This window comes from Psychrobacillus sp. NPDC058041, from assembly GCF_042885655.1.
In the GTDB taxonomy this organism is placed as follows: Bacteria; Bacillota; Bacilli; order Bacillales_A; family Planococcaceae; genus Psychrobacillus.
This window is the reverse complement of the sequence record NZ_JBHVRO010000008.1, coordinates 57672-115342: the sequence shown is the minus strand read 5'-3', so window position 1 is coordinate 115342 and position 57671 is coordinate 57672. Positions and strand designations below refer to the sequence as shown.

Sequence of the window (57671 nt, the reverse complement as noted above, 5' to 3'; positions counted from 1 at the left end):
CTGATATTCGGCTCCCCCTAGATATTTTTTAACAAAATCATCTGCAATTTTTCTAGCATCCTCTTTTGAAACCTTTGCAGGGAATAAAGATTCTTTTTCAACTGGTGGCTGGTAGTAAAATTGCTCAATGTCTAATTCTTCACCAACAAATGTAACACCACCATGCACTTGTTTTCCATTTACTGTCTTATGGAAAGATAAATCATAACGTAACGTACCATCATCATCGGGATAAAAGCGACCACTATTCATATAGAAATCACTATTTGATAAAAAATCAAACTTTTTTGGAAACAAATCATGAAGCTTTTTAATAAGATCATTTTTTGTGAAATTTTTTTCTGTTGCAGCGACTTGAATATGCAAATTTTCAGGTTGCATATTCATTGTAGTTGAAGCATGGGCCATAGACGAAAACATTCCAAGAGATAATGCGGAAGAAGTTAAAACAATACCAAATTTCTTTAAAATAACCAAGATAACCCTCCTATTCCAGTAATGATTAAATTGTACACTAAATTCTGTAAAATTGGAAACGTTTACTTTTTTCCCTTTCAATTGGTAATTGAAAGGAATCCTTTAGAGTCTATGTTAGTTAGAGAGGAAACATTCATTTAAAATATAAAAAGAGATTTTCTATCTAATACATGGATTAGATAGAAAATCTCTTACGTGGTTTTGCGCCTTAATATACCTTTATAGAAATCTTTCTAGGTTGGAGATTTTTGTTTCGTTTGATTAGTATCTGAAAGCATTTCTATTTTCAGAAATTTCATGGGCAAGGAGAATAGTTGATACCGCTAACTCTGCATAGGTCACTTCTTGAGAAGGATGGAATTGATTATTATCCATTTTAAATAAACCAATAGAGTTTGCTATAGCAACATAACCCGTGTACTCTTTTTGAACCTTATCTGCATCCGCAAAATCTAGTTTATAGATATTACTATATTTAGCTGATTGCTCTTGACCTAGTACTCTTATATACCATGCTGCTAATTCTTCTCTTGTGATAGGAGTATCTACATCGAAGCTCTTACTATTTGGTTTAATTACTCCCATATCTACTGCCCGTTCTATCGCTTGATACAATGGATGTTTAGGGTCAATATTATCAAACGTTTGTTTCTTATTTTCGTTGTCATTATAATACATACCTTCATAGAAATAAGTGAGGGAATTTAATATTACTTTTAATGCTTCTCCTTTAGAAACAGCAGCATCTCCATTGAAATTTTTTGTATCTTTCACTTCTAAGACTTTTGCACTAATAAGATAATTCAGTTCTTCTTCTGCCCAAGGATGGGATATCGTAGATGGACTTTTTCCATTCCCGAGGCTATTCCATTCTCCCGTAGTAGCATCTAAAAAGCTATAAATGTTTTCATTAAATAAAGTTTGATACACGAGGTCGTAACGATTTTCTTTGCCTAGACCTGGTTTCATATAGGCAAGTTTTAAACTTAGGGCATCTTTTAACTTAACTAACGCCTCTTTTTCAGAAATTACTTTATCCAATGATGGCCAACTTTCTATTTCTTGAAAATCGACATTTAGGTTGTTTAAGGAACCATCTCTCGCAATACTTACATTAATTTGGTCTCCCATTACCATAATACCTTTTACAACTCTTGGAAATGAAAAGTGATAAGATCCTTGGGCTTCATCGTAGTTAGCATCTCCTACTGGTAACGCATAGTTGTGTAAATAGGATGGAATCATCTCTTTTACATACTTTAACGCTTGAGTTAGAGCTTCTTTTTGAGTAAGTGACTTTACTTTGTCGGGTTTCTCTCCATTTTGTTGCAAGATGTCCCTTGAGATATCATAATATTGAATAATCTCTCCTGTGTCTTTATTTATTTCTAAACTTGTTCCATACCCACCATTGGCATGCTCGTACGTATAGTCAACTCGAATTACATTCTGTCCGTTATAATTTTTCACTTCGTCCATCGCTTGTATACTTAGTTTAAGTTTATCCGAGTTCGACTTAATAAATTTTTCGGCTATCTTCTTTGCCTCTTCTAAAGTAACTCCTTTTTGTTTTGGTGGAAGTGGTTTAGCTGAAATCGTTTCCACTTTAGTTTTTTCTGGAACTGTTGTAGAATATCCATTCGGGGTTAGCCATTTACCAGAAACTGCGTGAACTCCTTGTATTTTGGATGATGGTTGATATACGAGTTTGACAGCTTTTTCACCTGTTCTATAATCCATGTCTATCTGGTATTGCAGTTCAACTGAAATATTATCCTTCAATTTTTTTAATAGATTATTTTTATCTAATATTTGTTTGGTATCTTCAAAAGTTGCAGACTTTTTATCAGGACTTTTATAAAAATTAGTAACCTCACCATTACCTAGTACAGTTATCTCAATTCTTTGATCAGAAATAGATACTTTGTTTTTTGTCCTAGAAAAAGAAAAGTTATAACGAATTGGTTCTGTTAAAATTTGTTGTGGATAATAGTTAAATGAGTCCGTTTCTAACTGGTATTCTTGATCAGTTAGAAATTTCTTCATAAATTCATCCGCAATTTTTCTTGCCTCATCTTTTGATACTTTTGCTGGAAATAATGCATCTTTTTCATTACTTGGTTGGAAGTAGAATGTCTCTATTTCTAATTCTTCCCCAACAAATCCAACACTACCATATAAGGATTTTCCGTTTACCATTTTATTAAAAAATAAATTATAACGTACTTCTTTATCATCTGAATAATAGTGACCGCTACTCATTTGAAAATCACTATTTGTAAGATCGTCAAATTGCTTTGGAAACAATTCTTTAAATCTCTTAATTAAATCATTTTTAGTAAGAATCTTTTCTGAAGCTGCTACTTGAATTTGGATTTTTTGTGTTGTTTCATTTCCAGATGGTGATGCATTTGCAACGGAGGAAAACATTCCCAAAGATAATGCAGACGAGGTTAATACAATTCCTAATTTCCTTAATTTAACCAAAATAATCCTCCTAAAAAAGTAATAGTTTAATCGCAGACCAAATTCCTCAAATTTAGAAAAATACTTATTGTCGATCTTTCTAGTGGCGTTAGCAAACAAGTCCTTAGAGTCTATGATAGTTGGAGTGGAATCATTCTGTTTAAATAAAAAAAGAGATTTTCTATCTAATTCATGAATTAGATAGAAAATCTTTTTATGCGAAAATTAATGTATCCTATTCGAGGTAACTGGAGTGAAAAAGTGAGTCCATTGCACTCCCTTTAGCATTTCTTTTATCCAGCTTCCAACGCTTCTAAAAAAGTTGCTGATACCTTCTCATATTCCGCTTCCGTTTCCAGTTCCGCTAACTCCTCACCATCAACATTTCGGAAAAAGAATACACCTACCTCTTGCATGTTTTTTTCTACTCCGTCATCTGCAAAAGCAAAAGCTGCATATTCCTTATCTTCTATAGTTAACAAACCAATTACTTCAATTTTTTGCTTCTGATTATCACTATCCATCACCGAAAGAATATCGCCAACTTCAATGCTTCCCATTTTCTCTACCATTACAATTACCTCCTAAATTTTCATCCGTTTCCTAAATAGTCTACCCCTCAATTGTTGAATTCATCCCAGGGTAATATATTTACTAAAAGTACTTAATCACTTGATGGAACAAAATTTAAGGGGGCAGATCAACTAGTTCTAGTAATAATCTATAACAAAGGTGAACATGAAGTAGGTCTACGTTAAGAAGAGAACTTTCTAAAATTAATAAGCATTGATGCTTTTATCTTCCTTTTCTATAAGAAAAAGAGAGGAGAAAACTTTCCTTCTCCTCTCTTTTACAATTTACTCTTGTTCTTCAGCTGCTCTAAAGGCTGCAGAAACTTTTTCAAATTCCTCGTCACTCTCGATCATCGATAATTCCTCGTCGTCTTCCACTCGGAAAAAGAATATATCAATATCCTCTTCTGATTCACCATCGATATCCTCTACGAAACTAACAGCAGCGTATTCAGTTTCATCCACAGTTAACAAACCTAGTACTTCCATTTCTTGTTCTTGATCGTTTTCATCTAGTACCATAAAGATTTCGCCAACTTCAATTTTCCCCGTATTTTCTTCCATTCCAAATTCCTCCTAATATCATTTTCATATGCTTCCCTTTTATCTTACATTCGAATTATCCAACATTACAGGTTTTTTAGCAAAAAAAGAACAAAGCCTTTAATTGTTCTATGCTTTTCGAATGGGTTAAATAAATAAAAAAGAAAAGACGAATGGAAATTAATGAGCCGCTTTTATGGATTTTTTTACTGATTCACTTTGTTTAGCTTCCGCTTTTGCATATTGTGTTTTCTCCATACATTCTTTCTTTTTCCACCACAGTTTTCTGATCTTTTTTCATTATAAAACTGCACCCTAAATTTTAGTAACACTAACATTTAGGGTGCAGTTCAGAAGATGGCGGTTTATTTAAATAATCATTGAAATAACTTATTGTTCACTTAAACTTGTCACGGATACACTCTGTTTATTGTTTGGTTCATCTAGGGAATGGATTGTAGCTAATCCCTTTTGTTTGTCTACGTGCTCAATATAAAGTTTTTCCCCGTTATAGGTTACATTAACCATATTTTGCGAGAAAGCAATTTCCTCTGCTCGTACAACATTCATTGTAGCCACCTCCTTTTAATTATCAATAGTTAAGTTATTATATTTACCTAAAATTACTAAGATATACTTGTTGTAACTGACAGTAATGACTACATAGTTATTATTGAAATTATACTGCGACTAAAAACCATAATTACGGAAATATTAATTAAAAGTGCAAATCTTATTTAATAAGGAGTGTTTATAAATGAATACTAGTAATATGCAAAAATTCACTTTCAAAATGGAGAATGAAAATGATGAGCTTGTAGTTAAAGGAGAAATCCATGGGAAAACGGAGATCCCGTTTCTAGATGATTTAAAGTTTAATGCTGTAATTGCTCTGCTGAATTCAATAGATAAACAGAACTTCAGCGAAACAGGTAATAATCATATATTTGATAATTACTTAAAAGAAATAGAAGAGACTATAAATGAATTAAAAAAATATAACCAGTTTCAAGGGAACTTAAACTGCCGTGAAGGATTATAGAAACTCCCATCATATAACAATGTTTTGTTATTATCATCTAAAAAAGAGAGGAAATTTTCTCCTCTCCTAACAATTAATCATTTCTCTTCTTCCGCTTCTAAAGCTTCTAAAAACGCTGCTGATACTTTCTCAAATTCCACATCCGTCTCCACTTCGGCTAGCTCTTCACCATCCAAGACCTGGAAATAGAATACATCTACCTCTTCTATTGTTTCTTGTTTTGCATCATCTGCAAATGCAACAGCCGCATATTCCTTATCATCGATAGTTAATAGACCAATCACTTCAATTTCTTGTTCCCGATCCTCTTCATCCATTACGGTAAGAATTTCGCCAACTTCAATACCGCCCATCTTTTCTTCCATTCTGATTCCCTCCCAACATTTTATTTAATAAAAGAACTCTAATTATTCTACCCTTCAAATTGTCGATTAACCCAAAGTGGTTACTAATTTTAAATACAGCTTACTTGTATATTGCGCATTTGAATCGGAATGTTGCGAGTAACTCGTCAGATATTGCGAATTTGGCCTATAATGTTGCGGGTAATGGACAAAATGTTGCGCATAGCTTGTATATTGCGAATATGAATCGGAATATTGCGAGTAACTCGTCAGACATTGCGAATTTGCCTATAATGTTGCGGGTAATGGACAAAATGTTGCGCATAGCTTCAATATTATTCACTAAGCCTTTTCTTTATATCTTTTGAAACTTTCTTTAGTGCTTTCTTTGAGCCTCTTTCCATATCATGTTGGAATTTTCGTTCCGCATAACTAACAAATAAATCATTTAAGTCATAACCTTTTGGATATAACTCTGCTGCTCTTACTTCAAGTTCCAATCTTTTCGCGTTTACTTTTATTTTTTCATTTTTATAGAACACTAACACATTATTGAAATTGTCTTTTTTCTCATATACAATTCCAGAATCATTTTGTTCGATTAATTTTACTCTGTCTCCTACTTCAAATTCATATGTTGCTTCTTCTTGAATGTGTGTCAAGATTGTTATCTTTACTTTACTTTCTTTGACACGTTCTAAATCATAGTTTTTATTTTCTATATAGTACTGTGCTTTTTCTAGGACCTTTTCACGCAAATTCATTTTCCTAGAAATCCAAAGTGCATTACTGTCTCCTGATTTACCAATTAAAAGCTTATACATAGGCTCTAATGCTTCACTGTTGAATTGCATAGCAGCATTCATAAAATCACTATGAATTTCCGAGTAACGTTTAATTTCACCATAGTGAGTTGTCGCAACTGTAATACATCCCATTTGATAAAATTCTTCGAGTATAGCGATAGCAAGTGCAGCACCTTCGTTTGGTTCAGTACCACTTCCAATTTCATCAAAAAGAAGAAGAGTGTTATTCGTCGATGCACTCATAATTTCTGAGATGTTTTTCATATGTGATGAAAAGGTACTAAGTGAATTTTCAATGCTTTGATTGTCACCAATATCCACAAATATATTATCAAAAATAGCTATTTCCGTACCTTCATCTGCCTCAATATGAAAACCTGACATGATAGCAAGTGATAGTATTCCTATTGTTTTCAGTACAACTGTCTTACCACCTGCATTAGGTCCTGTAATAATTAAGCTACGATAGTCTTTTCCAATTTCAAAGTCTAGAGGAACAATACTTCCAGACAAAAGAGGATGCTTACAATTCTTCAGCTTAATATAGCCATGATTATTTAATTTTGGCTCGATTCCATCCATTCTTTTACTAAACTTCGCTTTTGCAAAAATCATGTCATACTGGCCAATCAGTTCAATATTGATGTTGATTTGCCTAACTTCCTCGTAAATAGTTCCGGAAATAGTTGCTAAAATTTGGTATTCTTCCATCGATTCCTCCGACTTAAGCATTGCTAATTCTGCATTTAATTTAGAAATAGCTGCGGGCTCAATAAATACAGTTGACCCTTTAGAAGAAGATTCTATAATCGTTCCTTCCACCTGATTTTTAAAAGAAGCTTTTATAGGAATCGTAAAACGATCGTCTTTTTTACTTATAAAGAATTCTTGAATATATTCCTTATTGGCACTACTCTTTAGAAATTTATTTAGTTTTTCTTCTATTTTTTCTTCTGTCTTGGCAATATGATTTCGAATACGCTTTAATTCTTTACTGGCCTCCGAATCTACTCTATTTCCTCTAATGGAGTGATTTATAGTCTCTTCAATACTTCTAAGTTCCATCATGGAGTGGGAATAAGAATGTAATACTGGAGCAAAAAATTCTTTATCGATCATAAACTTCTTTATTGTTCTACAGCCTCTTAAAAAGTCAGATATAGCAACTAGCTCGGAAGGACCTAAAATCATTCCTTTTTCAAGCTTCTCCATCTGATGACTTATATTCGAAATACCTTTCAATGGAAGATGCCTTTCTGCATCTAGTAACTTCCTCGCCTCAGTCGTTTCATTCAATCTAATTTTAACAACTTTACTATTTGAACTTGGTTGAAGCTTATCTAGCAATTCCTTACCTAAACTACTTACGCAATGGAATTTCACCATTTCCTTTAGTTCGTTGTATTGTAATTTTTCATATGTCATTGTATTCATGTGTATTCCTCCTATAATAAATTCACAATACTTTCATATCTGATAATAAAAAAATGCCCGCAAGAATCTCTCCTACCTTTCCATTTTTACGGTAAAACCAAAAAATGGATAGAAAGCTCCTGCGGGCATTTGCCTTGTGAATTACAAGGCACTTTAATCGTCAACAAAAATGGAAGTACGAAAAAAGCATGGCAGGACAAATCCCGCCATGCTCTTCGTCTTAACACACAAATATGTTAAACGAGTATATGGAAAAGGAAGCAGTCTTCAGGTAGGTATCCACTATGTTAAGAAAACATTGTGGAACAAGGCACACTTAATAAACTGGAACAATACCAGTCATTAAATGCCTTATTAAACTAAATTAGTATTAGTTCATACCTACTTCTGACATACTTCACCACACCTTTTATAAGAATATTTTCAATATACCATCATTTAAAATAGTAGTCAATTCCTAGTAAACCTTTACGAACATCTAACAGTGTGTCCCTTTAACATCAAACCAGTAAATTAGCTCATCAGCAAAGGTATTGTAGGATTCGAATCAAACTTATATAATAGTATAAAGTAGCATTATTGTTATATTATCATCTACTTTAAATACCGGTCTTGTAGCTCAGTTGGGAGAGCACCACCTCGACAAGGTGGGGGTCGCTGGTTCGAGACCAGTCGGGACCATCATTATCTTAAGCCTGCAAACGTTGTTATTTCAATGTTTGCAGGCTTTTTCTTATGTTAGTATGACTTTGAATAGTGTTGTTAAAAGTATCTGCGATGTCGTTAGGATACACATTCCTAAACCTATCTAAAATAAGATTATTCAAATCACTTGAGGAAAAACTCGATTCATAATCTGCTATTGTAATACTTAATAAAATTTGCTCTTTATTTTCTTCTCTCTTCTCAATAGAATCCCTATACAATTAGAGTTTTTTCATGTTCGTAAAAATTAATATAAAGCTAGTGCTATCTATCACATTAGTCCAAGTCCATACATATTTTTGACATAACATATTATTAAGGATGTAATCTAGTAATCCTTAATCTAAATATTGGTGGTGAAAATATATGGGTTATGGAAATGGTTCATATGGCGGTGGCTATAGTAACACGGGTTCAACCTTTGTATTGATTGTCGTATTGTTTATTCTCCTTATCATCGTAGGCGCTTCTTTTATGAGAGATTACTAATCTCTATATGGTGAATAATATTTGATATTTTCCACTGCATTAAGTATTACCACCACGAATAATAAGGATAATGGGCAGGTTCAAGCAATCTGCCCTTTATTGATAATTGGACTGAGAAATATACAATATAAGGGAAATTATTTAGCATTGATTCAAATAATGTTCAAACTATAGACAGGAGGGATATTATGGAACCGTTTGTTATGAGAAATATGGGCCGCCGGATTATGGTGAGAGATAGAAGGGGTAGAAGACGCATCGGAATGATTGATGGATTTGTCCCAGGAAGAGGAATGTTTATACGAAATCGCTTTAGAAGAGAATTTATTCCTTTCTTCTTAATCGCAACTCTATTTTTAATATAAAATTAAGTTAGAGTGCGATTAGTACTACCTCTATTTCAAGCTATTATACAACTCTTCATGATGGTGTTTATTAGTATTTAGTAAACAAATAATTTCACCTACAACTATGTTGTTCTTTTATTGAACATGGTTGTAGGTGAAATTAAACTTGATGCTCCTCATCGTTGATGTTTTTCAGAAAGGTTTGCATTCTCAATGTAAATGATTCCATCCTCTATTCATTAAGATCTGTCTTTCATCAAAAAAAGTTCCGTAATTAAGAACTTTTTCTATACATTGTATTCATAAATTAACAATTATCAAACTGATATCAGTAAAACTATACGGAAACCATTCCCTACTAAATGCCAGGTCTAATTGAATTTTTTTATTTTGTGAATTCTAATTTAAACTTACCATCATAAGGAATATGCTCCACAAATATGGTTATTTCTTTTCCATCTTTATCCTTCCCTTTTCTTTTATATGTGAATTTATTTTTATTAAGCTCTGTTATCTCTAAAACTGCACCATATTTATTGACTCCTTGTGAAACGTTGGCTCTTATCTTATTTCCATGTACAACATTGAAATAACCGTAATCACCGCGACTTTCACCTGTTTTAGCAACAAAAAACTCATATTTATTTGTCATATTATCGTATCTTGCTAGACCTAAATAATTAGAATTATAATTTGATACATCGTTGCCCTTTTCATCTAAAGCAACTGTTCCTTGCCAGAGGGTGTCAGATAAAATTTTATCCCCATCTATATTTGTTACTATTTCTCCTGTGGAAGTATTCAAAGTTTTATCTGGATTAGTAAAAGAAAGATTTGTTTCCTTATAAGGGACATGATCAACGAACACTTCTATGTCGTTGCCATTAGTATCTTTACCCACTCTTTTATAAGTAAACTTATTTTTATTTAACTTTGTGATTTCGACAATAGCTTGATAATCCTTTGATTCTGAAATTAATACTCTCAACTTCCCATCGTTAGTGATAAAGAAAGTTCCATTATCGTCACGACTTTCTTTTGTCTTTTTATCAAAAAGTTCATACCTTGATGTTTCATTGTCATATTTCGCAAGGCCAATAAAGTTTGCGTTCTCTTTTGTTAAATCATTATTGTCTTTATCATATACTTTTGTACCTTGCCAATTTGTGCTACTAAGAATTTTAGTCAATTCCTGTCCTGTGGTTAACTTATTTTCTTTTTTATCTTCTTTAGCAATTTGTTCTTGCTTCTGAGCACTTTGTTTATTTTGTGCGTTTGAATTACACCCAGTTATCACCAAGGATAACCCGAGTATTATAGATGCTAATATGTTCTTTCTCTTGTTCATTTTGTTGTCTCCTTAGTAGTCATATGATTCCATGATCAATTCTGTATCTTGAATCCTGTGTATTAATATCGACACCTGCCTCAGTCAACCTTTTAAGTATCTGTTTCATTATATTTTGCCCATTGAATCAGTTGCTTAATCACATATTCATTACTTTTATCTCCTTTTCCTGTCTATTTGTATTTCCATTGTTATCTGAAACACATCCTAGATGAATGAAAATGCACTGTATCACTATTGTTAGTTACCCCCCCACGTTTAGACACAAAACCCCTCGACTGAAAGTCGAGGGGTTTGTTTTTTAGAGAAAGAGTTATTGTAATGCGATATTTTATGAAAAAACATCTAAATAACAATATCTTTTAAAAGAACCTTTTTGTATTAATAATATCTTCTAAAAAAGAATAAGGGCTGTCACAAAAGTCATTGTTAATTCACTTTTATGACAGCCCTTTTCATGTTTATTTGCACAATTAATGAACTTATTTATTATTTAGAAACAATTTTTATAACATTTGATTTACTTTGGTTTCCAACTTTGTCTTTAGCTACAATTGTTATGTTTGTATTAGCTTTTTGAGCCTTAATTTTCACAACAAAGTTTCCCTTGGAATCTGCTACTGCTTTCCCTAATAATGTTTTTCCATTATAAACTGACACAGTAGTATCCTTTTCAGTTGTACCAGTAATAGCTGTAGATTTTACAGTCACCTTATTTACTAAAGGCGTTTTAGGAGCTTGCTTATCGATTACTTTAGTAGCTTTTTCAGCACTTGTATTTCCAGCATCATCAGTTGCTGTAATAGTAATTTGTGTTCCTTCACTTAGTTTCTTATCTAACTTAAACTTATAGTTTCCGTTTTTATCCGCTTTTACACTTCCTTGATATTTACCATTTATATATAATTTCACTATTGAATTAGCTTCTGCTTTACCACTAATTGATGTTGCCACATTAGTTACCGTATTAATAACTGGAACACCAGGTGCAGTGAAATCTGGCATTTTTGTTAAAGAAGGTAGACCAGAGATATAACCAATACCGCCTGTTTTGTTAATACCAATTTGTTCGTCAACAGCTTTAAGTAATTCAGCTTTATTAACAGCTGTAATTGACTTCCCATCTACTTCATCACCAGGATGTTGGAAATTACTAAAGATATAAGAAAAGTCATTGCTTTCATCTACTGCCGTTAATCCAGTTGCTTCCGCTCCTGCCGGTACAGATAAAACACGATCTAATTCTTTCGTATCAACGTTATATGCCCAAACAAAATTATTTGTGTGAGCACCGCTATCTTCACCAATAAAGAGTGTTCGCATTGCTTCGGAATAACTTAAGTTATCTGGATTAGCCACTTTGTCTACATTTGCAGTGTTCCCATATGCATCAGCATTAGGAAGGTCTTCTCCTACTACCAATCCATACATGGATGGTGCTACATAAGAGCTATTAATAGCATTTCCTTTGCTATCTTTTTGACCACCTTGCAAATCTAATTGATAGGTTACACCAGCCTTAATTTTTGGTAATTGAATATGGTCTGCTGGATCTTTTCCTGTTGCATCTTTTTCCATGCTCTTACTTTGATCGGAAATAGCAATATATATTTTTTTATCCTTTTCGTTTAGCGCTACACCTTCCATTTTGTTAAATTCGGTAGTTGCACCAAGCATTGCTGCGTAACGGCGTGTTTCAAGGAATGCCGCCGCTTTTTCTTTACCAGGCTTTAATTTTAAATACTCAACATTACCATATGAATATTGTTTAATAGCTGTAAACCCTGCTGCAGGTACATCTGAAGTATCAAAAATATCATCAAATGTAATACCGCTATCAATGATTTTCTTCACCTCTTTATCTGTTGCATGTCCTAAATCTATCCACTCTAAATTTCCCGAACCACCATTTTCAATACCTGTTTGTTTAAATTTAGCAGCATATAATGTGCCTTCTGATAGATTTTTAGAGCTATCTGCTAAGTACATAAACAACCCTGTGTTTGTTCCATCATCTCCAAAATATACAGTCCTATTATCAGGCATTACCTTCATTAATTCGTGAGAGAAACGTCCAGTACTATAATGCTTTACAACTGATGCTTCCCCTTTTTTATTTACTGTAATCTCAGGAGAGTAACCGTAGAAATAAGGATTTCCCTTAGTTTTATCCCCAAAATAAAATTGAGCAAAGGTTTCTACCTGACTTCTTGTTTTTGATGTAGGATCCGCAAATTGGCGAGCATCTGGCTCATACTCCTCAGAACCTAAATGTGTATTCCATGGTGATAAAGATCCATTACATGGAATCCAAAGCCCATTTACAGCTGAAAAATCAATTTTCTTCACTGATTTTTCATTAAGCTCTCCAGTTTTAGGATCTTGAGACAACTCTGCTAAAGACATAGAAGCTGGAACTAATCCATAAGCTGATTTCCCAGCAGCGTCAATTGTTTGATATTCATAATGTGTAACCATATAAATTTTGCCGTCAATAGGCTTCAATAAGCTATTTGAATCTGGAGCATCTGAAACAAAATATTTTCCATCTGTACTACTTGGTTCAACAATAGGATTTCCCTTTACATCAATCGGTGTACCTGCAGGGATTTTTTCTCCTTTAACTGTTGCTATCTTATCTTCCGATTTAAATAGGTAGTTATAAGACAATGGAAATGTTTTTACTTTTCCATTGCTATATTTAACATCAATGGTTGCAGTTGTATATGTTTTTACCATTTCATCAATAGTAGATGGTGCTTTCATTCCATTAAACTTAACAGATTCTATTTTAAAATTTTCCTTAGAAATCGCTGCTGCAGGTGATAATGCTGGAACTGTAATAGCTATTGCAAGTGCTAAAGTAGCTCCTGTTTTAACAAGTTTTTTATTAACCATATAGCAATCCTCCTAGTAGATTCATATTTAATAATTCAATTAAACACAATAAATATTAATCTACTATTAATGCCATGTAATTATATTATTATTAGAAGTAAAGAGTGCTTTTTGGTAACGCCCCATATTTAATTAACTTGCCCTATCAACCTTTAGAGGACATGAACTTCAAATATTCCATGATATATCAACGATGTCCAAATAATTAGAGGTACTTTTTCAAATAAAAAAAGCACTAAACTTTTTATTCAAGTTTAATGCTCTTTGATAGTTATTTAATATTGCGGTTTTTACCTCTTTTTTTAGAAGGTTTGTTATCACTGAGATTGTTATATGCTACTGTCACCTTTTCAAATTCCTCTTCACTCTCTATCATGGATAATGAGTTGTCAGCACCCACTCGTAAAAAGAAAATGCTTATATCTTCCATTGTTTCTTCTTGAATATCCTCTACAAATATGACTGCTGCGTAGTCCATTTCCTCCACATTCAAAAATCCTACCACTTTCATTTCTTGTTCTTGATTGTTTTCATCAAGCACCGTAAAGGTGTTGCCAACTTCTAATTTACCTTTATTTTCTTCCATGTATATCTCCTCCAAATAATTCTTATTCTATTGATTTCCTTCATTTGCATAGCAACCATTGTCTTTCACCCATTTAAAAATGGCGCTAATAATTCCTTCTAATTCTTCTCCTATTTTTGTTAACTCGTATTCCACTTTTCTAGGAGACGACTCGGAAACCTTTTTTATAACTAGACCATGTGTTTCCAATTCACGAAGTCGCTCAGTTAACAGTCTATCCGAAATACCTTGAATTTCAGAAAGTAACTCATGATATCTTTTTGGCCCATCTAATAAATGATAAATGATAATTCCCATCCATCTCTTCCCAATAAATTCTATTGTTCCATGAAAACTATCACAACTGATATGCCCTTTTTGTTGAATAGTTGATTGAATTAGATCTTCCTTGTTCTTCATTTTCACAACCCCATTTGATTGATAATTCAACATTAACACATTCATAGTTGACAAACAAACTTACTAATAGTAATCTTGACTTCTGACTTACTAATAGTAAGTTCAACAAAAAAGTTTTCAATAGGAGATGGCTACCATGTCAGAAAAATATACTAATCTATCTGAAATAATTCACGAACGTAAATCTGTAAGAAAGTTCAATCCTTCATATAAAATTTCTCAAGAAGAAATTGAGACTATGCTAACTGAAGCAACACTTGCTCCTTCCTCAAGTAACTTACAACCTTGGAGATTCATAGTTATCCAAGATCAAGATACAAAGAAAAAAATAAGAGAATACTCTTTCAACCAAGAACAACTCGAAACTGCTTCAGCAATCATAGCTGTCATTGGCGATACAGAAATGTATCACAATATAGATGAAATTTACAATGCAAATCTTGAAGCTGGCTATATTGATAAGGTCAATGTGGAGCTTCAAATTCAAAACGCCAAATCCGCTTATCCAAACGCTCCAGTTGAAGCTAGATTGAATATAGCTTCGTTTGATGCAGGTTTAGTATCTATGCAACTGATGTTAATTGCGAAAGCAAAAGGCTATGATACTGTACCTATGGGTGGTTTTGATAAAAATCAATTTGCAGAGGCATTCAAATTAGACGATCGTTATGTGCCACTTGTTCTAATCGCATTAGGTAAAGCGGCTGCACCTGCCTACGGATCCACCCGGTTACCATTGGAAAAGATAGCGACTTTCGTTTAATAAACTTATATCTCGTTAGTCAGCTTATTGATTGGCGAGATTTAAAAGAAATGGCAACAACCATGCAATGAAAAAACTGTTACTCATTTCGAATATGATTGAGGATCGACTGAAACTGAACAATAAAGGGAATGGAAGCGAAAAAGGAATAACGTGGCTGCAACACTAACGGCGCGCTGCTTCCACTATTTACGAATTATACTGGTGGATTTACAAGAACGGCATTAAGAGATCGAATGTGCCATCCGTTCCTCCCGATTAGAACTCTTTCGGAACCACTCAATCCCTAAGGAAATTTTACGAGAGTCCGTGAATGAGATGATTGAACAAATCCAACATGATTTTGGAGATCACGGAAGAAATAACTTCATCAAAAGCAATTGTGATATAAGAAATAAAGTAAGATATCAGAATCTGAATGATTAGATTCTGGCATCTATCTAATTTTAGGTTACTACACACAAAAATTCGTGCTTACTCTTCAATTCTTTTAGACAATAAAAAGACTGTTTAAAGCCCTTTCTCTCCAAAATTGAGAAATGGCATGAAACAGTCTTTTTTTAGAATCATTTACGCTTTGCATTATTAAACACTGGTGTTTTTCTGTTTTGCTTTTACTAGTTGACCACCATTTTTTAGATATTTTTCAATTCCTTCCGCAGCGCGATATCCTAATGAGCCAATTGTTGCAGTCGGGTGATGACCTGCAAATTGCGGAAAGGCAGACCCCCCCACTACGAAGAGGTTATCGACGTCCCACATTTGTAAATAGTTATTCACTGCAGACGTTGATGGGTCTGCCCCCATAATGACGCCTCCCGCGTAATGTCCGCCATCATAGACATGATCGAATTCTTGTGGAACCTCATCCTCATCGACAATGTCTGCGCCCATCGCTTCCATGATTTCTTGGGATTTCTCTATGCCGAATTTAGCCATGTTCCGGTCTTGATCCGTATATTTATAAGTTATACGCAAAAGTGGGTCATTAAAACTATCCGTATACGTTGGATCCAAATCTACGAAGTTATGCCAATAAGACATGGTTGCCATTGTATACCATACAACAAGGGAGCTATTCGAATATTTAATTGAGTTTTTCTTAAATTCTGGTCCCCATGCAGGCGTGCCTTTTGGGACGTGATTCGTCGCAATGGCTCCGTCCCCATATTGCCTTAATTCAATTCCTCCGCCATTAATGAAATTTAACTTCGAATGATCGAAATTATCTCCTGCAAAATCACTTAAGGTGCCGCCTAAAGCGCCTGACCCCATATAATAATTAAATTTCTTATCTTTGAAATATCCTCTTGCACCAAGAAAAGTAATATTGAATTGAGCATTAAAGTTTCTTCCGATTACACCTTTTCTTGTATTTGGATTATAAGGTTTTCCGATGCCAGATAACAGTAATAATCGATTGTTCGTAAATGTGAACGCAGCCAGTACAACCACATCTGCGGGTTGTTCAAATTCTTCACCGGTCATGGTATCAGTATATAGGACACCTGTTGCTTTACCACCTTTATATAAGACACGTCGAACATAGGCTCCTGTTCTCGCTTCAAAATTCCCGGTCTTCATGGCAGTCGGGATTACTGTCACAAGTGGATCGGATTTTGCTCCATAATCACATCCATAATGTGTACAAAATGAACAAAACATACACTGATTTATCTGTTCCCCATCGGGATTTGTATAGGGTTGTGATAAATTACCTGCAGCGACTCGGTACGGATGATACCCCATCTTTTTAGTAGTGTCCATAAATAAACGTACGGCCGGTGATTCCTTTATCGGTGGGTTTGGATAGTCACTTGATCGCTTGTCCCCAATAGGGTCTGGCTCTCCCGAAATTCCCGCTGTTTTTTCCCAACGATCATAATATTTTTCCATCTCATCGTATGTGATTCCCCAGTCCTGTATCGTCATGTCTTTAGGGATTTTATCCTTCCCATAGCGTTCAATTGTTTTACTTCTAATTTCAAAATCATATGGCTTCCAACGGTAAGTTGCACCTGCCCAATGAACACTTCCACCACCCAAATCTGTGCCAGCCATCATTTCTTTACGAGTTCTTACCGGCAATGCGGCTTCATTTATATAATTTCGGGAAGTAATTGTTTCAGGAGCTAGATTTTGCATCATCTCATAGCGATTCGTATATCGCAGTTCATCTTTCACTCCCATGTAATCAGACCGAGTTACATTTTTACCACGTTCCAATGCTACCACTTTATAGCCGGCTTTCGATAGTTCAGCTGAGACAACACCACCAGCCCAACCTGTACCAACAACTACTACATCTACTTTACCTAATTTTACTACCATCTTATCTACCTCCCATTAATGTCCTTGATAATTTCGTAAGCTTACTGGCTCCATTTTAATGAATTCTTTTGCATCAATTTTATCCAAATAGCTTGCACGTGGACCTGGATAATCTTTCATCTTCCAACCCATCATATCTTTATTGCCTCCATATACAGGATCTGCATAAGCCCCTTCAATCGTAGTCTGCAGAAGTAAATAGAAGAAATTTGAGGATCCTACCCCTTTCATTTCGACTTTATCCTGCTCAAACATACGCAGCACTTCATCTTGTTTGTCTGGGTCCAAATCAACAAACCTTGCTCCAAAATCTTTTTGAGCCACTTGATCTATTTTCCGTAGTCCTAGAGTAAAAATCTCACTTCGATTTAATATGGATTGATATCTTGGCGTAGGAGTAGGTACTTGTGTATCTGCATTTGGTCCTTGACTATCCTGATTCCGTTTGTTGTTATGGTTACCTGCTGCTTGTATGTCCGTAATAAATGGCCCTTTCATATATTCCTTGGCATTCATCCCCCATTCTCCAGCTAACTGCTTATCGATAAAGTAAGGTACTCCTAATTCAATGGCCCCTGGTCCTAAATCATCTTTCGGAAAAATACGTTCTGTTGCGGCCGATAAAATATCGAAGTCCTCGGCTCGATTGATAAAGATTCGTGCTTCTTGTAAACCACCACTAACGGTTGTATGATTGGTTGTTGACTTTTTCTGAAGCTGGTTTGTTAGTACTCCGCCAAACAAGGAACCTCCAACTAATCCTCCAACAACTAGTCCTGAATTTTTCAAAAATTTACGTCGGCTCATATCGCTTATCTTGTTTGTATCCTTCTGTTGATCTGCCACTTCATGCTCCTCCTTACAGTTCTATTGATTAATCTTCCTAACATAATCACCAATATAATCCAAAAATATTCATATTTACTTGGTATTAAAGATGTAGCGGGGGACCTGGCATAGTTAGTTATAAAGTTCCTTCTTCCATAAGAAGAATACAAAAAGTCCTTCCACCAAATGTTATATTGGATGAAAGGACTTTTTGTATATTCAATATTTTGCTTACCTCATTTTTTCTATGCCCGTTGCTTTCGAGTCATAACGTCGAAGATTACTGCTCCCGCTAAAACAGCTCCTCGAATAATGTATTGATATGAAATCCCTACACCTAGCAAATTCATCCCGTTCGATAACGAGGCCATTACGATAGCACCAATTATAGCGCCTGTTACTTTACCTACACCACCTGCAGAAGATACCCCACCAACATACGCCGCTGCAATTGCATCAAGCTCAAAAAGTGTTCCTGCTGTGGTCGTTGCAGATTGAAGCCGTGAAGTAAAAAGAATACCGGATAAAGCCGCAAGCATTCCCATCGATCCAAAGACGATATATGTAATCTTTTGTACGTTGATTCCGCTTAAATGCGCTGCCTCTGGATTACTGCCGACCGCATAAATATGACGACCAAGCACTGTTTTAGAGGTAAAAAAATGATAGATTATCACAACGATAATCATAATTATAACCGTCCAGGAAAATCCGTTATATCCTGCTAAAATCCATGTTATATAAGCAATAATCGCTGAAATCAATACAAGCTTTAAGCTAAAAATCTCCTTAGATATTACATCAAAACCATATTTCAATTTGTTCCTACGATTGGAGATATCATTGTAAATATATAAAAGTATTCCGCCAAGTCCTACTAATAACGTCAATAGATGCAAGCCATTAATTTGCATAATGGAGGGAATAAAACCATTCCCAATCGCATTAAACTGTCCGTCCTTAATAATAATCGTTCCAGTTTTTTCTGTGACTTTTAATAGCGCACCCCGGAATATTAACATCCCAGCCAACGTAGCAACGAAAGCCGGAATACCCAGCTTCGCAATTAATGCTCCATTAAACAAACCAATCAAGACACCTAGAATTAAAATTATAGGAATAGTAATCCATACAGAGTAGCCTAGTTGCGTTAAAAAAATTGCAGCAATTGCACCTAGAAATCCTGCTAAAAAGCCAACCGATAAGTCAATATGGCGAATAACTATGACAAGAGTCATCCCAACTGCTAAAACCGCTATATAACCAGCTGAATCCAATAAGTTACTAATGTTTCTAGAAGACATAAACAAGCCATCCGTCATAAATGTAAATGTTAACATTATGACGATTAACGCAATATACATCCCGTAATCTCGAATGTTAGCTTTGACGAGCGCTTTCGCTTCTTTATAAAAGGTCATTTGTTATTCCCCTCCTATTGGGTAGCAAGTACCATAATCGTTTCTTGTGTCGCCTCCTCCATGGTCAGTTCTCCTTTGATTGCACCGTCAGCCATGACATAGATACGATCACTCATGCCCAGTATTTCGCCAAGTTCTGAAGAAATCATAATAATACTCATACCCTCTTTAATTAGCTGATTCATAATCGAATATATTTCAAATTTTGCTCCTACATCAATTCCTCGAGTTGGTTCATCTAATATCAAAATCTTAGGTTCAGTAAACAACCATTTCCCGAGTGATACTTTTTGCTGGTTTCCACCACTCAGTTTTCCAACTATTTGCTCTAGTGAGCTTGCTTTTATATCTAGAGAGTCTTTGTATTCTTTTCCAACCTTCACTTCCTCGTTTAAATTGAGAATCCCATTTTTAGATATGCTCTTCAAATGTGCAGCAGAGACATTGCTCTTAATATCCTGCAATAAAAACAATCCATCACCTTTTCGATCCTCCGTCACATACGCAATGCCTTCCTTAATCGCATCACTAGTATGCTTTAACTTTTTCGTTTCTTCTTGTATTTTAAGATTTCCTTGTAGCTTATAGTTTTTTGGATTTCCAAAAATACTAAGTGCAAGCTCAGTTCGACCGGACCCCATTAGTCCTGAAATCCCGATAATCTCTCTTTTTTTTACATGGAGATTAATATTTTTTACAACATTTCGCCCTAGTTGCGTATCATACGCGGACCAGTCTTCTAATTCGAGGACCGTTTCTCCAACTTTCTTATCTGGACGTTTAGGGTAAATATCCTCGATGTCACGTCCTACCATGTTTTTGATGATGATATTTTCCGTAATTTCCCCTTTACCACCAGCCAGTGTACAAATCGTTTTTCCATCTCGTAAAACCGTTACTTTATCCGCTATGGAGATAACCTCTTTTAGCTTATGAGAAATCATAATACAACTAATTCCTTGGCTTTTTAGCTCCTTAAGGAGTTCCAATAGATTTTCACTGTCATCTTCATTTAATGCTGCTGTCGGCTCGTCTAAAATAAGCAGATTTACATTTTTACTTAACGCTTTTGCAATTTCGACGAGTTGTTGTTTTCCTACTCCTAATTCCTTAATCAATGTTTCTGGTGTCACTTTCAAGTTGACCTTTTTCAATATTTGCGTAGCTTGGACAATTGTTTGATTCCAATCAACGAAGGGACCCTTCTTCACTTCGTTTCCAGCAAATATATTTTCATAGACGGTCAAATCCGGAAAAAGAGCCAGTTCTTGATAAATGATGCCAATACCAGTTTTCACACTATCGTTAATCTCATGGAACTGTTGTATTTTCCCTTCAATTACGATGTCTCCGTCGTATGTACCATATGGATAAACTCCGCTTAACACTTTCATCAAAGTCGATTTTCCCGCACCATTTTCACCGACCAAACAATGAATCTCACCTTTTTCCACTTTGAAGTTCACGTTCGATAGTGCTTTTACTCCAGGGAACTCTTTAGATATGTCATTCATCTCTAAAATATATTTGCTCATTCCATTGCCTCCTTAACCCAAACAAAATAGAAATGGAGAAATAGTGATAGATTAAGCTATCACTATTTTTCCTTTTCCAAGAGGATGCTCTTACTTTAAGCCTGTAAATTCGTCTGCCTTGTAGTATTCAGAATCGATTAGCTCTTTTTTCACGTTGCCTTTATTCACGACTATTACGTTTGTTTGTTTCGCTTTAACTTCAATAGAACCATTATCATAAGAGCCTGTTGTGTCAGGAGTTTTTCCATCTAAGATGTCTACCGCCATTCCCATAGCATCTTTTACTAATGTTCGCACGTCTTTAAACACTGTCATTGATTGCTTTCCGTCAATGATATATTGGATAGATGCCTTTTCAGCATCTTGACCTGTTACAAAGTAACTTGAAATTGCACTGTCAGAGGCAAATACATCTGCTATTGAACGAGCTGTTCCGTCATTCGGTGCAAGAATGAAAACATTACCTTTTAGTTCTTTGCCCGCAGCTGTTAAGTGAGTTTGCGCTTTGTTTTTTGCTTCGTTTGCATCCCAGTTCGTTGTAATTTGACCAATAATTTTTCCTAATTGTTCGCGAGAAAGATCCACAGAATCTTTTAGCTTTTCTGCTTCACTTGAGTTGGCAATTTTAAAAGTACCATCAGCAATCTTTGGTTGCAGTACTTTCCATGCTCCTTCAAAGAATAAAAATGCGTTGTTATCGGAGGCTGCTCCTGCATAAAGATACAGCGGAACATCAGAACCTTTTGCATTATCCACTAAATACTGTGCTTGTGCAGCACCTACTGCTAAACTATCGAATGTTACATAATAATCCACTGCATCTGTATCCGTAATTAATCGGTCATATGCAATAACTGTTACTCCTTCTTTTTTAGCTGCCTCTACTGCAGAGGCAGCAGCTGCACCATCATGAGGAGTGATAATCAATACCTTAATGCCTTTATTTAATAATGCTTCTACATTTTCTTTTTCCTTTGCTGAAGAACCTTGACTAAATAGAATTTCAGTTGAATACTTTGATTTTTTTAACGCATCCTTGAAACGTTGCTCATCCTGAACCCACCTTGGTTCATCCTTCGTCGGTAATACGATTCCTACCTCCACCTTACCGCTTTTACCAAAACTACAAGCAGTTACTACTAGTACAAACAACATCATCAATACCAAAAATGTTAATCCCTTTAATTTCTTAGTCATTTTTTTACCCCTCTCCCTTTGAATAACAAGTGTAATTTAATTGTATATTCAGATTATTTATATGATAACGATATCAATAGTATTCTATAAACCCTTACTATACTTTTTTGCTGTTGGATAAGGAAATAAGGTGAGGTTTAGGATAAGATTTCTTCGCATTGGGGATCATTACGATAGTCAATACGTGAGGTATGAAAATAGACAAATAAAAAAAGCCTCACTTCTTCAACAGTGAGGCCCCAAATTTCATATTGAAATTTACATGAGAAAATAACGAAGGGAGATCTTCGACAGTTATCAAACTGTTTCTCATGTATATTATATTACCCTAAATAATCGGAATTAAAATTAGTAAATTTATGCAACATATTAATCTTTTAGTAATACTTCAAAAATAAATATTAATATAGTTAATATGAATAAGGTTAATATTGCTTATAATAATAACTTTTTAAACCATTGTAAATTAGATTAATTTAGTTATTAATAAATGTGATATATCTCAGAAATCCTAGTCAGCGCTAAGGTTATTTTAAAAGATGCTTTTCAATAAAGTGAAACTAAATATAGAGAGTCATAGTAAACTTCACAAAAAATGAAATAAGTGTTTGAGATAAAAAATAAGGAATATGCCCCACAACAATTCACTGAATTGATGAGTGGCCTTTTTATTGATAATTGACTATTTGAATTACCATTAGAAAACGTCCCTTTCTTTATGAATTACAGGAACAATGGCCAGTAGGTTATTTATTAGAAAAGTACGTTTGGCATTTCGTTTAAAGCAATAAGCTTGGAATGAGTCACCTTGAATCTTAATGACCTTCACCCTTCGTTTACTGATTTCACCTGACTTCGAAAGATACATTAATTCAACAATCTGCCCACGACTGAAATACTTCTCCAATAAATCATGCACATTCGTCCCCCCTTGTTTTACAGTATATGAGAACGTACGTTTTTATATACAACAAGAATTTTTGGACAAATAAAAAAAAGCGACTAACTCATTATGAGAAGATCGTTTTTAAGTCATTGAGCTGGGAACGACTATGGCAGAACTCTTCATGTGAATGGATTGGTTAAGGTGTTTGGATTATTGAAAAAGAAATCATCACGATGTGTTCCAAAAGGGCGGTATATCACGGTCATTAATAATCTAAGGTGTAACATCTTTAACGGGATTTTACCGTTTTTCATTGGATTGCGTTAGCAAAATATTAGCATCTATTCACACTCTTCTCCTGTGTTGCCAGTAGGTCACAGAGGTATTAAATAGTCATGTAGCCTAACTAAAACTTCATCTTGAATTCTACATTTACTTTTATAAAAAGCTCTAGAGTTCTTCCCCCTGAGTTAACTGCTGATTTCCCCAAATTTATTACTCTAATTGCTAGCACAGTAAACTCAATAACAAATGTATAAATTCTTTTGATTGAACACGAAGGAAATCAATAAGTAATGAAAGGTTTTCAGGAGATGGGAAGGGTCCCATTCTTCTGATAACCATCTCATGGATAAAACTAAAATCTACTATGGCGATAAATTTTTCGCAATAAGTGATGTTCAGCTGATGAGTTATTTATTATCATAACGTACTAAGCCGTAGTTCAAAAAAATACTGCACAATTGGATGCTTTAACTTCATCTTCTCGGTCATGTTTAAAATTCGTTTTTTTCCAACTCGTCTGTCCACCAAAGCTAGAATATTCAATAGGATATCATCGCTCTCTATGCTTTCCTCTATAGAAGTGGATAAAAACTTATTAGCCACAACGATAAAATTTGATTTACTTAATGAAGACTGCGCTGACAAAACCTCCTTAGCATATTCTGATAATTTTCTACCCCTTGCAATTACTTGTAGACGATCCTCCGGAACTATCCCCTTAGTTTCTTTTCTTACTGCTTCAATTTCCTCATTATTGATAGGAATTTGGATATCTGAATCATTTTTAATTTCCTGCTCCGTCTGATACCATCTGATTAATGTAGTTATATCACTCATATTGAGTACATTCTTTTTATCTACCGCAATATAACAAATCCCTGCTTTATCAGGTAAATAACGGTAGCTGCTTGCACGGTATTCAACTCTTCCAAATAATGCAGGACAGAGAAAACTCTCCAAATTTTTCTTCAATTTGCTCCAGGACATGTAATTCTCCTTAATTTTTATATTAAAAATATTTATTGAGATAGTCGTTCTATTATCCATAATACAATAACCAACTCATCGATCATACTAAATACTAGGTTTAAGTGTGACTTGACCATGAAACAATAACTTGTCTACCTACATTTTACCCAAGAAATAAAAAAAGAAGCTTCTCAAAAGTTTGCACAACTAATGAAAAGCCTCGATTATAATCCTCTATGTTAGCATTTTACTTTCACCTTACATACAAACCCTTATATATCCGGGGTTGAAGCGGCTTATTACATCATGCCGCCCATAAGGTGAAAGTGTGTAATAACCCTAAAAATGTATGCTTAACATGCGACATATCAAAGTTTTGAGAAATCTGAGGTGTAACAACTTATCGGAAATTTACCGTTTTTCATGGGAGTGCGTTAGCAAAATGGTAGCATATTCTAACGTTCCTCAAAGTGGCTTGGATGGCAATCGCAGATTTTTTGCCAACAATAATGTATATGATAAAATATGGATGTTGTTATTTGATTTTTACGGGAGGTTGTTGAGGTGAGTTTTAAAATAGAAGAGGCAATAGAAATTCTCGAACGCACACCCATGACGCTTGAAAGTTTACTTTCTGGGTTATCGGTTAATTGGATTTATTCCAATGAAGGTAAATCCACTTGGAGCCCCTTTGATGTAGTGGGACATCTGATTGAGGCTGAAAAGTATAATTGGATTCCAAGAATCGAGATAATTTTATCCAAAGGGGAATCAGAAACATTCCCTCCATTCGACCGATATAGTCAACTTTATCAAAACTCTGAGAAAACAATTAACCAATTGCTTAGCGAGTTTGCAGAAATACGGCAAAAAAATATAAAAAAATTAGCAACGATCATTCATCCTCTAACCAACTTAGAACAAACCGGAACACACCCCGATTTTGGGATTGTGAAACTTAGTGAACAATTAGCTACTTGGACTGCACATGATCTCAGCCACACCGCACAAATAACAAGAGTACTGGCCAATCGCTATAAAGAGGATGTCGGACCTTGGAAGGCTTACCTTCGCATTATGAATAACTAACTTTTAAATAATATAATAAAGAAAGAGTCCTTAAACAAAACTTTTGTGAAAGGACTCTTTTGTCAATTGTTTAGCCTAACACTAATCAACAATTCAATTGAAATAACCCCCTACAGCAACAATTCTGTTATCCCATCGTAATTAAAACAGTACGGGACTGAATGAAAAGGCTACTAATGATCGTTGGTCTAAATGACGAGTTAACACCTCATAGTCTAAGACACACTTTTACGTCAATTCTTGCCCAGGCCCGTGTCTCACTCTAGGAAATCATTGATAGACTTAGTCACACGTATGATCAAATCACTATAGATGTGTTACCCAAGAAATGAAAAAAGAAGCTTCTAATAAGTTCAATGAACTTATTAGAAGCTTCCCTTTATTTTTCTCAAGGTTAGCATTTCACTTTCACCTTACATACAAACCCAGTAATATCAGGGGTTGAAGCGGCTTATTACATCATGCCGCACAGACAAGTTAGAAAATATTGTCCCTGCGTGTAGATCTTGCAATTCAAAAAAAGGAACACTGACATTAGATGAATTCCTTGAAAAATTTAGGTAAAGTTAAAAATCATGATAACGTACCTTCCTTTAAGAAAAATGTATAACTAATCGAACCGCAGTTAGCGGTGCTTTTTGTAAATAATAAAATAGCTCAGTCTTGCGAACTGAGCTATTTCCCATATTTTAATTTTAATTTCTTATTCAACTAAGCACCCGTTAGTTAAAGTACAATGTTTCACAAATACAACTAAACCTCTTCTTTGGTATATTTAGTAAATGATTCGAAATCTCCACACCCCAATATACGTTCACAACTCTCTGAGTGAAGCATAATTCCCTGAGATTGGACTATATATTCTTTGTTTATGAGATCTATTTGAAAATGTTTACCATTTTTATATTCATGTGCTTAATGGGTTTAACTCAATACCTAATCCGAGTAAAGCATTTTTACTCATAGTAATTTGTACTCTTCAATCCTGTTTATCTCATTCTCGCTACAACATTTACTAAAGTAATGTTGTCTCCAGTCATTTAAGTACATCATTTCACGAAGTTTACTGGTCAATAGCCTCAAATATACCGTTATAAATTATTAAAATTCTACTACAGCCTTTTCAACGATTGCATTAGGATGAACGGTAATTAAATGTCTGTTATCATTTCTAGCTGTAAGGGCTGTTCGCATAGTGTCCCTTAATAACGAAACCGTTTCAATACAGCAATTTTTTAGTTTTTTTCCACTTTCACAAAAACAAGGTTCGTTACGTTCTATTCTTTTGTAGTGTTTTGACCATTGGTGTCCTCTAAAAATCTCCCAAAGTTCTTCCACATCATTGGTGAAAAAAACTTCTTTTTTTATAGTAGCCCCACTTGATTTTCCACTTTTAAATCCTGCAATTGTTCCAACTGGCGATTTATATTTATATTGCTGCAAAGCTCGCTCGAGTGGTTCCCGTTTCAGGCTAACCGTTTTTTTATAGGAATTATTAATTATGACACTATTTATTACTTCTATTTGTTCTTTTGTTAAGTCATTGAATTCATCCTTTACAATCTCAAACGGCACCTTCCCATCATAATAGACAAGATAGTATTCTGAAGAAACAGGAATTAATATTACAATGTCTTTAAGTCCAATATTACGGTTACTGCTATTGAAAAACATACCTTTTATCGAAAGAGCAGCAGTGGACAAAAATTGGTCACTTAAAAGAAATTCTTTTTCCCTGCTTTTTATCACAGCAAATTTATAATAATTGGATAAAGTTTTACTTAGCTCGTTTAAATATCGTGAATCCGAAATTTTTTGCAATAAATAAGTTATCCGATCTTCTTTCTCTTTTAATTCAAATTGGTACTCGTGAAGAAGAGCTCCGCTTTTATAATAAAATAAGGTGAATTTCTTCATATGTTTTCCTGCCAATGCTTGGATTTCATTTATGCTGGTCTTACCCTCTTCATACTGAAGAATTTTTTCCTTCAATTCGATTAAAGCTACTCCCATTTCCGTCTCATATTTCCCGAAGTAATGTTCCAATGAATTTGATTTCAATGCAGAATGTTCATAGGTAAAACTTTCAGCCATTGAATCCCTACAATTAGTCGCTATCACTTTTTGGTGGTCAAGTAATGCCTCAAATAGTTTTTCCTTATCGTTAGCAAACTCCCTAGTGATACACTGGGATACATAATGCTGATTTTTTGTAATTGAACTCATCTCTTCAGCCCTCCTCCTTTTTTCTTTATTGAACTATCCCGCCGATAGCCATCTATTAAGTGCAAAATCAGCGCTTCACCACAGAGAATGAAAATGGTGAAAAACTGTCCATACTGTTTCTACAGCTGGCGAAGAAGGTCGATACACTATCGTGCAATAGAGCCCACCAGTTAGTCTGAATTTAACGATCTCGGTGCATCACAGACTGTCGCGCCACATGTGGTAGCACTTATGGGAGATTAATCCTTTTAGATTGGTTGCACCAGCCTAGCCTTTATTGTAACTAGAAGGGGGATGCTTTTATTTTTCAATGCAACTTTATATTACTCAGAGGCTTATACTTTTAAAAAAAGTGTTTTTACTGGTTTATAATTTTCATAGGAGTTGAATAAGCGTAAAAAATCCTGTGTCAATTAAATGTACAGGATTATGAACATACTTACTTCACTAACTAATATTTCTAGTTCTTCTAGGACTCTTTTTGCTTTCTTCAGCCTACTCCTTTAAAATGAAGCTTCAATTCGGCAACAGTACCTTAACAATGTCCTCCTCCATCTTTCCAAGCCCAAACCCTCTCGCATGATATTCCAGCGCCTGTACAATCACCTTCCGCACAATCCCATCGAGCTCGTCCAATTGCTTCTCCAGCTGCTCCCTTGATAGCTTCGAAGAACCATGGACCAGATTCGATCTTGTTTTATAGAGGTCCTTTACCGTTTTATAGGTATCCTGGCTCCTGTCCAACAGTGTTGCCGTGTATAACGCTATTCTGAAGGTGACCTCTGAGGTGATCGATGGGAACATGGATTCCAGGGCAATCATCAGATCAATGAATTTATCTTCCATATCGGTTTTGTTATGGGCGGAGGCCAACCTATCCAGCGCGATAAATTTGTTTTTTAGGAGAGTGATGTTTTGAAAATAGCTTACAAGACTGGCGGGATCATCCATCCTCACAAACCCTCGTAATCTTTCATTCTTAACATTATTGATATAGTCATATTCCTTGATCATACCATTATTGTCAAAGTAGCTGAAAGTGATAACGGGTGAAAAGGAGATGTGTTCTGTTACTCCATTATATAAAACAACACTCTGTCCCAACTTTTCAATTTGTTCCCTAAATGGTTTTCTCTTAGCCGAGTCTTCCAGGACTTGCTTTTGTTCAAGCATGGCAATGGCATTTGGCAAATGGTTATTTTGCGTATGCCTTAAGCTGAAATGATTGTAGTACTCCTCCAGATTATTATAAAAGTATTCGATATTTTCCTTATCCACCGGCCTAATACAGAAATCAGGGAAGCTGATCACTTGGTTCTTTGTGTCGAGGCGATGAATGAGCGCAATCGTCCGGTAAACAAACTTGCCCTCATTCAGATATAACAGAAACTCTTCATATAAGTCTTCAAACACCAACTCGAAAAAATGGAGCGACTTTGCCTTCACCAGATAAGCGATCAGGAATTTAACCAGCTTCGCATCATGCTCCTGCCTTAAACCAGCTTCAAAAATACCGAGATTATAAAAATTCAATGCAATCATTTTTTCGCTACTAATGGTAGTAATAAACCCTTTATTATCAAGTGATATTTTATTTGTACTATAGGGCAAATCCATCAACTGAAGCCTTCTCAGCTGCTTCTTAACAAACTCCATAACCGCATCTTTTCCATACATACAATAACACCACTTTGCTTTAGTTTGTTAACACTTAACCAGAAATGCTTAATAAAATTACTTTCTTTCTTTTTGTTCTTTTAACTTCAAATAAATCGTTGGCTTTGGTACTCCCGTGAGCTTAACAATATCAGCAACACTCATACCGTTTTCTTCTCTTGTAGCCATCAAATTTAATGCTTGTTGTACTTTCTTTTCAGGTTGTCCAATACGGCCCATATGTTTACCTGCTGCCTTTGCTCGTTTCCTACCCTCACTTGTTCTTTCAACAATAATATCACGCTCAAATTGTGCAAAGCTGCCTAAAATATTGAACATCAACTTATTGAGGCTTGTGTTTTCTTTACCTGCTCCAAACGTAATGTTATCCCGAAGGAAAACTACACTAACACCTTTTTCATTTAATTCTGTAACGATTTTATTTAAATCAATAATGCTTCTAGCCAATCGATCTATCTTAGTAACAATCACCGAATCACCTTCACGAACATACTCAAGTAATTCTTTTAACTTGATACGATTCTTAGTACTTGTGCCTGTTACTTTCTCAACAAACAACTTTTCACACCCAGCGTCTTTTAACGCTTCTATTTGTGCCGTTAAGTCTTGCCCTTCACCCGACACACGACCATATCCAACTTTTTCACCCACAATTCCACTCCTCTGTCTAATTGTTAACAATGTTTTGTACTAATAATTATATACATACTTTTAGACAGAAATTCGTAACATTATGGGTTCGATTTAATTGAACATTGCATATGTCTAATTCTTAACACTTTTATACAATTGGCTCTGTCAACTTTTGCTTTCTATTTTTAAACTAATTTAAATCGTGATTTATTGTATAGATAAGGTATTATTTCTATTTATCTTTGTTAATAATAAATGCAAAAAAAGTATAAATAGAGTGAGGCTTATTAAGCTGGTTATTAATAATATCGAGATACTTTTCCATATAAATCAATGTTTTTACACTTCTCAATATACTTTCATTCAGATTCTCTTCAAATTTTGCAACATAATACGAATTTTTTATAACTGTCTCCATATGACTTTTAGTTAGGAATACGCCATTTAGTTTACTAACCCTATTTTTATACTGTGAGAAAATTTCACTGTATAAGTTATTTAATTTCAAAAATGATAAATGGTTTATACCTAAAAAGAAAGGGAATAAGTCCTTGTTTTTGCTCTCTAATTCATTCATGAATTTATCCAGTTCATCGATTCCTTCTAAATTATTTAGCCAATCAAAAGGCTTTTCTTGCCCTTTCACATCTTTGAACATTGAAATAATCCACTTCCGTTTTAATATCATATGCTCAATGTTACTATATCCACCGAATACCAATTTAGATAAAATAACCCTATTTTGTTTATGGAATTTAATTTTGTTTTCAATTTCTTCTACTTTAATTTTATTTTTAGCTTTTCTAAACAGTCCGCTCCTACTAGTAAAATATAAAGCTACAACCAATAAAATTAATGCTATTGATGGTGTTATAAAAGGCAAAGGATTACCCAGTGTCTTAATATCTTTCCAAGTTAGCAAATTTGAAAAGTAATCGAGTACATCTATATTCAAATAATAGCGGGTAATTAAAAATATAATAATCATACTACTAAATTTAAAAGGTAGGAGCCTTTTTATATAGAAAAAGAACACATCATAATTTTTTCTAATTGCAAACATCAATTGTTCGTCAGAATAGCTTCGATGACTTTTGTATGGAAAATAAGGAATAACCTTATTTATCTTATCTTCTAAAAACATCTCAAATTTAATAGAGTTCACCATCTTTTTTATATCATGATTCATTAAATATATTTCTTGCTTACTCTCTGCTCTTTGCAAAAATTTAAATTTATATTTTTCTAAACCAATTTTTATTAGCCATAGGAAGCCCGTCCATAAATATACCAAAATCAGATATAATCCTATACATTTAATCCAAATCAAACTTTTTCCTCCTTGAAAAACATTTCCTTTTAACTTATATTGTATCCTCTGCCAATTACGATTGCAGTAATGTTTTTTTCTATTTTTATAGTCTTTCGAATTCACAATATAAAATAAAATTTTAACTACACTTCAACATATACAAAATCAGTTTGCTTTTGTTCGGAATAAAAAAAAACGCACACATTAGGCATTCAAATGAGTACGTTTCAAATCTAAACTTTTATTAAACTAGAAAAACCTTGAAGAAAAATTATTTCAAATTTTGTATCATTCGCTGCGTCTACCTTCTCGTTTTATAATTGAATAATCAGTTCGTTCGGTAGCTGACGAGGACCCCAGTAATCCATATTTCTTTTGTACTTTTCCTTTTTCATTATCTTGCACAACTATTACTTCACCGTTGCTTTTAATTCGTAATCCAACATGCAATTTACGACCTTTAGCAGTTATGATGCCATAACCATTGGTTTTTGTAATACTAATACCTAGATGTCTTTTAGGTTTAAATAAAGGTAGTTCTTTATAAGCAACTTTCATAGCCACTTTCATACCAGCAACTGTAGAGTAAGCAACTTTTTTACCCGTTGCTGCATAAGATTTATTAATAGGCTTAATCGGCACTTGTATCTCCAGAGTGTTAAGTCCTTTTAGATGTTTATAAGTTTTATAAAATTCAGCAGCTACTTCCTCTGGTTCAATGTAATCAAACTGTTTACTATTCCTTAAAAATCTATCCTTAAATTTATTTTTTATCAAAACTTCATTTATTATTTCGATTGACAAAGCGTATTTTTCTTTAAGTTCATCTATTAGGTCTTCTTTTAAAGATTCATACAGTTCTTCATCCGTAATATGGTCCATTTTATTCACCACCCTATCATTCTTTAAGAAACAGTTTACCTTTCTCCGTGTGAATCGATATTTGATCTTGCAACGGAAAGTTAAAGCTAGAGGATATCTCACTTAATAACTTTTCCTTATTAATAATTCCACCTTGTTTTGTATACCGTTTTACCAAATATTTTAATTTTGGCTTTCCGTCAACGAGTGGACCGTAAATAACATCATATATTTCATCTTTATGTCTACAAGTAAATTGCGAATAGGAAATTTGATTGTTAAATAATTGCTTTTTATGGGCAATGAAATTTAACCACTCCTCATTATATTGAGAAAAAACTAAATATTTTATTTCACTAAGGTTCGAAGCATCGAATTTAAAGCTTTTTACTACCGCCCTAGGAAATTCTTTTTCAGGGATATCGTTTATTGAACCGTAGTGAGCTATAAGCTGTTCTAAGTAAAAGGATTTTCTCGACTCTGCTCTATCGACTGCCATTTCCTTATTTGTTGTCATGTAAAAGCCTTTACCAAAATCAGTTTTTTTAGCCCCTTTTGTCACATCTATTTGTTCAAATGAGAAATCAGTATCATTAGAAACGCATGTTCCATGGTATAAAACATTTTCAGATATCTCCGCTAGGATTTCTTCATTAGTCTTTTTTAATATTTCCATGTTATTCTCCCAAAATAAGTAATTTATTTTTCTTATTATTCTATCATATTAAGCGGGATTTAGATATTTTATGTTTCTTTATTTTATGATGTGTAAACTTATTTGTTAATTCTTGAATAAGTTTAATGATATTTAATTGCTTAATTACTCCACTTTTTCATATCACCAATTTCTACGATGAACTTCCCTTCATGCTCGTTTTTAATTTCCACTCTTTCTCTCCACTTTTCAGGTTTACGATTTTAATGCCAAAAGATTTCAGCCATAACTTCGGGAGCCTAGTGATTTCACACTAGGCTTTACTAAAACACCAACCTAGTTCAGACCATGTTACTAATTGAAATTAATAAATACCGTCCCGTTAAAAGGACGGTATTTTTATTTGTTATTTTAGATACATACAATTTACCCCTGACCGTAAGCATTTTTTAAACTTGGTAAATGGCAATTGTCGTTAGTTCTATTGCAGGTCCCTTTAGTTCAAAAGATTCCTCATTAATTTCCCCAACATCAAAGGATAAGTCTTCATTGGCATTCATACTAGGTAAAAATGACATTAATTGCTTTTTACCTATTCTCAATTTTCCAGGCAATAACTTAACTAAGTCAATCTTTTCATGTGGTTTATATATTCGTTTTATCTTTGCTAGAATAGTAAATTCTCCTTCTAGATCATACCTGTCTTCTACAAAATTATTCCCCTCTAATGATGTGAAAAATTTATATTTGTCTTCGACTTCAGTATAGGGTTTTATAATCATAGTTACCTTTTTAAAATTAAGCATTTTTGATGCAATTTCAAAATTTTGAATCTCCTCTTGAGTTGCAGCAGTTTCAAAATATCCTTTAAATTGGTCCACCATATCTAACATACTTGATAAAACTAATTCTGCAGGTGATTGTTTGAATTCCCCTGTCAATTCAACAAACTCACCACTTTTTAATTGATCCCATATTCCTTCGTCGAATCCGATTAACGTTTGAATCATTTGTTTATCCTCAAGAATGGTGTATAGATCTTTAAATAAAGCTGAATCAGATTTGCTAATATGACCTTCAATTTGCTGCCCAGTTCCAAACCCTTTTTGGTATTTCGCCATTACTTTGCTTGCATTTCCACCTATTTCTATTCCACTTTCTTTATTGCTTTGTTGTGTAATACTGTACTCTGTCATTAAATCTTCAACTAACATCTCTAAGAATTGTTTTGTTCTTTTGCCATCTTGCCAATAAATTGTAGGTAAAAACATTTTATCCCCTCCTACTAACAATATTCGTCAAAAAGAAAGGAAAAACCTCCTATTTTAATTATTATTATAAGATTAGTTGCTCCATTTCTCCATATCACCCATTTCCACTATTACGGTGCCCTCGTGCTCGTTTTTGATTTCCACTCGTTCTCTCCATCGTTCCGGTTGGCGATTCTTCAGCCAAAATATTTGTGCGGTAACGTCCGGCGCTTGCGACTTGACCACTTTTTTTACTATAATCATTTCTCCATCAATACCCTTTCCCCATGTCTCCTCTTCATATCTGTAACCGATTGCCCGTTTAAGCAAAGAGTTTTCTACCTCGTCATCAATTACCTTTTTTCCCTTCTTAATGGCATCGGCAAACTCGGGAAATCGGTCTTGCCATTCATATAATGTCGCAACGTTAATACCTATTTTGCGAGATATTTGTTTGTTAATTAATCCCTCTTCTGACCACTTTTTTACTAATGCTAATCCTTTATTAGTTAGCCATTGTGTATATAGGGGTTTTCTACCAACCTTTTTTCCACTATTTTTCGATTGCCGTTCATTAATTTTATTTATACCTACTAATCTTTTTTCTTCTAATTGCATGTTTAGTAAACCCCCTGTTTGAATGTAATCAGAACGAGAACGCATAAAGCATTTAGTTAGAAGTTATTAGAAGTTAATAACCCTAACAATTAAGAACGGCAATCGATAAATTTTCTAGAAAAGTCCTCTACACAATTTCACCAATTCAGGCGCACATATAAATTCTTGGATAATGAACTTTAAAATCTTCTGCTGAAAGAATAATTTCTTGCCAATAAAAATCCTCTTGTGTAAACTCAATCAGGTACCTTATAGTATCATCAGAAACATCTTCGTAAACTTTATTTCGGAGTATTCGAAAGTGATCTGCCCATCTATCAAAATTTGGTTCTGGTATATTATAATTTTTACTAATTAATTCATAAAGCAAATGAGCATTTTCTAAATCTACGTCAGAAGTCGAAGACTTTTGACTATTATTTTTATTTACATTCTTTAATTTCTTAACATTCTCTTCATTCTTGTTTGTGTTCAATTGCTGTTCATTTGTTGCTAATTTGTTGTTCATCTGACTTTCATCTTCTTGTTCACTTATTTGGTAGAAGCTCCAATTAAGTACAGTTATTACACTAAATTTAGTCGTTGATTTGATGCTTAACATTCCTTCTTTTTCAAGAAATTTCATCCAACGCCACAATGTTTGTTCTGACACTCTTTCAATACCAATTACATCTTTGTTATATTCCACAGCAAGAGATACTCTACCAGTAACAAACTGCCCCTTTTCTAAAAAGATAACTTGATTCCCTACTACCTGTTTTCTTTCTGTGTGTGTTGCTTTTAAAAGACATAGCACCCAAAGCTTCAACTTTTTTGAATCCACAAAAACTGGACTTTGTAAAATTTTTCTGTAAAGCTTAATCCATCCATTATGCATTTACTTCACCTTCCCACATCCTCTGTGTTTATTAGAGGCTCGTATAAAGCACATAGTGACCAATACACTTGACATTATCACTTGTAATACTTGTAATTCATTCATGTATGACTAACTCCTTTATGTTATAATAAGAGAACAAATTTTTTCCAAGTACCCCATCCCTCATTGCAGTGAGGGAGTGGGTTTTTAAATTGACTAGCTTCTGTTTTTATGAATTTTTTGATCAGTTTCAACTTAAATTCCTTTTTCTTGGAATCCACGATTCTATATATCTAATAGCTGTTTGCAATTCATTTCTCTTGACATCTCTGTATGAGCTAACTCCGAAACGATTCTTAATTTCTCCATAAAGCTCAGGAAAAAGCACTCGCTTATGACCTCCGGATATTGCATGTTCAGAAACTTTTTTACTTATTAACTGCTGCATTAAACATTGTTCACCGTGATCTATTGTGATCTGGTTATCTACTTTTTCTTTTAGTTCGTTTACTTCAACCTTCAGAACCTCGACCTCTTCCGAAGTTTCTAGTGAAAGTCTCATAGATGCTTTTAATTGTTCTTTTTCCGAAAGAGCTTTTGGTTGATGAACTGCTTTTTCCATCTCTTCAAATCTAGTAACATATGCTGCAGTGAATAGAACACCTTTTTCCCCAGTCATTTTATTTGCTACCATGTCGCAACCCTTCTTAGTAAGTAAGTAGCAGGGAAATGATTTATTTTGAGAGTTAACATACCAACTTTCGATAAAGAAATTGGACTGCGCAAAATTGCGCTCACCTAAAATTTCAGAATATCCTCGAATTGTTCTTAACAACTCCTTGTGATTTTGCTCGATCATTTCAGCTACATCTCGGCTATCCGTTACAAGTTGCCCATCTTTCAAAAGTACTTTTAATTGATTCATCTCATATCTCCTCTTCATTAATAATGTTTTAAAAGCAATATAACAACTGCACTTGCTTAAAATACGATATTTCACTTTTTTAAACTTTTCCTAAAACCATTCATACCACCCCCTACCCGGTCTTTAACTTGTCCGAACATCGCTCGGTAGGCTTGACGCATATCACTTCTATAGTAATTGCGTGAAAGTGTTAGCTTGGCTTTAGGCTGCTGCATCATTCAATACTCGCCTAAGTCTTGTGACGTAATTAGATTGGATAAGCTTTTTCGTACTCACAAATATAGTTGGGCTTGAATAAGTAAGATAATTAATACTCACGACCAATTTTATGACGCTTCATTGCATGTATATCTCCACCAACCGCCCTGACTTCTTCCAAATATCCCTCCATAAATACAGCAACTTCTTTACGTGGGAATAACCACTTTGACCCCAATCGAATTTTAGGGAAATCATCTCTCCACAACAGAAATTCACGAATCGAAACATTGCTCATGTTCAAGTATTTTACAAGATCATTAAATGTCATTAACATACTTTCCTTTTCTACAGATTTCAGGTAATCATCGATCTGTTCCCTATAAACTTTCTCCATCCACCTTTCATCCAACTGCAAATTAATCATTTTATGCCTCCTTTTTATTTTCCGTAATATAATTACCACTACCCAATAATAGCATATATATTATGGCATAACAATAAAAAATATATCTATTTCATTGTTTTTGTAATATAATCGTTTATAGATATACTTATTAGGAGTTGGACAATGTGAATACAACAATTAATGATAATAACTTGGGAATTTACTTAAGGAAGCGCAGAAAAGAAATGGGATTAACACTGCAGGAAACTGCTGACAAATTAGAAGTAACACAAGGATATTTTTCTAATATCGAGAATGGTAAGCGAACTCCATCGATTAAATTTATTACTAAAATAGCTGATCTATATTCTGAACAAATAATTGAGTTACTTAAACGTATTAGCAAGAAAACACAACCCATGCTAAATATAATCGAAACCAATGATGCTTTTAAAGATGCTCATAATTCCCCCGGTTATTATCACATAGTTAATTTAAGAATCGATTCAATGAAAACTCGATTAGAAATAGAAAGCGATTCAGGTATTTCAACAATTAAACAAAAAATGGTTGAAAAAGATGGAACTAATGATATTGAATTACTAAATAGATACGGGCGAGCGTTTGGTGTTAATGATTTATACGGCTTTATTTCCTCAAAAACCGATATTCCATATGTAAATTGGTGGGGCCAAGGAGGTATATTTGATGTTACCGAAGAAGAATATGCCAACTTAAATCACAAGCAGAAAACGATTTTATATCATTCATTAGAAAAACACGAAAATAGTAATATCCACTTAGACAGAGTATTAAATAGTGCTCAATATGTATATTTTAATGATAGGTTATTGACGGATGCGCAACGGGGTAAGATAAGTCGTATTTTAGAAACATTATTTGATGATGATATGTGAGGTGTAATGGATGGCTTATATTCGCAAAAGAAATGGTAAATGGAGTTTTACGGTAAACCTAGCTCAAGACCAAATTAGTGGAAAACGTAAGCAAATTACAAGATCAGGGTTTTCATCCAATAAAGAAGCACAACTGGCTGCATCCCAATTGGAACAGGACATCGCTAATGGCAGCCTAATAATGGAATCAAAAGTTACTTTTGGTGATTTTTTCAAGGATTGGCTTGCACATTATGAAAAACAAGCCAAAGTAAGCAGTGTTCGTGCCAGAGGGATTGCAGCTAAACATTTATTGGAAGTGTGGAGAAATCGTCGTTTATTCTCTATTACTAAAAAAATGTATCAAGATCGTTTGGATGAATTAAGTAAAAAGTATAGTCCCAATTATTTAGATAGCATTCATAGTACAGGGAATATGATTTTCAACTATGCACTTTCATTAGAACTAATTAAATCTAACCCTACCGATCACTTTAAAATGCCCATAAAGAAAATGGAAGTTGCAGATATTGAATCCGAAAATATAGAAGAAGGCTTTCTTGAAAAAGAAGAGCTTTCGCACTTCCTAAAAGTTACTGCTGAACACGGACTGGAAAATGACATGTTGATCTTTACAACGTTAGCTTATACAGGGCTTAGAATCGGTGAATTGGTTGCGTTGAAGTGGAGTGATATCGATATGAGCAAAAAAAGTTTGCGAGTAACAAAAACATACTACAATCCAACCAACAATAAGAGTGAATATACACTTTTAACACCAAAAACCAAAGGATCTATTCGAACAATCATAATTGATGATGTGGTTATTTCTTTACTAAAGAAACACAGGATAAAACAAAAAGAGCATATATTAAAATGCGGTTCTATCTACAAAGATGAAAATTTTGTATTTGCAAGTAAAGAAGGATTTCCGATGGTCATAAAACTTGTTACAACTAGGCTGCAACGCTTATTACCTAAATCCAATATAACGAAACATATTACCCTTCATGGTTTCCGACACACGCATACATCACTTTTAATCGAAGCGGGTGTAGGTATAAAAGAAATCCAACAAAGATTAGGGCATACCGATATAAACACTACGATGAACATTTATGCACATATGACGAAGAACATGGAAGAAAAGGCCTCCCAACAGTTTAGCAAACTGATGAAAGACCTTCTCTAAAATTAGTCATATGAGTTTTTTTACACTATAAAGTGGTCAAAAAGTGGTCATTGTCCATCATAAGACATCAAGACCCCTTATATATCAAGGGATTTTGGTACTTATTACATCATGCCGCCCATTCCGCCCATATCAGGCATCATTGGTGCGCCGCCTTTTTCTGGGATGTCTGCTACTACTGCTTCTGTTGTTAAGAATAGTGCAGCTACAGATGCAGCGTTTTGTAGAGCTGAACGAGTTACTTTTGTTGGATCTACGATACCAGCGTCCATCATGTTTACCCATTCGCCTGTTGCTGCATTGAAACCAGTACCGATTTCTTCGCGTTTTAGGCGGTCAACAACGATAGAACCTTCTAAACCTGCGTTGTTAGCAATTTGACGTACTGGTTCTTCAAGTGCACGAAGTACAATTTTAAGACCAGTTGCTACGTCGCCTTCTTGTGTTTCTGCAACTTCCGCTACTTTGTTATATACGTTTACTAGTGCAGTACCACCACCAGATACGATACCTTCTTCAACAGCTGCACGAGTTGCGTTAAGCGCATCTTCAATGCGAAGTTTGCGTTCTTTTAGTTCTGTTTCTGTTGCTGCTCCGACTTTCACTACAGCTACTCCACCAGCAAGTTTTGCTAGGCGTTCTTGTAGTTTTTCTTTGTCGAATTCAGAAGTTGTTTCTTCTAATTGAGAACGGATTTGAGCTACGCGACTAGCGATGCGTTCTGATTCTCCGTTACCTTCAACGATTGTTGTGTTGTCTTTTGTTACAACAACTTTAGAAGCACGTCCTAGTTGTGAAATATCTGTAGATTTTAATTCTAACCCTAAATCTTCTGTAATTACTTCAGCACCAGTTAGGATTGCGATATCTTCTAGCATTGCTTTACGACGATCTCCAAATCCTGGAGCTTTAACAGCTACAGCATTGAAAGTACCGCGTAATTTGTTTACAACTAGGGTAGCTAATGCTTCCCCTTCTACGTCCTCAGAGATTAGTAAAAGTGGTTTACCTTGTTGTACAACTTGCTCAAGAACTGGAAGAATTTCTTGAATGCTAGAGATTTTTTTATCTGTAATTAAGATATATGGATTATCAAGTACCGCTTCCATTTTATCTGTATTTGTTGCCATGTAAGCAGATGCGTATCCACGATCGAATTGCATACCTTCTACTACATCAAGCTCAGTTGTGAAGCCTTTAGACTCTTCAATTGTAATAACACCGTCATTACCAACGCGTTCCATTGCTTCAGCGATTAATTCGCCAACTTCACTATCACCTGAAGAAATAGCGGCAACTTGAGCGATAGACTCTTTACCTTCGATTTCTTTAGAGATTGCTTTAAGCTCAGTAACTGCTGCTGCAACTGCAAGGTCAATTCCTTTTCGAATTCCAACAGGATTTGCACCAGCTGTTACGTTTTTCAATCCTTCACGAATCATAGATTGAGCTAAAACAGTAGCTGTAGTAGTACCGTCACCAGCGATATCATTTGTTTTTGAAGCAACTTCTGCAACTAATTTTGCTCCCATGTTTTCAAATGCATCTTCCAATTCGATATCTTTTGCAATAGTTACACCGTCGTTTGTAATAAGTGGTGAACCAAATTTTTTCTCAAGAACTACGTTACGTCCTTTTGGTCCAAGTGTTACTTTAACAGCATCCGCAAGTTTATCTACCCCGCGTAGCATTGCACTACGAGCATCTTCACTAAACTTAATTTCTTTTGCCATGTTATAAGTTACCTCCTAATTATTATCTCGTGTTATATTAGTCTTTATTAGCCAATTACAGCTAGAACATCGCTTTCGCGTAATATTAAATATTCGTTACTTTCATATTTTACTTCTGTACCCGCATATTTAGAGAAGATGATACGGTCTCCTTCTTTCACGTCTAATTCAACGCGAGCGCCGTTTTCAAGTACTCGTCCAGTACCTATAGCAACAACTTTACCTTCTTGTGGTTTCTCTTTAGCAGAGTCTGGAAGTACGATGCCAGATGCTGTTTTTTCCTCAGCTTCGATTAATTCGATTACGATACGATCACCTAATGGTCTTAACAAGTGAAACTACCTCCCTAAAATAGTTGAATTTGATATTATTAGCACTCTCACTCTTTGAGTGCTAACACACTTATAATAATAATTAATCACAGAACATTTTGCAAGCGAGAAGGCTAATTTTTTCTTTTTATTGTCTATTTCCTATACAATGAAAGAGGAACCGCTATTTAGAGAGGAATCAAATAAAATGAAACAACAAAAAACAGGCTTGTATATTTTAATTGTGTATTGCTTGATGCAACTTTCCGGAGCACTTTTTGCACCACTAATATATAAAATGCTCGAATCTAGGGACGTCAAAGATGCTGAGTTACTCGCTTCAGGTTGGTGGGTATTCATAAGCATGGGGTTAGCCACACTCATCACCCTCCTTTTAATAAGAAAAAACACCATTTTCTTGTCTCCGTTGAAGGGGAAGCAGACAACATTCGGAAGAACAGTTGGTTGGGGAGTTATTGGATTCTTCCTCGTTTTATTAGGTCAAGGGATTGCAGCGAATATCGAAATAAAACTAGGTGTTGAACCTGGCTCTGAAAATACTGCCCAATTCATCGAAATTGCACATTCAGTTCCTTTAGCAATATTTTCGATTGTCTTATTTGCGCCAATTTTAGAAGAGTTAATTTTTCGCCGCCTTATTTTTGGTTCTTTATTGCCTAAAACGAATTTCTTTATTGCCGCAGCAGTTAGTGCAATTGTATTTGGAATTATTCACTTCGACTTCACGCACATACTACTATATGCGGTATCGGGGTTTATATTCGCTTTTATTTATCACAAGACGAAACGCATTATGGCATCTATGATTTCACATATGCTATTAAACGGGTTTGTTGTCCTCTTTCAGTTTTACGGTGAATCGATACAAAAATTTCTTGAAACATACTCCCAAATGCCATAAGAAAAGCAAAAGCGCCCAAACCTATTTCCAATCGTTTCCGGAGAGCTTTGGACAGTCTTGAGCTATATCATTACCGAAAGCTATAGAAGAGGCAGGTCGTGACTGACGTCACGACCTGCCTCTCTTTTCGATAATCTTACGGCTGTCGTCTGTCCTTCACTCTCCTCCAACTCCTGCGAAAAGCTCGTCGCAAAAATTAATTTCGCTACGCTCAGTCCAGGGTCAGATTTTAAAAAGAGATTTGATGAATGTCAAAGCATAGGGACTAATTGACAAGACATAAAAAAGCCTTCGACCATTTGGTCAAAGGCTTTTTTGTTATTCCATTTCTTTCATTTGCTCCGCTAGTAAATACTTACGGTATCCAATTCTCGAAATTCCAACACTAAGTTCATATAGAAGGAAAAACGGTACCGAAACGCATAAGTGAGACACTATGTCTGGTGGAGTGATGAATGCAGCGATTACAAATAAAACAAAATATGCATATTTTCTAACCTTTACCATCATCATCGGCGTTATTATTCCAAGTCTTGTTAGAAATAATAAGACAACAGGCAACTGAAATACTATTCCAAAAGGAATAGTTATTTGAAATAGAAAGTTAAAATATTCATTAATTCCAATAACTTGTACAATACCAAGATCACCTGATAGCTTCGTCATAAAATTTATAATGTATGGAAATAATACAAAATAAGAAAATGACATCCCAGCCAAAAACAGGATAAATGAATACGGAATATAGCTAAGAGTAGCCTTTCTTTCCTTTTCATGAAGTCCCGGACTCACAAATGACCATAATTGATACGACAGTACTGGAGAGGTAATTATTAAAGCTATTATAACAATGACTTTTAAGTAAATCATTATTGGGTCGGTTACTTGAAATGCATTTAATGTTAAATCTTTTGTATGCACATTATGTTGCAAAAAATGAATAAGCGGTTCTGCTAGAAAAAAACTTCCAGCAACTGCAAGAACAAAAAATACAACAGACACCCAAAGACGTTGTCTAAACTCTTCAATATGTTCAATAATAGTTAAATCTCTTTGATTCATTGGACATACATCCTAACTTACTTGTCTTCTAAGTTCTTTGGTTCTTCCTTTTTTACTTCGTCTTCCTCATCATCAGTAAGACCTTTAGTAGCATTTTTAAACTCACGTAAAGTTGTACCCATTGCTTTACCAAGCTCTGGCAACTTTTTTGGACCAAACAATAATAATGCTACGATACCAATGAAAATTAAACTTACTGGACCTGCACCCATGTAAGGCACCTCCTCTTGTAGTATAAGCTTATCTTACAACAAAAATAGTCATATGGCTATTTCTTAACACATGAAATATGTGACATTTTTAAGTCATTCTGAATGTTTGTTACGTATGAGATAAATAAGTGTTTGCACTTCGACAGACAGATCAATAGTATGTACGCGAATCGTATCTGGAACACTTAGTCTAACAGGAGTGAAGTTTAGAATACCCGTTATTTGTGTTTTCGCCAATCTATCAGCTACCTCTTGTGCAGAGCGACTTGGAACTGTGCATATAACTAATTCTATGCCATATTCAAGCAGTTTCTCTTCCATTACACTAGGGTTATAAACTGGAATATCACTTTTCATCATGCCTCCAACAGGAGCTTTTGTATCGAAGGCAACGACAATTTTTGTATTATGGTTCTTTTGAAAATTATATTTAAGAAAAGCCGTTCCTAAACTACCAACTCCAATTAGTGCAACGTTTGCCGCTTCGTCTTGATCGAGTGTTTTCCGAAAAAACTCCAATAAGTTAGCAACATCATATCCGTAACCTTTTTTGCCAAGAGCACCAAAGTGTGAAAAATCTCTTCGAATCGTAGCGGAATCTATTTTCATCGCATCACTTAATTCTTGAGATGAGACTCTTTTATGTCCAGCATTATGAAAGCTCTGTAAAAATCTATAATATAAAGGAAGCCTCTTTGTTGTTGCTTGAGGTATTTTCGGTAGTTCAGGTTTCATAAAAACACTCCTATTTCATTGTTTAGAAATGCGCAAAAAGCTCATGCCTACTTCGATAAGTAGATGTTCCTCTTTAAAGAATCATTTTTGACATCAACGAGCAACGACTTATGCCAGCTGCATGAGCAGGAGCACAGTTATCTTCTCTTATCGCATTCGAATCGATTATAACGAACTAAACATTCATCTCATTATAAAGCTATAGCGTTGCAACGACAAGACCTATCTATTACACTTAAGATAGAATTGAGGTGCGAATCATCGTGATTGTTTTACAAGTCAATCAAGTAACTAAATCCTTCAACGGAGAAGATATATTAACAAACGTAAAATTAGAAGTTCAAGACCGAGATCGGGTCGCTCTCGTTGGCCGAAATGGCGCTGGAAAGTCTACTTTACTTAAAATAATTGCTGGAGAAATGTCCTATGATTCCGGCGATATTATTATGCCAAAAAACATTCGATTAGGATATCTTGAACAACATGCAGGACTCGAATCAAAGCTCTCCATTTGGGAGGAAATGAAGTCAATATTTAGTCATCTTATTGATTCTGAAAAAGAGCTTCGTTCCTTAGAATCGCAAATGGCTGATCCTTCCGTATACGAGGATTCAGAAGCTTATGCTCGAGTAGCCGCGACATACGACGAACTACAACTTGCTTTTAATGAAGCAGGCGGTTATAGATTTGAATCAGACATCCGCTCTATCCTACACGGCATGCAATTCTTCCCAGAAGATTACGATAAACCTGTACAAGCACTATCTGGAGGACAAAAGACAAGACTTGCACTTGCAAAAATGCTACTTAGCAAACCAGATCTGCTTATTTTGGATGAGCCTACAAACCATTTAGATATAGCGACACTAAACTTCCTTGAAAACTACTTAAAAAATTACAGTGGAGCAATTTTAATTGTTTCCCATGACCGATACTTTTTAGATCAAGTAGTGAACTTCGTTTATGAGGTTTCTCGCCACAATGTTACAAGGTATGTTGGAAATTACAGCAGTTACTTAGATCAAAAAGCTAAGAATTATGAACGAGATAAAAAGTTGTATGAAAGACAACAAGAGGAAAAAGCGAAACTAGAAGAGTTCGTCAACAAGAACTTAGCTCGTGCTTCTACAACAAAAATGGCTCAGTCAAGACGCAAAGTCATAGAAAAAACGGACTGGATGGATTCACCAGACGGAGATGAAAAATCAGCTAATTTCGGATTTACAATTGACCGTCCAAGCGGAAACGATGTACTTCGTTTGGAAGAAGTTTCTGTCGGATATCCAAACAAAACCGTTTCCTCCAACATATCTTTTTCTGTATATAAACAAGATCGCATTGCACTAGTTGGTCCAAACGGAGTTGGTAAATCTACCTTACTGAAAACCATTATGAAGCAGCTTAATAATGCAGATGGTAAAATTCAATACGGCACAAACGTCCAATTTGGATATTACGATCAAGAACAAGCGGCACTCACTGGCAATAAAACAGTACTTCAAGAACTTTGGGATGAATGGCCTCTGATGAATGAAAGAGATGTCCGAACAGTATTGGGACGTTTCCTATTTAGCGGGGACGATGTTCAAAAAACAGTTTCTACTTTATCTGGTGGAGAAAAAGCAAGACTTGCCCTTGCAAAATTAATGCTATTAAAAGCAAACACCTTAGTTCTTGACGAACCTACCAACCACTTAGACTTAGATAGTAAGGAAGTTCTTGAAAATGCATTGCTAGAGTTTCCAGGAACAATCCTCTTCGTATCTCATGACCGATATTTTATAAACAGAATTGCAACAAAGGTTATAGAGTTATCTAATAACGACGCTGCTCTTTTCTTGGGTGATTACGATTACTACTTAGAAAAGAAAGAAGAATTAGAAGAAATTGCGCAAGAAAATGCAACAATTGTAGAAAAAGCAATAGTTGTGAAGACAAGTACTTCTACTATTGATAAAGAAGCGAAGAAAAAAGAGCGCCAACTTCGACGTCAACTAGAGGAGCTAGAAAGTCAAATTCCGGTTGTCGATTTAGAAATTGCTTCTATTGAAGAGAAACTTTGCGATCCAGAAATTTTTCAAGATCATGAAGCAGTCCAAAAGTTGCAACTAGAGTTGGACAGTTTGAAAGCAAAACAAGATGACTTGTCCAATGATTGGTTGGACTTACAAGAGCAATTGGAGGAAATTGCTCCAAATTAAAGGGATACCCGAGATGGGTGTCTCTTTTTTTGTTGAGAGCATAAGTCTGTGCTAAAAATGGTCTCGGGTCCAGCGCAGTTGGTCTCGCTTTCGGCAGAATTGGTCTCAACTTCGAGTAAACTGGTCTCGGGTCCAGCACAATTGATCTCGAAGTGCCATTTAGTGTAAATAAGTGCTCCTAGTTACCAGAATTCCATATCAAAAGGGCATTTTTGCATTTGTTCTCGGGTCGTGACAAATTGGTCTCGCTTTCGGCAGAATTGGTCTCGACTTTGAGTAAACTGGTCTCGGGTCCAGCACAATTGGTCTCGACTTCGTGTAAACTGGTCTCGGATCAAGCACAATTGGTCTCGAAGTGCCAATTAGTGTAAATAAATGTACCTTGTTTGCAAAGTTCAATATCGAAAAGTTCATTTTTGCAATTGGTCTCGGGTCGTGACAGATTGGTCTCGCTTTCGGCAGAATTGGTCTCGACTTCGTGTAAACTGGTCTCGGGTCCAGCACAATTGGTCTCGAAGTGCCATTTAGTGTAAATAAATGTACCTTGTTTGCAAAGTAGTTCCATATCGAAAAATTCATTTTTGCATTTGGTCTCGGGTCGTGACAAATTGGTCTCGCTTTCGGCAGAATTGGTCTCGACTTCGAGTAAACTGGTCTCGGGTCCAGCACAATTGGTCTCGAAGTGCCATTTAGTGTAAATAAGTGCTCCTAGTTACCAGAATTCCATATCGAAAGTTCATTTTTGCATTTGGTCTCGGGTCGTGACAGATTGGTCTCGCTTTCGGCAGAATTGATCTCGACTTCGAGTAAACTGGTCTCGGGTCCAGCGCAATTGGTCTCGAAGTGCCATTTAGTGTAAATAAATGTACCTTGTTAGCAAAGTAGTTTCAGATCAAAAAATTCATTTTTGCATTTGGTCTCGGGTCGTGACAGATTGGTCTCGCTTTCGGCAGAATTGATCTCGACTTCGAGTAAACTGGTCTCTGATCAAGCACAATTGGTCTCGAAGTGCCATTTAGTCTAAATAAATGTACCTTGTTTGCAGTGTTCCATATCCAAATAGTCTTTATTGCAATCCACATCGGAAAATAAGTCGAACAAAGTAGCAAACAACTTGTCGATTTTTGCCCATATATGTTGGTCAACCCTCTTTTTACAACTAAACTTTTTCCACAAATTTATTCACACAAAAAAACTAGTAATATCAATATATCAACAGGTTTATCCACATTGCCCACAGATCAAAAAGTTTTTTTTCCACAATGATGTAATTAAAAGAGATACTATATATTGAAAATACAATACTTACACACATGTTATCCACAGAATGTGTATAAGTACGAATGTTCTCTATTGACAAGCAGAATATTTCCTGTTAAAAAATCCTCTTTTCTTGTCGAAGAAAAGAGGATTTCGTTTACCAATTATGAAGTTCCATCCCTGGTCGACCATTCATCGACAAATCTCCTGTTTTTCTAGCAGAAAACATAGAGCTTCCTGCTGCCGCAATCATCGCTGCATTATCTGTGCACAATGAGATTGGTGGAACATAAAATGGAATGTTTTCTTTTACAAATGTTTCTTCGAGTGCACGGCGAAGCCCTTTATTCGCTGCGACTCCACCCGCTGCAATCACTTGCTTTACATTGAACTCACGGGCTGCTCTTAGCGTTTTTGCAGTTAACACTTCCACGACACTCTGTTGGAAGCCTGCTGCTAGATGGTTTGGATTGATATCTTCTCCGCGTTGCTCCGCATTATGTTGATAGTTAATAACAGCTGATTTCAACCCACTAAAACTAAAATCATAGGACCCTTCTTCGAGCCAAGCTCTTGGAAAAGGTACTGCTCCATCACTTTCATTTGCCAAACGATCAATATGAGGACCACCCGGATAAGGAAGGTTCAGTACGCGAGCAACTTTATCGTATGCTTCCCCAGCCGCGTCATCTCGCGTTTCTCCTATTAATTCAAACTGACCGTCTTCTTTCATTAATACAAGTTCGGTATGTCCTCCTGAAACTACTAGGGCAAGAAGCGGAAATTCCATTGGCTGCACAAGAGCATTCGCATAAATATGACCGGCAATATGATGCACTCCAACAAGTGGTAGACCGTTTGCGAAGGCAAATGCTTTTGCTGCATTTATCCCTATTAAAAGCGCACCTACTAGACCCGGTCCTTCTGTAACCGCTACTGCATCTAGATCGGTTGGTGTCATATTAGCTTGCTTCAAGGCTTCTTCGATGACAATTGTAATTTGCTCTACATGATGCCTAGAAGCAATTTCTGGAACAACTCCACCAAAACGCTTATGACTTTCAATTTGAGAAGCGACTACATTTGAAATGATTTCGTGGCCATTTTTTACAATGGATGCTGCCGTTTCGTCACAACTCGTTTCGATTCCTAAAATATATTGATCTTTTGTCATTTAAATTCCACCCACATTACAAGAGCATCCTCTTGCGTATCTGTATAATAATTTTTTCGTATGCCACCGTCTTGGAATCCTAATTTATAATATAAATTCTTCGCAATGTCATTCGTTACTCTTACTTCCAATGTCATAAGCACCACATTTTGTTCTAGCACTATACGAATTGCTTCACGCATTAAGCCTTCCCCAATTTTCTGTCCTCGCATACGATCCGCAACCGCTACATTTGTTATATGACTTTCATCCATTACTAGCCACATGCCGCAGTAGCCAATAATCTCCTTCGTTTCTGTTTCTGCCACAATATAATACGAATACAAATTAGTAGTCATTTCATGCTCAAATGCTTCTCTCGTCCAAGGAGTGGCAAAGGCTTCTTCTTCAATTAAGAGGACTGAATCAATATCCTCAATTGTCATTTTTCTATAAGTAATAGTTTGATTAGTTTCCATTTTTCTTCTGCTCTTTCATCCAGTTCGCCTCTGCTTCTGTCACACGTAAATACTCCGGGACAACCCCATGGACTTCAGTTGGTTCTTGCTTTTTTGCAAGTTCAATTAATATCGCGGCACTTGGCAAATCGAATGCTGCATTTGTACGTTGCACTTTGTCTCCAAGCACTTCTTTTATTTGTTCCCAGTGAATCGAAACATCCATTCCGACAAATAAAACCGGTTGTCCCATTTCATCCACTGTTTCGAGTAGTTCTACTAGCGACATATGTGCTTCCCTCACCACTTCGCCGTTCGTATAAATGCCCGCAAACACATTGCCGCGCCTTGCATCCATAATCGCACAAACAACTCCAGGGAAATAAGGTGCATTTCCAGCTAACACTTGTAAACTTGAAACTGAAACTATTGGGATATTCAATGTCCATGCAAGTGTCTTACCTATTGTTACCCCGATTCGCACACCAGTATAAGATCCAGGTCCTTTCGCAACCGCAATCGCATCAATCTCACCAGGCTTAATGTTTGCTTTTTTCAATAATTCTTCAATTGCAGGCATTGTTCCAATGGAATGGGTAATCTTAAGAGATGATTTATACTCTGCAAGTACTTGATCATCTTTCAAGACAGCTACTGCAAGCGGAGTATGTGATGTATCTATTCCTAACCAAATCATTCAAAAAGCTCCTCGCATAATTGTTCATATCGTTTACCAAAAGGCTCAAACGTAAACTTCCGCTTATCGTCTTTCAAGCGTAGTATTTGAATCGCCAAACGCTCTGGCGGTAAATCTTCTTTTATTAAATGGGCCCACTCGATAATACTTACAGCATCACCATAAAACAACTCGTCCCAACCTAAATCCTCATCACTATCTGCCAAACGGTATACGTCTAAGTGATTTAAAGGTAATCTACCTTCATATTGCTTTAATATAGTAAACGTAGGGCTATTTACGTTTCGCGTAATTCCCAAACCTTTTGCCACACTTTTCGTAAAGGTTGTTTTACCCGCTCCTAAATCTCCTTCTAATGTGAGCACATCATTTGGCTCAAGAAGGGTCGCTAGTTGCTTGGCAAGAGCCTCTGTTTCCTGCTCCGAATTAATTATCCGTTCATACATAATCGGTTGCTATCCTTTCAAGTACAATTCTATTTGCTTCTATTATAAAGAAATACATCGAGGAATGTAAGTATGCAGTCTTTAAGACAAAAAAAGACTAATAATAGAGAGTATCCGATCTCCCTTTATCAGTCTCGTTCGAGGATTATAGAACTTTAAATCCAAAGAGAGAATAATCCCTCTGTTACACCTAAGTTATACATATAATAAATACCGAAAACCAAGCTAACCCCACCTGCTAACACCGCTAACACTCTATTTACATTATATTTTTTAGAACTAAATACAAATGGAATACCAAGTATAGTTGTAAAAAACAACATCCCTAAAATAGTTCCTGCTCCAAAAACTAAAATATATACTGCAGCTTCCCAAAACGAATCTACAATTGTCATCGTCAATAATACCATTGCCGCACTACCTGCTAAACCATGAACTAGACCAATAGCAGTTGACTTTAAGTAAGACATTTTGTTACCTTTTTGTTCATTTTGCGTATGGTCATGTTGCTTTTTTTTGCGGAAATTAATAATGTTCGTGGCTCCTAAGTAAACTAGCATAATTCCAACTACAAATTCAAGAGACATAGACATTTTATCGGAAATTTCATTTTTCATTGCAATTAAAATTAGCCCTACAATGAACAATGTTGCAGTATGTCCAATGCCCCAAAAAACCCCTGCTAATGTAGATTGCCATAACTTTTTACTATTACTTGCAATGGTTGATACCGCAATCACATGATCTGGCTCAATGGCATGTTTAATACCAAGTAAAAAACCTATTGATAGTATTGAAAATAATGTTATATCCATTCACACAGCCCCTTTATCAATTTATATATATGACTATCAGTATTTCCTTAAAAACAAAGCCTTTTTAGCAAACCATTGTTGTCGAATGAAAGATGTACACACCTCTAATATTTCTTCAATTTGTTGTGTAGATGATGCAAGGATTCGAAGTGTAAATCCTGGTACAGATAACATGGACATGCCGATTTTACATTCCTTAATATGAGGTTCCAATTCTTCATACATCTGATTTAAAAACTGCTGCGTGCAATGATCACTGACAACAATCATTGAGCCTAAATGTGTGTAGTTTTCCATAAAGCCAATAGCATCAATTTGTAATTTGGCTGGTTGAAGCTTTAAGTGATCAAAAGCAATTAACTGATCTTCCATATAAATTTCATTTTTCAATTGTAAATAATCATACTTAAACCACTCACCATCAGGAGACCAACCTGGTGTTAAGATGTCTATATAAAGTAGTGTGGATTCTTTGTCCATCTTTATAACTGTATGCTGATGAAATTTTGCTTCGCGATAGGCAATTAGGGGATCAGGAATGTATTCAAGAATGCTCCCTTTTTTCAAGATAATTTCTGTTTCCTGCAAGACAGGAGGTTTTAATGTTCTATAAACTTTTGTGGCTGATTGAGTTGTTAATACTAACTCTGCCTCTTCTTCAAGCGTAACTTCTATTCGATAACGGTCACCACCTACGTAACCACCACCGGGATTCAAAATGTAAAAACACGCTTGCCCAGAATTATCTAGATATATCGGGCGCATCAGTTTTAATGCACCCTGGAAGTAAACATTTTTTGTAATCGTTTTTTTATTCTTCTTTTCCATAACAAGCTGCAATAGGCCCGTCCAATCTTCCATCTTATTTCAACCCAGTCAATAAAACATTTTTGCGAATCCAATCGATTACTTCATCTAACCCGGTGTTATCTTGAAGGTTAGTAAAAATAAATGGCTTGTTACCTCGAAATACTTTTGTATCGGAGGCCATCACGTCTAAGTTTGCATGAACATAAGGTGCTAAATCGATTTTATTGATTATAAATAAATCTGATTTAATCATTCCTTGTCCACCTTTACGGGGAATTTTTTCCCCTTGCGCAACATCTATAATATAAATGGAGAAATCAACTAATTCCGGGCTAAATGTTGCCGCTAAATTATCTCCTCCACTTTCCACAAAGATTAGTTCCAGGTCTGGATGGAGTTTTTTCAATTCCTCAATTGCTGCTGAGTTCATCGATGTATCTTCACGAATCGCAGTGTGAGGACACCCCCCTGTTTCCACTCCAATAATACGGTCTTCAGGAAGAACTCCATTTTTCATTAAAAATTTTGCATCTTCTTTTGTATAAATATCATTTGTAATTGCAGCCATACTAATCTCATCTGCCATTTGACGAGTTAACTTTTCAACTAACATTGTTTTACCAGCACCTACTGGTCCTCCAACTCCAATTTTTATCGGTTCCATAACGAAGACGCCCTTCCTAATCGAATTCCCCTTGGCGTATTGAGGTCCATTTTTTCTCGAGCAAACTCGGAAAGACATGGGACATCCACCAAGGATTTTAACTTTAAAACAGAAAGAGGCTGAATATAGTTAAGACATGAATATTCGGATATTCACTCTTTCATGCTTCATTTGAGCTATTTCTAAACCTGGTGCTACTGCTCCAAAGTCTTCCTCAGACAGATATCCTATCTTATTCGTTGCTTCTTGAATATATGATTGAAATTCTCGCAATAACTGCTGTCCAGCTGTTTGACCAAGTGGAATTCCACGAACTGCATTTTGAACTAATCCCGATATAGATGAATAAAGAAATGCCGAAATTCCTAAAGTTTTTGGAACATCTAATTGAAAAGCAATTATGGAGAATACAATCGCAGAGTGACCATACGACAATTCTTTTGACACTCTTTCTTTATACGTTTCTAATAATGAATTTGGGTATAATTCAACACCTAAAATAAGCATTCGCTCACCCATTTTATGTGCACCTTCCCTCGTTTCTCGAGACAAGTTTTGTACTGTAATACGCCGATCTAGATCCCATATCTTTTGATAATCTTCATTTGCTAGTGCTTCATAGACAAGTCGACAAGCAAGCCCGTCTGAATAGACGAGTTGCTCATCTAAGTACATTTTTAACCAAGTAGAAAAGCTTTTTTTATCCATGACTTTATTTTCTTGTATATATGTTTCTAGCCCAAACGAGTGACTAAAACCCCCCGTTGGTAAATTGGAATCGCATAATTGAAATAATGACAACATGCTAGTCATGACTATGTCCAATATGACGGAAAGCTTGTTTCACTTTGCGTCTGTCCCGTTTAAAAGGGATTTCAAGCTGTTCCAATAACTCTTCTACCAAATAGTCATATTGGACAAGCATTTGGCTTTCCTCAAATTGAGCTGGTAAATGTCTATTTCCTAGCTGGTGTGCGATTGTTCCCATTTCATGCATACTTCGAGGTTGAATAATTAATAAATCATCTGGGAGAACCTCCACGATGATCATGTTTTTCTCATCCATATAAAGCACGTCTCCGGCTTGTAAATCTTTCGCTTCTGTTAAACGTATGCCAATTTCTTTCCCATGATCGGTTGTGACCCGATTAATTCTTTTTACTAAGTCACTGCTTTCCATAAATATCTTTTCCTTATGTGTCTTCGCAATAACATCAGGATCTATATGATCGATATGCGCAACGACTCTTTCAATAATCATTTCATCACCTCAAAATAAAAAATATCGTTGCCCAATTGGGACCTCATCTACTGGATCACATATTAGATGTTCTCCGTTTACACGAACTTCATATGTTTCTGGATCCACATCAATTTCTGGTGTTGCTCCATTTAGTTTCATATCCTTTTTGGTTAAGTTTCGAATTCCACGAACAGGTAATATCGTTTTCTCTAGTCCAAGTTTTTCATGTACCCCTGCTTCATAAGCAGCTGTTGAAACAAATGTAATCGATGATTTATACTTCGCTTTTCCCATTGCACCGTACATTTTACGATAAAGAATAGGTTGAGGAGTCGGAATAGAAGCATTTGCATCTCCCATTACACTTGAAACTACAATTCCCCCTTTAAGGATCATGCTTGGTTTTGCCCCAAAGAATTTAGGGTCCCAAAGAACTAAATCGGCAAATTTCCCTACTTCAATTGATCCTACATATTCGGAAATTCCATGCGTAATGGCAGGATTTATCGTGTATTTTGCAATGTATCGTTTCACACGATTGTTATCTCCAACTCCTTTGTCTTCTTCAAACTTGCCGCGCTGTTTTTTCATTTTATCCGCAGTTTGCCAAGTTCGAATAATTACCTCCCCAATACGACCCATTGCTTGTGAATCGGAACTAGTCATACTAAAAATTCCCATATCTTGCAGAATATCCTCCGCTGCAATTGTTTCCGCACGAATACGAGAATCAGCAAAAGCAACATCCTCCGGTATATCTGGGCTTAAATGATGACATACCATTAACATATCCATATGCTCGATAACTGTGTTTTTCGTATATGGCAATGTAGGATTAGTAGAAGATGGAAGCACATTCATGTGACTTGCTACTTTAATAAGATCTGGAGCATGTCCTCCTCCAGCACCTTCTGTATGGTACGTATGAATAACCCGATCTTTAAATGAAGAGACTGTATTTTCTACAAATCCCCCTTCATTCAGCGTGTCTGAGTGTAACGCAACTTGAACATCATATTCATCTGCAACTTTTAGTGACATATCGATACAAGCGTATGTTGCTCCCCAGTCCTCATGCACTTTCAGCCCAATCGCCCCAGCACGAATTTGTTCTGCAAGCGGTTCTTCAGCAGCTGCATGGCCTTTTCCTAAAAAACCTACATTGATAGGCATATCTTCAGCAGCTTCAAGCATTCGATGAATATTCCATTCACCCGGAGTGACTGTTGTTGCTTTCGACCCTTCTGCCGGGCCTGTCCCTCCGCCTATTAGTGTCGTTAAACCTGCTGTTAACGCTGTTTCTACTTGAGCAGGATTGATAAAATGCACATGTGTATCAATACCACCCGCTGTCAAAATTCTATGTTCTCCTGCAATTATTTCTGTAGATGCACCAATGACAATGTCCACACCATCCATTACTAAAGGGTTCCCAGCTTTACCGATCGCAAAAATTTTACCATCTCGAATTGCTACATCAGCTTTGTAAATCCCTGTGTAATCTAGAACGACTACATTTGTAATAACTACATCTGGAATGTTTTCATCGCGTGTTACAAGAGGATGGCTTCCCATTCCATCTCGAATCACTTTTCCGCCACCAAAAACTACTTCATCCCCATAATTGCTGTAATCTTTTTCAATTTCAATGAAAAGTTCGGTATCCGCTAATCGAATAGCATCCCCTGTTGTCGGTCCATACATTGAAGAATATTGTTCTCTCGTCATTTTAAAGCTCATAGCATTACCCCCGATCTAATGTGCCTTCCGTTTTATAATTCAAACCATAAACGCGTCTTTCTCCTCCAAATGCTACAAGTTGAACTTCTTTTGGATCTCCTGGCTCAAAACGAACTGCCGTTCCAGCTGGAATATCTAATCGAAAACCAAATGCTTCATCCCTATTGAATTCAAGTGCTGTGTTTATTTCATAAAAATGAAAATGAGAACCTACTTGTACAGGTCTATCTCCTGTATTGACGACAGACATACGTTTTGTTTCTTTTCCTTCATTACAAACAATGTCCTCTTCTTTTAACACATAATTTCCTGGTTTCATGTTGATATCCTCCTTTTTAGCTAATCGGAAAGTGAACAGTGACTAGTTTCACACCATCCGGAAAAGTGGCTTCTACTTGAACATCATCAATTAGATCTGAAACTCCATCCATCACATCTTCCGATGATAAAATCGTTCCACCAAAAGACATTAGTTCGCCTACAGTCTTCCCATCGCGCGCACCTTCTAAAATTTCATATGTGATAAGCGCGATAGCTTCTGGATAATTTAGTTTGAGACCTCTTTCTTTTCTCCGTCTTGCTAAATCGGCAGCAACAACAATTAATAATTTCTCTTGCTCACGTGGCAACAATTGCATACGTTTTCCTCCAATCGATTGAGTGTATATTGTGTAAAAGAGGGTAAAATAATTTGAATCTAACAGTTAGTGAGGCTTACCGTATATCCATTTCTTGAGTAATTTAAGTACTATGAAAAGAGAGGCGATACCATGAAAGAAAAGTTCATTCAACTTATGAGCGCATCAGTCAAAGGAATTTCACAAGTTGTCTTTATCGAAAATATCATTTCCGGACTACTCATACTAGCAGGGATTGCCATCTACTCAATTCCTCTAGGACTAATTACAATCGGCTCGGCAATTACTGGTACTCTCGTTGCGTGTATTTGTGGAGCAGATAAAAAAATACTAAAAAGTGGACTCTTTGGATTTAACTCTGTCCTAGGAGGATTAGCCATTTATTTATTTTTAGAAGGTCCCCATAAATGGATTATTGCGTTATTATGTGCAGGAGTTACAACCATTGTAACTGCCGCCTTGATGAATATAACAAAGCACTTCGATATGCCTATCCTAACCTTCCCATACATCATTCTGACTTGGTTTTTTATCGGGACTTCTTTTCGATTGAGCTTTATCAAACCAGGAGCAAATATTTTGCCCCAAAACTTAATAAATTGGGAAAGGGAACTTGACGGTCCACTTGATTGGCATGGATTAATAACTGGTATCGGACAAGTCTTTTTCCTAGATGAAATTCTTCCTGCCTTCTTCTTTCTCATAGCAATTTTCATTGCAAGTAGGAGATATGGAATTTATGCAATTATTGGTTCTGTTATAGGCTGGTTAACTGCTCTTTTCCTTGGTGGAGAAATTACATTAATCAACTTAGGCCTTTATAATTACAATGCAGTCTTAACAATGATTGCAGTAACTTCCGTCTTAGAAGTTAAACATAAAAATGCATGGATTACAGGCATTTTTGCTTCTATTCTATCCGTACAAATTACAGCAAGTTTGGACACTTTTTTACTTCAATATGGCTTACCGGTTCTCACCATGCCTTTTGTTCTGTCTACTTGGCTTATACAAAATGCACGAAAAGTATTTCCTAATATTTGAGTCATTCATTCCTATCCTTTCTTTTAATTATTCCCTATATATTCTCGCCATGATGTATTTAATCTATTCAATGACTT

General features: G+C 35.4%; 57 protein-coding genes and 1 tRNA gene (1 of these 58 only partly in view). 12 read left to right on the top strand and 46 right to left on the bottom strand.

The features are described 5' to 3' along the window. The 5 genes from ACFVR1_RS13915 to ACFVR1_RS13895 all read right to left on the bottom strand — a co-directional run. Nucleotides 1-477, bottom strand: the beginning of a protein-coding gene (locus tag ACFVR1_RS13915; protein ID WP_387584835.1) for a YcdB/YcdC domain-containing protein. Its footprint begins 1761 nt before the window's first position; only the first 477 of its 2238 coding nucleotides appear in the window; its start codon is at nucleotides 475-477; the stop codon falls past the left edge of the window. Between the two features lie 261 nt (nucleotides 478-738). Further along, nucleotides 739-2964, bottom strand: a complete 2226-nt coding sequence (locus ACFVR1_RS13910; RefSeq protein ID WP_387584834.1) for a YcdB/YcdC domain-containing protein — start codon at nucleotides 2962-2964, stop codon at nucleotides 739-741. Nucleotides 2965-3236: 272 nt separating this feature from the next. After that, on the bottom strand, nucleotides 3237-3515 hold the full coding sequence (locus ACFVR1_RS13905) for a DUF1292 domain-containing protein (RefSeq protein ID WP_387584832.1): 279 nt from the start codon (nucleotides 3513-3515) through the stop codon (nucleotides 3237-3239). Nucleotides 3516-3800: 285 nt separating this feature from the next. Continuing rightward, nucleotides 3801-4079: a DUF1292 domain-containing protein gene (locus ACFVR1_RS13900; protein ID WP_387584831.1), complete on the bottom strand. Its 279-nt coding sequence runs from the start codon at nucleotides 4077-4079 to the stop codon at nucleotides 3801-3803. Between the two features lie 369 nt (nucleotides 4080-4448). Next, nucleotides 4449-4628 (bottom strand): small acid-soluble spore protein H, encoded by a 180-nt coding sequence (locus ACFVR1_RS13895; protein ID WP_387584830.1) that lies wholly within the window; start codon nucleotides 4626-4628, stop codon nucleotides 4449-4451. 187 nt (nucleotides 4629-4815) lie between these two features. Between ACFVR1_RS13895 and ACFVR1_RS13890 the strand changes: the two genes are divergently transcribed. Next, nucleotides 4816-5100 (top strand): hypothetical protein, encoded by a 285-nt coding sequence (locus tag ACFVR1_RS13890; protein ID WP_387584829.1) that lies wholly within the window; start codon nucleotides 4816-4818, stop codon nucleotides 5098-5100. Between the two features lie 77 nt (nucleotides 5101-5177). Here ACFVR1_RS13890 and ACFVR1_RS13885 read toward each other — a convergent pair whose 3' ends face one another. Together ACFVR1_RS13885 and ACFVR1_RS13880 are read right to left on the bottom strand one after the other, a co-directional pair. Beyond that, entirely contained in the window at nucleotides 5178-5465 is a 288-nt protein-coding gene (locus ACFVR1_RS13885) for a DUF1292 domain-containing protein (RefSeq protein WP_387584827.1), read from the bottom strand. A gap of 314 nt (nucleotides 5466-5779) precedes the next feature. Then, nucleotides 5780-7684: an endonuclease MutS2 gene (locus tag ACFVR1_RS13880; protein WP_387584826.1), complete on the bottom strand. Its 1905-nt coding sequence runs from the start codon at nucleotides 7682-7684 to the stop codon at nucleotides 5780-5782. Between the two features lie 608 nt (nucleotides 7685-8292). Here ACFVR1_RS13880 and ACFVR1_RS13875 point away from each other — a divergent pair. From ACFVR1_RS13875 to ACFVR1_RS13865, 3 genes are all read left to right on the top strand, one after another. After that, nucleotides 8293-8365: transfer RNA gene (locus tag ACFVR1_RS13875), tRNA-Val, on the top strand. A gap of 390 nt (nucleotides 8366-8755) precedes the next feature. Next, nucleotides 8756-8878 carry a YjcZ family sporulation protein gene (locus tag ACFVR1_RS13870; protein ID WP_387584824.1) on the top strand — a complete coding sequence of 41 codons (123 nt, stop codon included), beginning with the start codon at nucleotides 8756-8758 and terminating at the stop codon, nucleotides 8876-8878. Nucleotides 8879-9066: 188 nt separating this feature from the next. Continuing rightward, nucleotides 9067-9243, top strand: coding sequence for a hypothetical protein (locus ACFVR1_RS13865; protein WP_387584822.1), 177 nt, complete (start codon nucleotides 9067-9069; stop codon nucleotides 9241-9243). A gap of 367 nt (nucleotides 9244-9610) precedes the next feature. On the opposite strand, the gene ACFVR1_RS13860 is transcribed toward ACFVR1_RS13865, so the two are convergent. The 4 genes from ACFVR1_RS13860 to ACFVR1_RS13845 form a co-directional block, all read right to left on the bottom strand. Continuing rightward, on the bottom strand, nucleotides 9611-10573 hold the full coding sequence (locus tag ACFVR1_RS13860) for a DUF4822 domain-containing protein (RefSeq protein ID WP_387584820.1): 963 nt from the start codon (nucleotides 10571-10573) through the stop codon (nucleotides 9611-9613). A gap of 489 nt (nucleotides 10574-11062) precedes the next feature. Continuing rightward, nucleotides 11063-13471 carry an Ig-like domain-containing protein gene (locus ACFVR1_RS13855; protein ID WP_387584819.1) on the bottom strand — a complete coding sequence of 803 codons (2409 nt, stop codon included), beginning with the start codon at nucleotides 13469-13471 and terminating at the stop codon, nucleotides 11063-11065. A gap of 271 nt (nucleotides 13472-13742) precedes the next feature. Continuing rightward, nucleotides 13743-14057, bottom strand: coding sequence for a DUF1292 domain-containing protein (locus ACFVR1_RS13850; protein WP_387584817.1), 315 nt, complete (start codon nucleotides 14055-14057; stop codon nucleotides 13743-13745). Between the two features lie 27 nt (nucleotides 14058-14084). After that, nucleotides 14085-14456, bottom strand: coding sequence for a winged helix-turn-helix transcriptional regulator (locus ACFVR1_RS13845; protein ID WP_387584815.1), 372 nt, complete (start codon nucleotides 14454-14456; stop codon nucleotides 14085-14087). A gap of 136 nt (nucleotides 14457-14592) precedes the next feature. Here ACFVR1_RS13845 and ACFVR1_RS13840 point away from each other — a divergent pair, with 136 nt between their 5' ends. After that, nucleotides 14593-15219 (top strand): nitroreductase family protein, encoded by a 627-nt coding sequence (locus tag ACFVR1_RS13840; RefSeq protein WP_387584814.1) that lies wholly within the window; start codon nucleotides 14593-14595, stop codon nucleotides 15217-15219. Between the two features lie 585 nt (nucleotides 15220-15804). On the opposite strand, the gene ACFVR1_RS13835 is transcribed toward ACFVR1_RS13840, so the two are convergent. The 7 genes from ACFVR1_RS13835 to ACFVR1_RS13805 form a co-directional block, all read right to left on the bottom strand. Beyond that, complete coding sequence (locus ACFVR1_RS13835; RefSeq protein WP_387584812.1) at nucleotides 15805-17550, bottom strand: GMC family oxidoreductase; 1746 nt, start codon at nucleotides 17548-17550, stop codon at nucleotides 15805-15807. 15 nt (nucleotides 17551-17565) lie between these two features. After that, nucleotides 17566-18396, bottom strand: coding sequence for a gluconate 2-dehydrogenase subunit 3 family protein (locus ACFVR1_RS13830; RefSeq protein WP_387584810.1), 831 nt, complete (start codon nucleotides 18394-18396; stop codon nucleotides 17566-17568). 227 nt (nucleotides 18397-18623) lie between these two features. Next, nucleotides 18624-19799 carry a sugar ABC transporter permease gene (locus tag ACFVR1_RS13825; RefSeq protein WP_387584809.1) on the bottom strand — a complete coding sequence of 392 codons (1176 nt, stop codon included), beginning with the start codon at nucleotides 19797-19799 and terminating at the stop codon, nucleotides 18624-18626. Between the two features lie 14 nt (nucleotides 19800-19813). Further along, a complete protein-coding gene (locus ACFVR1_RS13820; RefSeq protein ID WP_387584805.1) occupies nucleotides 19814-21334 on the bottom strand; it encodes an ATP-binding cassette domain-containing protein in 1521 nt (506 codons plus the stop codon). A 90-nt stretch (nucleotides 21335-21424) separates the two neighbouring features. Beyond that, nucleotides 21425-22531, bottom strand: a complete 1107-nt coding sequence (locus ACFVR1_RS13815; protein ID WP_387584804.1) for a sugar ABC transporter substrate-binding protein — start codon at nucleotides 22529-22531, stop codon at nucleotides 21425-21427. A 697-nt stretch (nucleotides 22532-23228) separates the two neighbouring features. Further along, nucleotides 23229-23450, bottom strand: a complete 222-nt coding sequence (locus tag ACFVR1_RS13810) for a transcriptional regulator (protein WP_387584803.1) — start codon at nucleotides 23448-23450, stop codon at nucleotides 23229-23231. 669 nt (nucleotides 23451-24119) lie between these two features. Continuing rightward, on the bottom strand, nucleotides 24120-24689 hold the full coding sequence (locus tag ACFVR1_RS13805; protein ID WP_387584910.1) for an SF0329 family protein: 570 nt from the start codon (nucleotides 24687-24689) through the stop codon (nucleotides 24120-24122). A 546-nt stretch (nucleotides 24690-25235) separates the two neighbouring features. On the opposite strand from ACFVR1_RS13805, the gene ACFVR1_RS13800 reads away from it, so the two are divergent. Together ACFVR1_RS13800 and ACFVR1_RS13795 are read left to right on the top strand one after the other, a co-directional pair. Continuing rightward, entirely contained in the window at nucleotides 25236-25760 is a 525-nt protein-coding gene (locus ACFVR1_RS13800) for a DinB family protein (protein ID WP_387584802.1), read from the top strand. Between the two features lie 441 nt (nucleotides 25761-26201). After that, nucleotides 26202-26324 (top strand): HNH endonuclease, encoded by a 123-nt coding sequence (locus tag ACFVR1_RS13795; RefSeq protein WP_387584800.1) that lies wholly within the window; start codon nucleotides 26202-26204, stop codon nucleotides 26322-26324. A gap of 537 nt (nucleotides 26325-26861) precedes the next feature. Here the strand turns inward: ACFVR1_RS13795 and ACFVR1_RS13790 are convergent. The 11 genes from ACFVR1_RS13790 to ACFVR1_RS13740 form a co-directional block, all read right to left on the bottom strand. Continuing rightward, on the bottom strand, nucleotides 26862-27986 hold the full coding sequence (locus tag ACFVR1_RS13790; RefSeq protein WP_387584798.1) for a DUF4238 domain-containing protein: 1125 nt from the start codon (nucleotides 27984-27986) through the stop codon (nucleotides 26862-26864). 516 nt (nucleotides 27987-28502) lie between these two features. Continuing rightward, nucleotides 28503-29663 (bottom strand): hypothetical protein, encoded by a 1161-nt coding sequence (locus ACFVR1_RS13785; RefSeq protein WP_387584796.1) that lies wholly within the window; start codon nucleotides 29661-29663, stop codon nucleotides 28503-28505. Between the two features lie 57 nt (nucleotides 29664-29720). Continuing rightward, nucleotides 29721-30314, bottom strand: coding sequence for a recombinase family protein (locus ACFVR1_RS13780; protein WP_387584794.1), 594 nt, complete (start codon nucleotides 30312-30314; stop codon nucleotides 29721-29723). 214 nt (nucleotides 30315-30528) lie between these two features. Beyond that, entirely contained in the window at nucleotides 30529-31626 is a 1098-nt protein-coding gene (locus ACFVR1_RS13775) for a hypothetical protein (protein ID WP_387584793.1), read from the bottom strand. Between the two features lie 270 nt (nucleotides 31627-31896). Continuing rightward, nucleotides 31897-32490 carry a hypothetical protein gene (locus ACFVR1_RS13770; protein ID WP_387584791.1) on the bottom strand — a complete coding sequence of 198 codons (594 nt, stop codon included), beginning with the start codon at nucleotides 32488-32490 and terminating at the stop codon, nucleotides 31897-31899. A 16-nt stretch (nucleotides 32491-32506) separates the two neighbouring features. After that, nucleotides 32507-33145: a DUF3990 domain-containing protein gene (locus ACFVR1_RS13765; protein ID WP_387584790.1), complete on the bottom strand. Its 639-nt coding sequence runs from the start codon at nucleotides 33143-33145 to the stop codon at nucleotides 32507-32509. Nucleotides 33146-33573: 428 nt separating this feature from the next. Beyond that, nucleotides 33574-34395: a DUF6414 family protein gene (locus ACFVR1_RS13760; protein WP_387584788.1), complete on the bottom strand. Its 822-nt coding sequence runs from the start codon at nucleotides 34393-34395 to the stop codon at nucleotides 33574-33576. Nucleotides 34396-34467: 72 nt separating this feature from the next. Next, the gene (locus ACFVR1_RS13755; RefSeq protein WP_387584787.1) at nucleotides 34468-34992 is read right to left on the bottom strand and encodes a helix-turn-helix domain-containing protein; all 525 of its coding nucleotides are present in this window, start codon (nucleotides 34990-34992) and stop codon (nucleotides 34468-34470) included. 145 nt (nucleotides 34993-35137) lie between these two features. Then, nucleotides 35138-35869 (bottom strand): hypothetical protein, encoded by a 732-nt coding sequence (locus ACFVR1_RS13750; RefSeq protein ID WP_387584786.1) that lies wholly within the window; start codon nucleotides 35867-35869, stop codon nucleotides 35138-35140. A 232-nt stretch (nucleotides 35870-36101) separates the two neighbouring features. After that, nucleotides 36102-36776, bottom strand: coding sequence for a Rha family transcriptional regulator (locus ACFVR1_RS13745; protein WP_387584785.1), 675 nt, complete (start codon nucleotides 36774-36776; stop codon nucleotides 36102-36104). Between the two features lie 307 nt (nucleotides 36777-37083). After that, complete coding sequence (locus ACFVR1_RS13740; RefSeq protein ID WP_387584784.1) at nucleotides 37084-37401, bottom strand: helix-turn-helix domain-containing protein; 318 nt, start codon at nucleotides 37399-37401, stop codon at nucleotides 37084-37086. 146 nt (nucleotides 37402-37547) lie between these two features. Here ACFVR1_RS13740 and ACFVR1_RS13735 point away from each other — a divergent pair, with 146 nt between their 5' ends. Together ACFVR1_RS13735 and ACFVR1_RS13730 are read left to right on the top strand one after the other, a co-directional pair. Further along, a complete protein-coding gene (locus ACFVR1_RS13735) occupies nucleotides 37548-38279 on the top strand; it encodes a helix-turn-helix domain-containing protein (protein WP_387584783.1) in 732 nt (243 codons plus the stop codon). A 10-nt stretch (nucleotides 38280-38289) separates the two neighbouring features. Continuing rightward, nucleotides 38290-39450, top strand: coding sequence for a site-specific integrase (locus ACFVR1_RS13730; RefSeq protein ID WP_387584782.1), 1161 nt, complete (start codon nucleotides 38290-38292; stop codon nucleotides 39448-39450). A gap of 104 nt (nucleotides 39451-39554) precedes the next feature. On the opposite strand, the gene groL is transcribed toward ACFVR1_RS13730, so the two are convergent. After that, on the bottom strand, nucleotides 39555-41183 hold the full coding sequence (gene groL, locus ACFVR1_RS13725) for a chaperonin GroEL (RefSeq protein WP_387584780.1): 1629 nt from the start codon (nucleotides 41181-41183) through the stop codon (nucleotides 39555-39557). Between the two features lie 47 nt (nucleotides 41184-41230). Then, nucleotides 41231-41515 carry a co-chaperone GroES gene (gene groES, locus ACFVR1_RS13720; protein ID WP_387584778.1) on the bottom strand — a complete coding sequence of 95 codons (285 nt, stop codon included), beginning with the start codon at nucleotides 41513-41515 and terminating at the stop codon, nucleotides 41231-41233. Nucleotides 41516-41702: 187 nt separating this feature from the next. Between groES and ACFVR1_RS13715 the strand changes: the two genes are divergently transcribed. Further along, on the top strand, nucleotides 41703-42416 hold the full coding sequence (locus tag ACFVR1_RS13715) for a CPBP family intramembrane glutamic endopeptidase (RefSeq protein ID WP_387584776.1): 714 nt from the start codon (nucleotides 41703-41705) through the stop codon (nucleotides 42414-42416). Nucleotides 42417-42734: 318 nt separating this feature from the next. Here the strand turns inward: ACFVR1_RS13715 and tatC are convergent, their stop codons facing one another. The 3 genes from tatC to ACFVR1_RS13700 all read right to left on the bottom strand — a co-directional run bounded on the left by tatC (nucleotide 42735) and on the right by ACFVR1_RS13700 (nucleotide 44425). After that, nucleotides 42735-43478 (bottom strand): twin-arginine translocase subunit TatC, encoded by a 744-nt coding sequence (gene tatC / locus ACFVR1_RS13710; protein ID WP_387584775.1) that lies wholly within the window; start codon nucleotides 43476-43478, stop codon nucleotides 42735-42737. Between the two features lie 17 nt (nucleotides 43479-43495). Continuing rightward, nucleotides 43496-43690, bottom strand: coding sequence for a twin-arginine translocase TatA/TatE family subunit (locus ACFVR1_RS13705; protein ID WP_387584773.1), 195 nt, complete (start codon nucleotides 43688-43690; stop codon nucleotides 43496-43498). A gap of 93 nt (nucleotides 43691-43783) precedes the next feature. After that, nucleotides 43784-44425, bottom strand: coding sequence for a redox-sensing transcriptional repressor Rex (locus ACFVR1_RS13700; protein ID WP_387584771.1), 642 nt, complete (start codon nucleotides 44423-44425; stop codon nucleotides 43784-43786). A 263-nt stretch (nucleotides 44426-44688) separates the two neighbouring features. On the opposite strand from ACFVR1_RS13700, the gene ACFVR1_RS13695 reads away from it, so the two are divergent. Further along, nucleotides 44689-46626 (top strand): ABC-F family ATP-binding cassette domain-containing protein, encoded by a 1938-nt coding sequence (locus ACFVR1_RS13695; protein ID WP_387584769.1) that lies wholly within the window; start codon nucleotides 44689-44691, stop codon nucleotides 46624-46626. A gap of 1417 nt (nucleotides 46627-48043) precedes the next feature. On the opposite strand, the gene tsaD is transcribed toward ACFVR1_RS13695, so the two are convergent. From tsaD to ACFVR1_RS13635, 12 genes are all read right to left on the bottom strand, one after another. Next, nucleotides 48044-49060 carry a tRNA (adenosine(37)-N6)-threonylcarbamoyltransferase complex transferase subunit TsaD gene (gene tsaD / locus ACFVR1_RS13690; protein ID WP_387584768.1) on the bottom strand — a complete coding sequence of 339 codons (1017 nt, stop codon included), beginning with the start codon at nucleotides 49058-49060 and terminating at the stop codon, nucleotides 48044-48046. Continuing rightward, on the bottom strand, nucleotides 49057-49518 hold the full coding sequence (rimI, locus tag ACFVR1_RS13685; RefSeq protein WP_387584766.1) for a ribosomal protein S18-alanine N-acetyltransferase: 462 nt from the start codon (nucleotides 49516-49518) through the stop codon (nucleotides 49057-49059). Before rimI ends, tsaD begins: the two co-directional genes overlap by 4 nt. Then, the gene (gene tsaB, locus ACFVR1_RS13680) at nucleotides 49508-50194 is read right to left on the bottom strand and encodes a tRNA (adenosine(37)-N6)-threonylcarbamoyltransferase complex dimerization subunit type 1 TsaB (RefSeq protein ID WP_387584764.1); all 687 of its coding nucleotides are present in this window, start codon (nucleotides 50192-50194) and stop codon (nucleotides 49508-49510) included. Before tsaB ends, rimI begins: the two co-directional genes overlap by 11 nt. After that, nucleotides 50191-50640, bottom strand: coding sequence for a tRNA (adenosine(37)-N6)-threonylcarbamoyltransferase complex ATPase subunit type 1 TsaE (gene tsaE / locus ACFVR1_RS13675; protein WP_387584762.1), 450 nt, complete (start codon nucleotides 50638-50640; stop codon nucleotides 50191-50193). Before tsaE ends, tsaB begins: the two co-directional genes overlap by 4 nt. A gap of 155 nt (nucleotides 50641-50795) precedes the next feature. Further along, nucleotides 50796-51455, bottom strand: coding sequence for an urease accessory protein UreH domain-containing protein (locus ACFVR1_RS13670; RefSeq protein ID WP_387584761.1), 660 nt, complete (start codon nucleotides 51453-51455; stop codon nucleotides 50796-50798). A gap of 36 nt (nucleotides 51456-51491) precedes the next feature. Continuing rightward, the gene (locus tag ACFVR1_RS13665) at nucleotides 51492-52316 is read right to left on the bottom strand and encodes an urease accessory protein UreD (RefSeq protein ID WP_387584759.1); all 825 of its coding nucleotides are present in this window, start codon (nucleotides 52314-52316) and stop codon (nucleotides 51492-51494) included. 1 nt (nucleotide 52317) lies between these two features. Further along, a complete protein-coding gene (gene ureG / locus ACFVR1_RS13660) occupies nucleotides 52318-52929 on the bottom strand; it encodes an urease accessory protein UreG (protein WP_387584757.1) in 612 nt (203 codons plus the stop codon). Between the two features lie 129 nt (nucleotides 52930-53058). After that, nucleotides 53059-53742: an urease accessory protein UreF gene (locus ACFVR1_RS13655; protein WP_387584756.1), complete on the bottom strand. Its 684-nt coding sequence runs from the start codon at nucleotides 53740-53742 to the stop codon at nucleotides 53059-53061. Next, the gene (gene ureE, locus ACFVR1_RS13650; protein ID WP_387584754.1) at nucleotides 53735-54190 is read right to left on the bottom strand and encodes an urease accessory protein UreE; all 456 of its coding nucleotides are present in this window, start codon (nucleotides 54188-54190) and stop codon (nucleotides 53735-53737) included. Before ureE ends, ACFVR1_RS13655 begins: the two co-directional genes overlap by 8 nt. Nucleotides 54191-54199: 9 nt before the next feature. Next, complete coding sequence (gene ureC, locus ACFVR1_RS13645) at nucleotides 54200-55912, bottom strand: urease subunit alpha (protein ID WP_387584752.1); 1713 nt, start codon at nucleotides 55910-55912, stop codon at nucleotides 54200-54202. 4 nt (nucleotides 55913-55916) lie between these two features. After that, entirely contained in the window at nucleotides 55917-56231 is a 315-nt protein-coding gene (locus ACFVR1_RS13640) for an urease subunit beta (RefSeq protein WP_387584750.1), read from the bottom strand. A 16-nt stretch (nucleotides 56232-56247) separates the two neighbouring features. Next, the gene (locus ACFVR1_RS13635; RefSeq protein WP_387584749.1) at nucleotides 56248-56550 is read right to left on the bottom strand and encodes an urease subunit gamma; all 303 of its coding nucleotides are present in this window, start codon (nucleotides 56548-56550) and stop codon (nucleotides 56248-56250) included. Between the two features lie 132 nt (nucleotides 56551-56682). Here ACFVR1_RS13635 and ACFVR1_RS13630 point away from each other — a divergent pair, with 132 nt between their 5' ends. Beyond that, complete coding sequence (locus ACFVR1_RS13630; protein ID WP_387584748.1) at nucleotides 56683-57594, top strand: urea transporter; 912 nt, start codon at nucleotides 56683-56685, stop codon at nucleotides 57592-57594. Nucleotides 57595-57671 lie beyond the last annotated feature (77 nt).

Bases quoted from the DNA above. Each gene is read 5' to 3' on its own strand.
- ACFVR1_RS13905 (WP_387584832.1), bottom strand. From the start codon at position 3,515: ATGGTAGAGAAAATGGGAAGCATTGAAGTTGGCGATATTCTTTCGGTG.
- ACFVR1_RS13900 (WP_387584831.1), bottom strand. From the start codon at position 4,079: ATGGAAGAAAATACGGGGAAAATTGAAGTTGGCGAAATCTTTATGGTA.
- ACFVR1_RS13895 (WP_387584830.1), bottom strand. From the start codon at position 4,628: ATGAATGTTGTACGAGCAGAGGAAATTGCTTTCTCGCAAAATATGGTT.
- ACFVR1_RS13890 (WP_387584829.1), top strand. From the start codon at position 4,816: ATGAATACTAGTAATATGCAAAAATTCACTTTCAAAATGGAGAATGAA.
- ACFVR1_RS13885 (WP_387584827.1), bottom strand. From the start codon at position 5,465: ATGGAAGAAAAGATGGGCGGTATTGAAGTTGGCGAAATTCTTACCGTA.
- ACFVR1_RS13880 (WP_387584826.1), bottom strand. From the start codon at position 7,684: ATGAATACAATGACATATGAAAAATTACAATACAACGAACTAAAGGAA.
- ACFVR1_RS13870 (WP_387584824.1), top strand. From the start codon at position 8,756: ATGGGTTATGGAAATGGTTCATATGGCGGTGGCTATAGTAACACGGGT.
- ACFVR1_RS13865 (WP_387584822.1), top strand. From the start codon at position 9,067: ATGGAACCGTTTGTTATGAGAAATATGGGCCGCCGGATTATGGTGAGA.
- ACFVR1_RS13860 (WP_387584820.1), bottom strand. From the start codon at position 10,573: ATGAACAAGAGAAAGAACATATTAGCATCTATAATACTCGGGTTATCC.
- ACFVR1_RS13855 (WP_387584819.1), bottom strand. From the start codon at position 13,471: ATGGTTAATAAAAAACTTGTTAAAACAGGAGCTACTTTAGCACTTGCA.
- ACFVR1_RS13850 (WP_387584817.1), bottom strand. From the start codon at position 14,057: ATGGAAGAAAATAAAGGTAAATTAGAAGTTGGCAACACCTTTACGGTG.
- ACFVR1_RS13845 (WP_387584815.1), bottom strand. From the start codon at position 14,456: ATGAAGAACAAGGAAGATCTAATTCAATCAACTATTCAACAAAAAGGG.
- ACFVR1_RS13840 (WP_387584814.1), top strand. From the start codon at position 14,593: ATGTCAGAAAAATATACTAATCTATCTGAAATAATTCACGAACGTAAA.
- ACFVR1_RS13835 (WP_387584812.1), bottom strand. From the start codon at position 17,550: ATGGTAGTAAAATTAGGTAAAGTAGATGTAGTAGTTGTTGGTACAGGT.
- ACFVR1_RS13825 (WP_387584809.1), bottom strand. From the start codon at position 19,799: ATGACCTTTTATAAAGAAGCGAAAGCGCTCGTCAAAGCTAACATTCGA.
- ACFVR1_RS13820 (WP_387584805.1), bottom strand. From the start codon at position 21,334: ATGAGCAAATATATTTTAGAGATGAATGACATATCTAAAGAGTTCCCT.
- ACFVR1_RS13815 (WP_387584804.1), bottom strand. From the start codon at position 22,531: ATGACTAAGAAATTAAAGGGATTAACATTTTTGGTATTGATGATGTTG.
- ACFVR1_RS13805 (WP_387584910.1), bottom strand. From the start codon at position 24,689: ATGTCCTGGAGCAAATTGAAGAAAAATTTGGAGAGTTTTCTCTGTCCT.
- ACFVR1_RS13790 (WP_387584798.1), bottom strand. From the start codon at position 27,986: ATGAGTTCAATTACAAAAAATCAGCATTATGTATCCCAGTGTATCACT.
- ACFVR1_RS13785 (WP_387584796.1), bottom strand. From the start codon at position 29,663: ATGTATGGAAAAGATGCGGTTATGGAGTTTGTTAAGAAGCAGCTGAGA.
- ACFVR1_RS13770 (WP_387584791.1), bottom strand. From the start codon at position 32,490: ATGGACCATATTACGGATGAAGAACTGTATGAATCTTTAAAAGAAGAC.
- ACFVR1_RS13765 (WP_387584790.1), bottom strand. From the start codon at position 33,145: ATGGAAATATTAAAAAAGACTAATGAAGAAATCCTAGCGGAGATATCT.
- ACFVR1_RS13760 (WP_387584788.1), bottom strand. From the start codon at position 34,395: ATGTTTTTACCTACAATTTATTGGCAAGATGGCAAAAGAACAAAACAA.
- ACFVR1_RS13755 (WP_387584787.1), bottom strand. From the start codon at position 34,992: ATGCAATTAGAAGAAAAAAGATTAGTAGGTATAAATAAAATTAATGAA.
- ACFVR1_RS13750 (WP_387584786.1), bottom strand. From the start codon at position 35,869: ATGCATAATGGATGGATTAAGCTTTACAGAAAAATTTTACAAAGTCCA.
- ACFVR1_RS13745 (WP_387584785.1), bottom strand. From the start codon at position 36,776: ATGAATCAATTAAAAGTACTTTTGAAAGATGGGCAACTTGTAACGGAT.
- ACFVR1_RS13740 (WP_387584784.1), bottom strand. From the start codon at position 37,401: ATGATTAATTTGCAGTTGGATGAAAGGTGGATGGAGAAAGTTTATAGG.
- ACFVR1_RS13730 (WP_387584782.1), top strand. From the start codon at position 38,290: ATGGCTTATATTCGCAAAAGAAATGGTAAATGGAGTTTTACGGTAAAC.
- groL (WP_387584780.1), bottom strand. From the start codon at position 41,183: ATGGCAAAAGAAATTAAGTTTAGTGAAGATGCTCGTAGTGCAATGCTA.
- ACFVR1_RS13715 (WP_387584776.1), top strand. From the start codon at position 41,703: ATGAAACAACAAAAAACAGGCTTGTATATTTTAATTGTGTATTGCTTG.
- tatC (WP_387584775.1), bottom strand. From the start codon at position 43,478: ATGAATCAAAGAGATTTAACTATTATTGAACATATTGAAGAGTTTAGA.
- ACFVR1_RS13705 (WP_387584773.1), bottom strand. From the start codon at position 43,690: ATGGGTGCAGGTCCAGTAAGTTTAATTTTCATTGGTATCGTAGCATTA.
- ACFVR1_RS13700 (WP_387584771.1), bottom strand. From the start codon at position 44,425: ATGAAACCTGAACTACCGAAAATACCTCAAGCAACAACAAAGAGGCTT.
- tsaD (WP_387584768.1), bottom strand. From the start codon at position 49,060: ATGACAAAAGATCAATATATTTTAGGAATCGAAACGAGTTGTGACGAA.
- rimI (WP_387584766.1), bottom strand. From the start codon at position 49,518: ATGGAAACTAATCAAACTATTACTTATAGAAAAATGACAATTGAGGAT.
- tsaB (WP_387584764.1), bottom strand. From the start codon at position 50,194: ATGATTTGGTTAGGAATAGATACATCACATACTCCGCTTGCAGTAGCT.
- tsaE (WP_387584762.1), bottom strand. From the start codon at position 50,640: ATGTATGAACGGATAATTAATTCGGAGCAGGAAACAGAGGCTCTTGCC.
- ACFVR1_RS13670 (WP_387584761.1), bottom strand. From the start codon at position 51,455: ATGGATATAACATTATTTTCAATACTATCAATAGGTTTTTTACTTGGT.
- ACFVR1_RS13665 (WP_387584759.1), bottom strand. From the start codon at position 52,316: ATGGAAGATTGGACGGGCCTATTGCAGCTTGTTATGGAAAAGAAGAAT.
- ureG (WP_387584757.1), bottom strand. From the start codon at position 52,929: ATGGAACCGATAAAAATTGGAGTTGGAGGACCAGTAGGTGCTGGTAAA.
- ACFVR1_RS13655 (WP_387584756.1), bottom strand. From the start codon at position 53,742: ATGACTAGCATGTTGTCATTATTTCAATTATGCGATTCCAATTTACCA.
- ureE (WP_387584754.1), bottom strand. From the start codon at position 54,190: ATGATTATTGAAAGAGTCGTTGCGCATATCGATCATATAGATCCTGAT.
- ureC (WP_387584752.1), bottom strand. From the start codon at position 55,912: ATGAGCTTTAAAATGACGAGAGAACAATATTCTTCAATGTATGGACCG.
- ACFVR1_RS13640 (WP_387584750.1), bottom strand. From the start codon at position 56,231: ATGAAACCAGGAAATTATGTGTTAAAAGAAGAGGACATTGTTTGTAAT.
- ACFVR1_RS13635 (WP_387584749.1), bottom strand. From the start codon at position 56,550: ATGCAATTGTTGCCACGTGAGCAAGAGAAATTATTAATTGTTGTTGCT.
- ACFVR1_RS13630 (WP_387584748.1), top strand. From the start codon at position 56,683: ATGAAAGAAAAGTTCATTCAACTTATGAGCGCATCAGTCAAAGGAATT.